The 57671-nt window shown below is 60.9% G+C and carries 51 protein-coding genes and 2 tRNA genes (2 of these 53 only partly in view); 22 read left to right on the forward strand and 31 right to left on the reverse strand.

Annotated features, from left to right (window positions below):
• The 3 genes from C8D92_RS11540 to C8D92_RS11550 form a co-directional block, all read right to left on the reverse strand.
• On the reverse strand, nt 1-150 hold the beginning of the coding sequence (locus tag C8D92_RS11540) for a malate synthase G (RefSeq protein WP_116919439.1). It extends 2034 nt beyond the left edge of the window; only the first 150 of its 2184 coding nucleotides appear in the window; the start codon lies at nt 148-150; the stop codon falls past the left edge of the window.
• 92 nt (nt 151-242) lie between these two features.
• Nucleotides 243-1631, reverse strand: a complete 1389-nt coding sequence (gene cysS, locus C8D92_RS11545; RefSeq protein WP_095610222.1) for a cysteine--tRNA ligase — start codon at nt 1629-1631, stop codon at nt 243-245.
• A 2-nt stretch (nt 1632-1633) separates the two neighbouring features.
• A complete protein-coding gene (locus C8D92_RS11550; RefSeq protein ID WP_116919440.1) occupies nt 1634-3310 on the reverse strand; it encodes a glutamine--tRNA ligase/YqeY domain fusion protein in 1677 nt (558 codons plus the stop codon).
• A gap of 127 nt (nt 3311-3437) precedes the next feature.
• On the opposite strand from C8D92_RS11550, the gene C8D92_RS11555 reads away from it, so the two are divergent.
• Together C8D92_RS11555 and C8D92_RS11560 are read left to right on the forward strand one after the other, a co-directional pair.
• On the forward strand, nt 3438-3947 hold the full coding sequence (locus C8D92_RS11555; protein ID WP_116919441.1) for a peptidylprolyl isomerase: 510 nt from the start codon (nt 3438-3440) through the stop codon (nt 3945-3947).
• Complete coding sequence (locus C8D92_RS11560) at nt 3944-4669, forward strand: UDP-2,3-diacylglucosamine diphosphatase (protein WP_116919442.1); 726 nt, start codon at nt 3944-3946, stop codon at nt 4667-4669. The genes C8D92_RS11555 and C8D92_RS11560 overlap by 4 nt, the downstream gene beginning before the upstream one ends.
• Before the next feature lie 63 nt (nt 4670-4732).
• On the opposite strand, the gene C8D92_RS11565 is transcribed toward C8D92_RS11560, so the two are convergent.
• Nucleotides 4733-5503: a ferredoxin--NADP reductase gene (locus C8D92_RS11565; RefSeq protein ID WP_116919443.1), complete on the reverse strand. Its 771-nt coding sequence runs from the start codon at nt 5501-5503 to the stop codon at nt 4733-4735.
• A 119-nt stretch (nt 5504-5622) separates the two neighbouring features.
• Here C8D92_RS11565 and C8D92_RS11570 point away from each other — a divergent pair, with 119 nt between their 5' ends.
• The gene (locus C8D92_RS11570; RefSeq protein ID WP_095610227.1) at nt 5623-6510 is read left to right on the forward strand and encodes a LysR family transcriptional regulator; all 888 of its coding nucleotides are present in this window, start codon (nt 5623-5625) and stop codon (nt 6508-6510) included.
• Nucleotides 6511-6526: 16 nt separating this feature from the next.
• Here C8D92_RS11570 and C8D92_RS11575 read toward each other — a convergent pair whose 3' ends face one another.
• On the reverse strand, nt 6527-7144 hold the full coding sequence (locus tag C8D92_RS11575; RefSeq protein ID WP_095610228.1) for a MiaE family protein: 618 nt from the start codon (nt 7142-7144) through the stop codon (nt 6527-6529).
• A gap of 332 nt (nt 7145-7476) precedes the next feature.
• Here C8D92_RS11575 and acnB point away from each other — a divergent pair, with 332 nt between their 5' ends.
• Nucleotides 7477-10047 (forward strand): bifunctional aconitate hydratase 2/2-methylisocitrate dehydratase, encoded by a 2571-nt coding sequence (gene acnB, locus C8D92_RS11585; RefSeq protein WP_095610238.1) that lies wholly within the window; start codon nt 7477-7479, stop codon nt 10045-10047.
• A 93-nt stretch (nt 10048-10140) separates the two neighbouring features.
• On the opposite strand, the gene putP is transcribed toward acnB, so the two are convergent.
• The 13 genes from putP to C8D92_RS11650 all read right to left on the reverse strand — a co-directional run bounded on the left by putP (nt 10141) and on the right by C8D92_RS11650 (nt 24221).
• Entirely contained in the window at nt 10141-11613 is a 1473-nt protein-coding gene (gene putP, locus C8D92_RS11590; RefSeq protein ID WP_095610230.1) for a sodium/proline symporter PutP, read from the reverse strand.
• A 331-nt stretch (nt 11614-11944) separates the two neighbouring features.
• The gene (gene putA, locus C8D92_RS11595; protein ID WP_116919444.1) at nt 11945-15124 is read right to left on the reverse strand and encodes a bifunctional proline dehydrogenase/L-glutamate gamma-semialdehyde dehydrogenase PutA; all 3180 of its coding nucleotides are present in this window, start codon (nt 15122-15124) and stop codon (nt 11945-11947) included.
• A gap of 285 nt (nt 15125-15409) precedes the next feature.
• Nucleotides 15410-16195, reverse strand: coding sequence for an AraC family transcriptional regulator (locus tag C8D92_RS11600; RefSeq protein ID WP_341477028.1), 786 nt, complete (start codon nt 16193-16195; stop codon nt 15410-15412).
• Nucleotides 16196-16252: 57 nt separating this feature from the next.
• On the reverse strand, nt 16253-16894 hold the full coding sequence (gene tmk / locus C8D92_RS11605; RefSeq protein ID WP_116919445.1) for a dTMP kinase: 642 nt from the start codon (nt 16892-16894) through the stop codon (nt 16253-16255).
• Between the two features lie 3 nt (nt 16895-16897).
• Complete coding sequence (gene mltG / locus C8D92_RS11610; RefSeq protein WP_116919446.1) at nt 16898-17941, reverse strand: endolytic transglycosylase MltG; 1044 nt, start codon at nt 17939-17941, stop codon at nt 16898-16900.
• Nucleotides 17938-18762, reverse strand: coding sequence for an aminotransferase class IV (locus C8D92_RS11615; protein WP_116919447.1), 825 nt, complete (start codon nt 18760-18762; stop codon nt 17938-17940). Before C8D92_RS11615 ends, mltG begins: the two co-directional genes overlap by 4 nt.
• Before the next feature lie 7 nt (nt 18763-18769).
• Entirely contained in the window at nt 18770-20017 is a 1248-nt protein-coding gene (gene fabF, locus C8D92_RS11620) for a beta-ketoacyl-ACP synthase II (RefSeq protein WP_116919496.1), read from the reverse strand.
• A gap of 106 nt (nt 20018-20123) precedes the next feature.
• Nucleotides 20124-20357, reverse strand: coding sequence for an acyl carrier protein (gene acpP, locus C8D92_RS11625; protein ID WP_095609555.1), 234 nt, complete (start codon nt 20355-20357; stop codon nt 20124-20126).
• A 142-nt stretch (nt 20358-20499) separates the two neighbouring features.
• Complete coding sequence (gene fabG / locus C8D92_RS11630; RefSeq protein ID WP_095609554.1) at nt 20500-21243, reverse strand: 3-oxoacyl-ACP reductase FabG; 744 nt, start codon at nt 21241-21243, stop codon at nt 20500-20502.
• A gap of 27 nt (nt 21244-21270) precedes the next feature.
• On the reverse strand, nt 21271-22200 hold the full coding sequence (gene fabD / locus C8D92_RS11635) for an ACP S-malonyltransferase (RefSeq protein ID WP_116919448.1): 930 nt from the start codon (nt 22198-22200) through the stop codon (nt 21271-21273).
• 147 nt (nt 22201-22347) lie between these two features.
• A complete protein-coding gene (gene plsX, locus C8D92_RS11640) occupies nt 22348-23349 on the reverse strand; it encodes a phosphate acyltransferase PlsX (protein ID WP_116919449.1) in 1002 nt (333 codons plus the stop codon).
• A 42-nt stretch (nt 23350-23391) separates the two neighbouring features.
• Nucleotides 23392-23571: a 50S ribosomal protein L32 gene (rpmF, locus tag C8D92_RS11645; protein WP_095609551.1), complete on the reverse strand. Its 180-nt coding sequence runs from the start codon at nt 23569-23571 to the stop codon at nt 23392-23394.
• Between the two features lie 101 nt (nt 23572-23672).
• A complete protein-coding gene (locus C8D92_RS11650) occupies nt 23673-24221 on the reverse strand; it encodes a YceD family protein (RefSeq protein ID WP_116919450.1) in 549 nt (182 codons plus the stop codon).
• A gap of 127 nt (nt 24222-24348) precedes the next feature.
• Between C8D92_RS11650 and C8D92_RS11655 the strand changes: the two genes are divergently transcribed.
• Nucleotides 24349-24948: a Maf family protein gene (locus C8D92_RS11655; RefSeq protein ID WP_116919451.1), complete on the forward strand. Its 600-nt coding sequence runs from the start codon at nt 24349-24351 to the stop codon at nt 24946-24948.
• A 20-nt stretch (nt 24949-24968) separates the two neighbouring features.
• Here C8D92_RS11655 and C8D92_RS11660 read toward each other — a convergent pair whose 3' ends face one another.
• From C8D92_RS11660 to C8D92_RS11670, 3 genes are read right to left on the reverse strand one after another with little or no spacing between them, the layout of a single operon-like run.
• Nucleotides 24969-26006: a S49 family peptidase gene (locus tag C8D92_RS11660; RefSeq protein WP_095609548.1), complete on the reverse strand. Its 1038-nt coding sequence runs from the start codon at nt 26004-26006 to the stop codon at nt 24969-24971.
• Nucleotides 26007-26040: 34 nt separating this feature from the next.
• Nucleotides 26041-26688 (reverse strand): HAD family hydrolase, encoded by a 648-nt coding sequence (locus C8D92_RS11665; RefSeq protein ID WP_095609547.1) that lies wholly within the window; start codon nt 26686-26688, stop codon nt 26041-26043.
• A gap of 15 nt (nt 26689-26703) precedes the next feature.
• Nucleotides 26704-27708: an RluA family pseudouridine synthase gene (locus tag C8D92_RS11670; RefSeq protein ID WP_116919452.1), complete on the reverse strand. Its 1005-nt coding sequence runs from the start codon at nt 27706-27708 to the stop codon at nt 26704-26706.
• 599 nt (nt 27709-28307) lie between these two features.
• Here C8D92_RS11670 and C8D92_RS11675 point away from each other — a divergent pair.
• The gene (locus C8D92_RS11675) at nt 28308-31442 is read left to right on the forward strand and encodes an Rne/Rng family ribonuclease (protein WP_116919453.1); all 3135 of its coding nucleotides are present in this window, start codon (nt 28308-28310) and stop codon (nt 31440-31442) included.
• A gap of 69 nt (nt 31443-31511) precedes the next feature.
• A complete protein-coding gene (locus C8D92_RS11680; protein WP_095609544.1) occupies nt 31512-32048 on the forward strand; it encodes a YecA/YgfB family protein in 537 nt (178 codons plus the stop codon).
• Nucleotides 32049-32220: 172 nt separating this feature from the next.
• On the opposite strand, the gene C8D92_RS11685 is transcribed toward C8D92_RS11680, so the two are convergent.
• The gene (locus C8D92_RS11685; RefSeq protein WP_116919454.1) at nt 32221-33066 is read right to left on the reverse strand and encodes a PHP domain-containing protein; all 846 of its coding nucleotides are present in this window, start codon (nt 33064-33066) and stop codon (nt 32221-32223) included.
• 158 nt (nt 33067-33224) lie between these two features.
• Between C8D92_RS11685 and C8D92_RS11690 the strand changes: the two genes are divergently transcribed.
• From C8D92_RS11690 to C8D92_RS11700, 3 genes are all read left to right on the forward strand, one after another.
• The gene (locus C8D92_RS11690; RefSeq protein WP_095609542.1) at nt 33225-33524 is read left to right on the forward strand and encodes a YciI family protein; all 300 of its coding nucleotides are present in this window, start codon (nt 33225-33227) and stop codon (nt 33522-33524) included.
• A 99-nt stretch (nt 33525-33623) separates the two neighbouring features.
• Nucleotides 33624-34295: a TIGR04211 family SH3 domain-containing protein gene (locus C8D92_RS11695; RefSeq protein ID WP_228151074.1), complete on the forward strand. Its 672-nt coding sequence runs from the start codon at nt 33624-33626 to the stop codon at nt 34293-34295.
• 276 nt (nt 34296-34571) lie between these two features.
• Entirely contained in the window at nt 34572-34874 is a 303-nt protein-coding gene (locus C8D92_RS11700; RefSeq protein ID WP_228151073.1) for a PilZ domain-containing protein, read from the forward strand.
• A gap of 60 nt (nt 34875-34934) precedes the next feature.
• On the opposite strand, the gene rraA is transcribed toward C8D92_RS11700, so the two are convergent.
• Together rraA and ppsA are read right to left on the reverse strand one after the other, a co-directional pair.
• Nucleotides 34935-35414: a ribonuclease E activity regulator RraA gene (gene rraA, locus C8D92_RS11705; RefSeq protein ID WP_095609541.1), complete on the reverse strand. Its 480-nt coding sequence runs from the start codon at nt 35412-35414 to the stop codon at nt 34935-34937.
• An 80-nt stretch (nt 35415-35494) separates the two neighbouring features.
• Nucleotides 35495-37873, reverse strand: coding sequence for a phosphoenolpyruvate synthase (gene ppsA, locus C8D92_RS11710; RefSeq protein ID WP_095609540.1), 2379 nt, complete (start codon nt 37871-37873; stop codon nt 35495-35497).
• Between the two features lie 250 nt (nt 37874-38123).
• On the opposite strand from ppsA, the gene ppsR reads away from it, so the two are divergent.
• Nucleotides 38124-38939, forward strand: a complete 816-nt coding sequence (gene ppsR / locus C8D92_RS11715; protein ID WP_095609539.1) for a posphoenolpyruvate synthetase regulatory kinase/phosphorylase PpsR — start codon at nt 38124-38126, stop codon at nt 38937-38939.
• Between the two features lie 39 nt (nt 38940-38978).
• Here the strand turns inward: ppsR and C8D92_RS11720 are convergent, their stop codons facing one another.
• Nucleotides 38979-41903, reverse strand: coding sequence for an insulinase family protein (locus C8D92_RS11720; protein WP_095609538.1), 2925 nt, complete (start codon nt 41901-41903; stop codon nt 38979-38981).
• A gap of 24 nt (nt 41904-41927) precedes the next feature.
• The gene (locus C8D92_RS11725; RefSeq protein WP_095609568.1) at nt 41928-42383 is read right to left on the reverse strand and encodes a methylglyoxal synthase; all 456 of its coding nucleotides are present in this window, start codon (nt 42381-42383) and stop codon (nt 41928-41930) included.
• Between the two features lie 185 nt (nt 42384-42568).
• Between C8D92_RS11725 and C8D92_RS11730 the strand changes: the two genes are divergently transcribed.
• The 4 genes from C8D92_RS11730 to C8D92_RS11745 all read left to right on the forward strand — a co-directional run bounded on the left by C8D92_RS11730 (nt 42569) and on the right by C8D92_RS11745 (nt 46715).
• Nucleotides 42569-43126, forward strand: coding sequence for a hypothetical protein (locus C8D92_RS11730; protein ID WP_228151072.1), 558 nt, complete (start codon nt 42569-42571; stop codon nt 43124-43126).
• 129 nt (nt 43127-43255) lie between these two features.
• Nucleotides 43256-44596, forward strand: a complete 1341-nt coding sequence (locus C8D92_RS11735; protein WP_095609537.1) for a PEGA domain-containing protein — start codon at nt 43256-43258, stop codon at nt 44594-44596.
• 58 nt (nt 44597-44654) lie between these two features.
• A complete protein-coding gene (locus C8D92_RS11740) occupies nt 44655-45755 on the forward strand; it encodes a response regulator (RefSeq protein ID WP_228151071.1) in 1101 nt (366 codons plus the stop codon).
• Between the two features lie 108 nt (nt 45756-45863).
• A complete protein-coding gene (locus C8D92_RS11745; protein ID WP_095609566.1) occupies nt 45864-46715 on the forward strand; it encodes a 6-carboxytetrahydropterin synthase in 852 nt (283 codons plus the stop codon).
• A gap of 250 nt (nt 46716-46965) precedes the next feature.
• Here C8D92_RS11745 and C8D92_RS11750 read toward each other — a convergent pair.
• The 3 genes from C8D92_RS11750 to gltX all read right to left on the reverse strand — a co-directional run bounded on the left by C8D92_RS11750 (nt 46966) and on the right by gltX (nt 48683).
• Nucleotides 46966-47041: transfer RNA gene (locus tag C8D92_RS11750), tRNA-Glu, on the reverse strand.
• Nucleotides 47042-47048: 7 nt separating this feature from the next.
• Nucleotides 47049-47124, reverse strand: a tRNA-Ala gene (locus C8D92_RS11755).
• 74 nt (nt 47125-47198) lie between these two features.
• Complete coding sequence (gene gltX, locus C8D92_RS11760) at nt 47199-48683, reverse strand: glutamate--tRNA ligase (protein WP_095609536.1); 1485 nt, start codon at nt 48681-48683, stop codon at nt 47199-47201.
• A gap of 163 nt (nt 48684-48846) precedes the next feature.
• Here gltX and C8D92_RS11765 point away from each other — a divergent pair, with 163 nt between their 5' ends.
• Complete coding sequence (locus C8D92_RS11765; protein ID WP_095609535.1) at nt 48847-49740, forward strand: metal ABC transporter solute-binding protein, Zn/Mn family; 894 nt, start codon at nt 48847-48849, stop codon at nt 49738-49740.
• Here the strand turns inward: C8D92_RS11765 and C8D92_RS16035 are convergent.
• The gene (locus tag C8D92_RS16035; protein WP_423837081.1) at nt 49718-50671 is read right to left on the reverse strand and encodes an AEC family transporter; all 954 of its coding nucleotides are present in this window, start codon (nt 50669-50671) and stop codon (nt 49718-49720) included. The two genes, C8D92_RS11765 and C8D92_RS16035, sit on opposite strands and share 23 nt — an antisense overlap.
• 167 nt (nt 50672-50838) lie before the next feature.
• On the opposite strand from C8D92_RS16035, the gene C8D92_RS11775 reads away from it, so the two are divergent.
• The 6 genes from C8D92_RS11775 (at nt 50839) to C8D92_RS11800 (ending at nt 56860) form a co-directional block, all read left to right on the forward strand.
• On the forward strand, nt 50839-52041 hold the full coding sequence (locus tag C8D92_RS11775; protein WP_116919455.1) for an EAL and HDOD domain-containing protein: 1203 nt from the start codon (nt 50839-50841) through the stop codon (nt 52039-52041).
• A 363-nt stretch (nt 52042-52404) separates the two neighbouring features.
• Nucleotides 52405-53436 (forward strand): tRNA dihydrouridine(20/20a) synthase DusA, encoded by a 1032-nt coding sequence (dusA, locus tag C8D92_RS11780; RefSeq protein ID WP_116919456.1) that lies wholly within the window; start codon nt 52405-52407, stop codon nt 53434-53436.
• A 103-nt stretch (nt 53437-53539) separates the two neighbouring features.
• Nucleotides 53540-54505 (forward strand): transaldolase, encoded by a 966-nt coding sequence (gene tal, locus C8D92_RS11785; protein ID WP_116919457.1) that lies wholly within the window; start codon nt 53540-53542, stop codon nt 54503-54505.
• Between the two features lie 2 nt (nt 54506-54507).
• A complete protein-coding gene (locus C8D92_RS11790; protein ID WP_095609530.1) occupies nt 54508-54963 on the forward strand; it encodes a tellurite resistance TerB family protein in 456 nt (151 codons plus the stop codon).
• 11 nt (nt 54964-54974) lie between these two features.
• The gene (locus tag C8D92_RS11795) at nt 54975-56081 is read left to right on the forward strand and encodes a 3-deoxy-7-phosphoheptulonate synthase (protein ID WP_095609529.1); all 1107 of its coding nucleotides are present in this window, start codon (nt 54975-54977) and stop codon (nt 56079-56081) included.
• 23 nt (nt 56082-56104) lie between these two features.
• Nucleotides 56105-56860 (forward strand): glycerophosphodiester phosphodiesterase, encoded by a 756-nt coding sequence (locus C8D92_RS11800; RefSeq protein WP_095609528.1) that lies wholly within the window; start codon nt 56105-56107, stop codon nt 56858-56860.
• A 130-nt stretch (nt 56861-56990) separates the two neighbouring features.
• Here the strand turns inward: C8D92_RS11800 and sthA are convergent, their stop codons facing one another.
• Nucleotides 56991-57671, reverse strand: the final stretch of a protein-coding gene (gene sthA, locus C8D92_RS11805; RefSeq protein ID WP_095609527.1) for a Si-specific NAD(P)(+) transhydrogenase. It continues 711 nt past the right edge of the window; the window shows 681 of its 1392 coding nt (coding positions 712-1392); its start codon lies off the right edge, out of view; its stop codon occupies nt 56991-56993.

Raw genomic sequence — 57671 nt, forward strand, 5'->3', positions numbered from 1 at the left:
GTTACGCGGCGCCAGGTCATGAATGATGGTGTCGAATTCCGACCAGAATCTGTCAGCATCAACGCCGGTGCCCGGAATCGCTTCGTTGTTGACGAAGTCGTAGAGGGCTTTTGCGACCTGAAGGCCGCCGACTTGGACGCGTTCTGTCATTGTTTCAGCCTCGATGGTTGTCAATGTTCACGGCGAGACGTCGTGATCGTCTCAGAAATGGGGCGCCATTCTACGTGAAAATACGGATAAATTCATGCCCTGCGCCAGGTGGTGCCCTCGCGGGAATCATCCAGGATCACGCCCTGCTCCGCCAGCTCATCACGGATGCGATCCGCTTCGGCAAAGTCCTTGTTCCGCCGGGCTTCGGCCCGCGCGGCAATCTGCTCCTCAATCACCTCGGGCGACAGGTCGTCGTCGGAGCCGCCCTGGAAAAACGCCTCCGGGTCCTGCTCCAGCAGCCCCAGCGCTCGACCAAGGCGACGCAGAACCCCCGCAGAGCGCGTCGCGGCGGTGTCATCCCCATCACGGCGCTGCTGATTGATGTCGGAAGCCACCGCGTGCAGGACGGTCATCGCCCCGGCGGTGTTGAAGTCATCGTCCATCAGCTCGGAAAAGCGCCGATCATGCTCGCCTTCCGGCGCCGTTTCATCCGGAGTAAGCCCACGAATTGCGTGATAGAGCCGCGTCAGCGCGCGCTCTGCTTCTTTCAGGTTGTCTTCCGAGTAGTCTACCTGACTGCGATAGTGACTCGAGACCAGGAAGTAGCGCACGACCTCCGGCGGGTAGGTCTCCAGAATCTCACGAATCGTGAAGAAGTTGCCCAGTGATTTGGACATCTTCTCCTGATCGACGCGGACCGCGCCGGCGTGCATCCAGTAGTTCACGAACGGCTCACCCGTGGCCGCTTCCGACTGGGCGATCTCGTTCTCATGATGCGGAAACAGCAGATCCGGACCACCCCCGTGGATGTCAAAGTGGTTCCCCAGGCGCGTGGTGGACATGGCCGAGCATTCGATGTGCCAGCCAGGGCGACCGTTGCTCCAGGGCGACGGCCAACTGACCTCGCCCGGCCCGGCGGCTTTCCAGAGCGCGAAGTCCGCCGGGCTGTGCTTGACGTCGGACACATCCACCCGGGCACCCGCGATCAGGTCTTCAAGCTTCTTCTTGCTGAGCTTGCCATAGCCATCGAACGACGCCACCGCGAAGTAGACGTCGCCATTGTCGGCCACATAGGCGGCGCCCTTTTCGATCAGGGTCTCAATCATGGCGATCATTTCGCGGATATAGTCCGTCGCCCTGGGCTCCTCGGTGGGGCGCAGGACACCCAGAGCGGCTTCATCCTCGTGCATGGCGGCAATCATCCGCTCGGTCAGTACGAGGAAGTCCTCGCCGTTCTCTTCAGCCCGGCGCAGAATCTTGTCATCGACGTCGGTGATGTTGCGAATGTAGGTCACGTCATACCCGCGATGGCGCAGATAGCGGGTGATGACATCAAACGCCACCAGCACGCGGGCATGGCCGAGATGGCAGTAATCATAAACGGTCATGCCGCACACGTAGATGCGGACTTTGCCGTCGTCGATGGGCCGGAACGGTTCCTTGCGCTGTGTCAGCGTGTTGTGCAGTTGTATCTCGGTCATCGCTACTTTTTGCCCTTGCCCCAGGAATCACGGAGCGTCACGGTGCGGTTGAACGCCGGTCGCTCACCCATGCTGTGCTGCGGATCGAGGAAGAAATACCCCTCCCGCTCGAACTGATACGGCAGCTCGGTCTGAGCCTCGAGCAGGTTGGCCTCGGCGCGCGCACCACGAATCACGACCAGCGACTCCGGATTCAGGTTGTCAGTGAAGTCCACGGACTTGTCAGCATCCGGGAATTCGGCATTGAACAGACGGTCGTACTGATAGATGTCCACTTCGGCACTTTCTTCTGCGGACACCCAGTGCAGCACGCCATTGGGCTTGTAGCCCTCGGGGTTCACGCCCAGCGTGTTCGGATCGTATTCGCAACGCAGCTCGACGAGACGGCCGTCGTCGTCATAGATCGCTTCCCGGCAGGTCATCACATAACCACCACGCAGCCGCACCGCCTGATCCGGCGCCAGCCGCTTCCACTTTCTGGGCGGCTCTTCCGCGAAGTCATTGCGATCAATGTAAAGCGTCCGCGTCCAGGCCACGTCACGGGTCCCCAGCTCCGGGTTCTGCGGGTGCACTGGCAGGGTGAGCACCTCGCGCTCGCCTTCGGGATAGTTGGTCAGCGTCACCTTCACCGGGTCCATCACACACATGGCTCGCGGCGCCCGGGCGTTGAGGTCCTCCCGGATGGCATGCTCAAGCATGCCTACGTCCACGGTGCCACCCGCTTTGCTGACGCCCACCATGTCGCAGAACATCTGCAGCGACTCGGGCGTCACACCGCGGCGGCGCAGGCCGGAGATGGTCGGCATGCGAGGGTCGTCCCACGCCTCGACATGCCCCTCCTCCACCAAACGCAGCAGCTTGCGTTTGCTGGTAATGGTGTAATTCAGATTCAGTCGTGCAAACTCGATCTGACGCGGTTTGCATGGCGCCGAGATGTGGTCGATCACCCAGTCGTACAGTGGGCGATGGTCCTCGAACTCCAGCGTGCACAGTGAGTGCGTCACCCCCTCGAGCGCATCGGAGATCGGGTGCGTGAAGTCGTACATTGGATAGATGCACCACTTGTCACCGGTCTGGTGGTGGGTCGCCCGGCGGATGCGGTAGAGGATCGGGTCGCGCATGTTGATGTTCGACGAGGCCATGTCAATCTTCGCCCGCAGCACCATCGCCCCGTCCGGGTGGTCACCGGCTTTCATTTCCCGGAACAGGCGCAGGTTCTCCTCGGCCGGCCGGTCGCGATAGGGGCTGTTTTTCCCGGGCTCGGTCAGCGTCCCCCGGTATTCGGCCATCTGTTCCGCATCCAGCTCGCAGACATAGGCGTCGCCGTTCTGGATCAGTTCTTCGGCGAACGCGTACAGATCATCGAAATAATCAGAGGCAAAGCGGATGTCGCCTTCCCACTCGCACCCCAGCCAGCGGACATCCCGGCTGATGGCGTCGATGTATTCCTGACTCTCCTTCTCGGGGTTGGTGTCGTCGAACCGCAGCGTACAGACGCCATCGAAGGTGGTCGCAATGCCAAAATTCAGCAGAATGGACTTGGCGTGGCCAATGTGAAGATAGCCATTCGGCTCCGGCGGGAACCGGGTCACAACCTGACCGGAATGCTCGCCACTGGCGATATTTTCCTCGATCAGATTCTGGATGAAGTTGTTCGCTTTCTTGGACTCGGCGCTCATATAGACTCGGTTGCAATGGGTGTCACGATAAACGCGTTATTATACGCACAGATGGCACTCAATCTCATGCATTCGACGGGCCTCTTGTTTAAACTGGGGGCTTTCATTCACTGGGTAAGGAACGTTGATGATTCTCCTGAAAACCAGCCATGGTGACATCACTCTCAAACTGGACCACGAGCGCGCTCCGAAAACGGCCGCCAACTTCGAAGCCTACGTCCGTGATGGCTTTTACGACGGACTGATTTTTCACCGGGTCATTCACAATTTCATGATCCAGACCGGCGGCTTTGAGCCTGGCATGGTGCCCCGGCGCACAGGGGAGCCGATTGAAAACGAGGCGGACAACGGCCTGAGCAACATGAAAGGCACGGTTGCGATGGCACGCACCATGAACCCGCACTCGGCCACGGCCCAGTTCTTCATCAACGTTGAAAACAATGGGTTTCTCGATCATTCGGCCAAGACCGCCGAGGGGTGGGGCTATGCCGTCTTCGGCGAAGTGGTTGAGGGCATGGACGTGGTGAACCGCATTCGCGCCGTCCCCACCACTTTCCGGGAAGGCCACCAGGATGTACCGGCCGAGGACATTGTGCTCGAGAAAGCGGACGTTCTGGACGAGGGAGGCTCGGCGTGAGAACGCTGTTTATCTCGGATCTGCACCTGGAGGAAAGCCGGCGGGACATCACCGACGCCTTTCTCCGGTTCCTGCGTGCTCACGCAACCGGCGCAGACCAGCTATTCATCCTCGGTGATTTCTTTGAAGCCTGGATCGGTGACGATGAACGAACACCGCTGCAGGAGGAAGTCGCGGAAGCCCTGAAGACCGTGACCGCCAACGGCACCCGACTCTACCTGATGCACGGCAACCGGGATTTTCTGATCGGCGAGGACTTCTGTCAGCGTGTCGGCGGCGAGCTGCTTGATGACCCGACCGTCATCGACCTGCACGGCACCCCAACCCTGCTAATGCACGGCGACAGCCTCTGCACGGCCGATGTCGAGTACCAGAAATTCCGCAAGACCATGCGCGACCCGCAGTGGCAGACCATGTTCCTCAAGCGCCCTCTGGCCGACCGCCAACTGGTCGCCCGTCAGCTCCGGGATATGAGCATGGCGAAGAATCAGGGCAAGAAGGAAGCGATCATGGATGTGACGCCCGAGGACGTGGTCGCCTCCATGGAGCAGCACGGCGTTCAGCGGCTGATCCACGGCCACACGCACCGGCCGGCCATCCACGAGCTGACAGCCAACGACGAGGAAGCGCGTCGTTATGTGCTCGGCGACTGGGAAGAAAGCGTCTGGTGGATCGAGGTCATTGACGACCAGACACCCGAGCTCCTGAAAGAAAGCCTCTGATGAAGGCTCTGGGGCGATGGCCAGGCATTGCGCCCGGCCATCCGCTCCTTATTTCTCAACGAATCACTTCTCAACAAACGCCCGCTCAATCACGTAGTGGCCCACATCGCCACCACGGGCTTCCCGGAATCCCTTATCGTCGAGGATCTTTGTCATGTCCTTGAGCATGGCCGGACTGCCGCACAGCATGAAGCGGTCGTCCTCGGTATTGAGGTCCGGCAGGCCCAGATCCTGCGTGAGCTTGCCGCTGGTCAGCAGGTCCGTCAGGCGGCCCTGGTTCCGGAAGTCCTCGCGTGTGACGGTTGGGTAATACAGCAGCTTCCCGTCCACCATCTCACCGAAGTATTCGTTTTCCGGCAGGCCTTCGATGTCATCCTGGTACGCCAGCTCGGACACGTACCGGACGCCGTGGGTCAGAATGACCTTATCGAAGCGCTCGTAAATCTCCGGGTCCTTGATGATGCTCATGAACGGCGCGAGTCCGGTGCCGGTGCTGAGCAGGTAAAGGTTGCGACCGGGCAACAGATGGTCCACCACAAGAGTGCCGGTCGGCTTGCGGCTGACCAGAATCTCATCCCCTACCTCGATATTCTGGAGGCGTGAGGTCAGCGGGCCGTCCTGCACCTTGATCGAGAAGAACTCCAACTCCTCTTCGTAGTTGGCGCTGACCATGCTGTAGGCACGCATCAGCGGCTTACCGTCGGTTTCCAGTCCGATCATCGTGAAATGACCGTTCTTGAACCGGAAGCCGGGATCGCGGCTGGTCTTGAAGCTGAAGAGGGTGTCGTTCCAGTGGTGAACGCTGGTCACCGTTTCTCGATTCATGTTGCCCATAAAGTGTGTCCGTCCAATCCAGAGTTCGGAGTCTGCAAATCGCTTGAGCGTATGCTAACGCAAGAGTAACCTATCGACAAAATGGGATATTGTCATAACCTTATTCGGAATAATCGATAATGCGCTATACCTTTCGGCAGCTCGAGGTGTTCGTCGCCGTCGCGCGGACCCAGAACATCACCCAGGCAGCCCGCTCACTGGCCATGTCCCAGTCCGCCGCGAGCAGCGCGCTGCGTGAGCTGGAGACCCAGTTTGACACCCAACTGTTCGACCGCGTTGGCAAACGCCTGCAGCTCAATGAGCTGGGCCGGCTGTTCCGTCCAAAGGTCGAATCATTGCTGTCACAGGGCCGGGATCTGGAACAGGCCCTGAGCGAACACACCGATCTGGGCGCGCTCAATGTCGGGGCGACGTTGACCATCGGCAACTATCTGGCCGTCGACATCATGGCCGACTACATGAAGAACCGGCCCGAATCCCGCGTGTCGCTGCAGGTCGCCAATACCGAGAACATCGTCCGACGAGTGCGCGAGTTCGAACTCGATATCGGCCTGATCGAGGGCGAGTTGCAGGCCCGGGATCTGGACGTCATACCCTGGCGGCCCGACGAACTGGTCGTCTTCTGTGCGCCGGACCACCCACTGGCCCGGAAAGACGCCCTGTCCGATGACGACCTGCGCGATGCCGACTGGATCATGCGGGAACCCGGCTCCGGCACCCGTCAGACGTTCGAGCGCGGCATGCATGGGCTGCTCCCGGACCTGAACCTCGCTCTCGAACTGGAGCACACCGAAGCCATCAAACACGCCGTGGAGGCCCGGCTGGGGATCGGCTGCCTGTCCCGGGTCTGCCTTGAAGATGCCTTCCAGCGCGGGCGTTTCGTCGAACTGTCCACGCCAGAACACCGACAGTTCGACCGCCAGTTCTACTTCATCCTCCACAAACAGAAGTACCGCAGCGCCGGGATCGACCGGTGGATCGAGCTGTGCCGGGCACTGGACCGGTGACAGCGCTACGGGCTTATCAGGCGGCGTCGGGGACCGGCCCACTATGGAAGCGGAATTCGGAATCCGGTAACTGAATCAGCTCGTGGTCCAGCGCAAGAAACCGCTCGACACGCTCAGACACGTCGCCACCGGCTGCTTTCTCCGCCAGATGCAGGTAATCCCGGAAGTGGCGCGCCTCGGACTTGAGAAGGCCCGTGTAGAAGGCCGACAGCTCGTCGTCCAGATGGGGCGCCAGCGCCGCAAATCGCTCGCAGGAACGGGCCTCAATAATGCCGCCGACAATCAGCGTATCCACCAGCCGCCCTGGTTCCTCTGTCCGCACCGGCTTCCGCAGCCCGGCAGCGTATCGCGACGGGGTCAGGTGGCAGTAGGCAATATTGCGCTTTTTCATGATCGACAGCACCTGCTCGAAGTGACGCAATTCTTCCCGGGCCAGCCGTGACATACGCTCCAGCAATTCGGTGTCCTCGACGTACCGGTACATCAGGCTCAACGCCGTCGAGGCGGCTTTCTTCTCGCAATGGGCGTGATCAATCAGCATCAGGTCCGGCGATGCCAGCGCGTTCTCGATCCACCGCTGCGGCGTTCGGCACGGCAGAAACGCGTGAATCTCATCAAGACCGGGAATCGACATGGCAGTGCTCTCAAATCTTGGCATCAACGCGGTCGCGCATTATACCCACCCCCTGTGCCTCTCTGCACCATTCACGGACTTCTTAACTTTTTCGTGGAATTCCCTTATACTCCGTCGCCGTTTAATCGTTGAAAGCCAGTGCCGGTTTTCAAAGATCACTAACCCCGTCGTACCAGGCATCAGGAGCCACTGAATAAGTAACTTGCCCGAGCCTCCCCTCATCTCCTGCCCCATCCATGGCGACCCCGAGGCCATGGGAGGCCGCGTAATCTATTTATTCAGTGACTCCTGTGGGGCGGTCCGGCGGGACAACGACTGATGAGGGGTTGACCGTGTTAGAAGCCTATCGCAAGCACGTAGAAGAACGTCAGGAACAGGGCATCCCGCCCAAGCCGCTGGATCCGGAACAGGTCGCCGAGCTGGTCGAGCTGCTCAAGAACCCGCCCAAGGGTGAAGAGGATCAGCTGCTGTACCTGCTGGAAAACCGTGTGCCGCCCGGAGTCGACGAAGCCGCCTACGTGAAGGCCGGCTTCCTGTCCGCCATCGTCAACGGCGAAGCGCAAAGCCCGCTGCTGGATCGCCGCAAGGCGACCGAACTGCTGGGCATGATGCAGGGCGGCTATAACATCGAAACGCTGGTAAATCTGCTCGATGATGAGGAACTGGGCGAGCTGGCGGCTGAAAAGCTGAAATTCACCCTCCTCGTCTTTGACGCCTTCCACGACGTCAAGGAGAAGATGGATGCCGGCAACCCTCACGCCAAGGCGGTCATTGAGTCCTGGGCCAACGCCGAGTGGTTCCTGAAGAAGCCGGACGTTCCGGAGAAGATGACCCAGACGGTTTTCAAGGTCACCGGCGAAACCAACACCGACGACCTGTCTCCGGCACCGGACGCGTGGTCCCGCCCGGACATCCCCCTGCACGCCCTGGCCATGTACAAGATGCCACGCGAAGGCATCACCAACGCCAAGCAGCAGATTGAAGAACTCAAGGAAAAAGGCCACCCGGTTGCGTTTGTCGGCGACGTTGTGGGCACCGGCTCTTCACGGAAATCCGGCACCAACTCCGTGCTCTGGTACATCGGCCATGACATTGAGGGCGTTCCGAACAAGCGTGCAGGCGGCGTCTGCATCGGCGGCAAGATCGCCCCGATCTTCTTCAACACCATGGAAGACGCCGGCGCCCTGCCCTTCGAAGCCGATGTGTCCAAGATCCATATGGGTGACGTCATCGACGTGTATCCGTTCGAGGGCAAGATCACCAATCACGAGACAGGCGAGGTTCTGTCCGAGTTCGAACTCAAGTCCGATGTCATCCTGGATGAAGTCCGCGCCGGTGGCCGGATTCCGCTGATCATCGGCCGTGGCCTGACGGACAAGGCCCGTGCTGAGCTGGGCCTCAGCCCGAGCGACGTGTTCCGTCGCCCGGCCGCAGCCGAAGACAGTGGCAAGGGGTACACTCTGGCGCAGAAGATGGTCGGCAAGGCCTGCGGCCTGGAAGGCGTACGCCCGAACCAGTACTGCGAGCCGAAGATGACCACCGTCGGCTCCCAGGACACCACGGGTCCGATGACCCGGGACGAGCTGAAAGATCTGGCCTGCCTCGGCTTCAACGCCGATCTCGTGATGCAGTCGTTCTGTCACACCGCCGCCTATCCGAAGCCGGTGGACGTGGAAATGCAGCACACCATGCCAGACTTCATCATGAACCGTGGCGGCGTTTCCCTGCGCCCGAACGACGGCATCATCCACAGCTGGCTCAACCGTATGCTGCTGCCGGACACCGTCGGCACCGGTGGTGATTCCCACACCCGCTTCCCGATGGGCATTTCCTTCCCGGCCGGTTCCGGTCTGGTGGCGTTTGCCGCGGCCACCGGCGTCATGCCGCTGGACATGCCGGAGTCCGTGCTGGTCCGGTTCAAGGGTAAGCGTCAGCCGGGCGTCACCCTGCGGGATCTGGTTCACGCCATTCCCCTGTACGCCATCAAGGAAGGCCTGCTGACGGTCGAAAAAGCCGGTAAGAAGAACATCTTCTCCGGTCGCATCCTGGAGATCGAAGGTCTGGAAGACCTGACCGTTGAGCAGGCATTCGAACTGTCCGACGCGTCCGCTGAGCGTTCCGCTGCCGGCTGCACCATCACACTGGGCGAAGACTCTGTTGCCGAGTACCTGCGCTCCAACATCACCATGCTTCGCTGGATGATCGCAGAAGGCTACGGCGATGCCCGTACCCTGGAGCGTCGCGCCAAGGCCATGGAAGACTGGCTCGAGAACCCGCACCTGATGCGCGCCGACGCCGATGCCGAGTACACGTCCGTGATCGAGATCGACATGGACGAGATCAAGGAACCGATCCTCTGCGCCCCGAACGACCCGGACGATGCCCGCACGCTGTCCGATGTGGCCGGTGACAAGGTGGACGAAGTCTTCATCGGCTCCTGCATGACCAACATCGGTCATTTCCGGGCCGCCGGTAAGCTGCTGGAGCGGAACACCGATCCGCTGAACACCCGTCTCTGGATGGCACCGCCCACCAAGATGGACCAGTCGCAGCTGATGGAAGAAGGCTACTACAACACCTACGGCAAGAGTGGTGTCCGCACGGAGATTCCGGGCTGCTCACTGTGCATGGGTAACCAGGCGCGGGTGGAAGCCAAGTCGACGGTCCTGTCCACCTCGACCCGGAACTTCCCGAACCGTCTGGGTGATGGTGCCAACGTCTACCTGGCATCCTCGGAGCTGTCCGCTGTCGGGGCAATCCTGGGTCGCATCCCCACCGCCGACGAGTACCTCGAGTACGCCGGCGAGATCGATTCCATGGCCGATGACATCTATCGGTACATGAACTTCGATCAGATGGAGGAGTACCAGAAGAAAGCGGACACGGTGGTTTCGGAAGACTGATCCCGGTTTTCAGAAACACCGACGTAAAAAAACCCCGGCGCTCGCGCCGGGGTTTTTTGTGTCCGGACGGTCTGTCCGGTTCACGTCAGGCAATTAGCCCATCGCTCTGTCAAAGCCATCCTGAATCTCTTTCGGCGGCTCCGGAGTCGCCAGAGACGCCACGACGATGGCGATGCTCGCGAACAGGAAGCCAGGAATGATCTCGTAGAGATCCAGGATGCCACCGGAGACATTGCCCCAGATCACCACGGTCACACCACCGACGACGATACCGGCCAGCGCACCGATCTTCGTCATCCGCTTCCAGAACAGCGAGAAGATCAGGGCGGGACCAAATGCGGCGCCGAACCCGGCCCAGGCGTAGGACACCAGCGTCAGAACCTTACTGTCGCGGTCGAACGCCAGAATACAGGCAATAACCGCGATGCCGACCACCGCGAAACGCCCGACCCACACCAGCTCTTCCTGGGACGCGTCCCGACGGAAGATGGCCTTGTAGAAGTCTTCAGCCAGCGCCGAGGAAGACACCAGCAACTGGGAATCGGCAGTACTCATGATGGCCGCCAGAATCGCCGCCAGCAGCACACCCGCCACAACCGGGTGGAACAGCGCGTTTACCAGTAGCATGAACGCCTTCTCGCCGTCTTCAAGCGGGTTATCGAAGTAGCCGATGGCGGCAAACCCGACCAGCAGCGCACCGAGCAGACCCAGACCGCTCCAGATCACAGCGATACGACGGGCAGTGGGAATATCGTCTTCACTGCGGATGGCTTTAAAGCGCGCCAGGATGTGCGGCTGACCAAAGTAACCCAGGCCCCAGCCAAGCAGAGACGCGATCGACATGATGCCAAGTGCCGCGCCGTCTGTGCCGGTCAGTGCGCTCAGGAACTCGGGATTCTTCGCCTCCATTGCCGCCTGGGTCGCGTCCCAGCCACCGGCATAGTTGATCGCCAGCATGGGGACAATCAGCAGCGCCGCAAACATCAGCAGCCCCTGGATCACGTCCGTCCAGGCCACCGCGAGAAAGCCGCCAAAGAATGTGTAGGAAACAACCGCCAGCGTTCCGATCAGCACCGCGATGGTGTAATCCAGACCAAACACTGTCTCAAACAGCTTGCCACCGGCCACCAGACCGGAACTGGTATAGAAGAGGAAAAACAGCAGTATGAACACAGCGCAGATGACACGCAGAATGCGTGTGTTGTCGTTGAAGCGGTTCTCAAAGTAGGACGGCAGTGTCAGAGAATCGCCAGCCGACAGGGAATAAAGCCGCAGCCGCCGGGCCACGAACAGCCAGTTCAGCCAGGTACCGGCCAACAGACCGACAGCAATCCAGACGGCTTCGTAACCAGCCGCATAGGCGTAGCCTGGCAGACCCAGCAGTAGCCAGCCACTCATGTCGGATGCGCCCGCACTCAGCGCTGAGGGCAACGGCCCGAGGCTTCGACCCCCCAGGATGTAGTCAGACAGGTTGGACGTCCGACGCCAGGCAATGTAGCCAATCACCAGCATCATGACGATGTATACGACGAAGGTCAGGCTGACCCCCAGGGTATTTTCCACCATTCTCGTTATCTCCCGCGCACTCGAAGCGCCTCTGATTGGTTTTTATACGTTTCTTAAGAGCCGGGTGACGATCAGGCTCCGTCCCGGAACCATGTCTGGCGCCCGGCCAGCGCCTCTGGAACCTCTCAAAACGTCCCTGCCGGAGCGGAGACGTTTCAAACGTTCCCTAGGAGTCTGCGCGGTAGAAAGTCGCACCGCTGCGACCGCCCCACTGTGGCCCCTTTTGAGCGCTCATTGTCGTTACATAGAACCACTATGCGCCTCAAATGACCGTCAAAATGGCCTCGCAGTGGGACGATCTCGCCTGGCACGATTTCTACCGCGCAGACTCCTAGACCTCCTCCACACCGAGAGACAGCAAGGACGCATTACCGCCTACTGCCGTGGTGTTATTGGTACGGCTGCGCTCCGTCGCAAACCGCAGCAGGTAGTGGGGGCCGCCCGCCTTCGGACCGGTGCCGGACAGGCCTCGTCCCCCAAAGGGCTGCACCCCCACCACCGCACCGATCTGGTTGCGGTTGATGTAGGCATTCCCCACCTTGACCCGTTGCTCGATGTACGCCGCGGTGCGTTCACTGCGGCTGTGGATGCCCAGCGTCAGGCCATAACCTGCGTTGTTGATCTCACCAATCACCTCATCCAGCTTCTCCGCTTCATACCGCACGATGTGCAGGATGGGGCCGAAGTGCTCTTCCTCGAGGTCATGGATGCTGTTGATGCCGTAGGCGGATGGCGGAATGAAGAAGCCCCGCTGGGCGATGGGCGGTAATGGCGTACGGGAAATGGCCCGCCCGCAACGCTCCATGTCATCGAGATGCTTCTGTAGCCCCTGGCGCGCCTCGTCATCAATGACAGGGCCCACATCCGTGCTGTGAAGTCTCGGATCGCCGACGGAAAGCTCCTGCATGGTGCCCGCCAACAGATTTTCCATGCGATCCGCCACTTCCTTCTGGACGTAAAGTACACGCAACGCGGAACACCGCTGACCGGCACTGGCAAACGCAGACTGCACAACGTCGCGAATGACCTGTTCCGGCAGGGCACTGGAATCAACGATCATGGCATTCTGGCCGCCGGTTTCAGCGATCAGTGGCACGATCGGCCCATCACGCTCAGCCAGCATCCGGTTGATGCGGCGAGCGGTGTAAGTGGAACCGGTAAAGGCAACTCCGGAGACACGCTGGTCCGGAATCAATGCGCCGCCCAGTTTGGCCCCATCGCCTGGCAGGAACTGCACCACATCTCCCGGAAAGCCGGCTTCCAGCATCAGCTCAAGGGCCCGGTGGGCCACCAGGCTGGTCTGCTCCGCTGGCTTGGCGATGACGGTATTGCCGGACACCAGCGCCGCCATGATCTGACCGGTGAAGATCGCCAGCGGGAAGTTCCAGGGGCTGATGCAGACAAAGACACCACGCCCTTCGAGGTACAGCTCGTTACTCTCGCCGGTCGGCCCTGGCAGCTTGATGGCCTCGGCGAATCGCGACCGCCCCTGGTTGGCGTAATACCGGCAGAAATCCACCGCTTCGCGAACCTCGTCGATGCCATCCTGCATGGTCTTGCCCGCCTCCCGGGCACAGATGGCCATGAGCTCTTCCATGTGGGTTTCCATCAGGTCGGCATAGCGCTCCAGGCACCGCGCCCGCTCCTCAACCGGCGTCTCATTCCAGCGCGGGAAGCCCCGACTGGCGATGTCGAGAGCCTCCCGCGCCAGGGACTCGTTTGCCCAGTAAACGGTGCCAACCTGTTGGGACTGGTCGAACGGCGCGTATGCCGGCTTGCGCTCGCCCTCTTCCCGTTTTTGCCCCCCGATAACCGGACCGGCGTGCCACTGGTGAGAGTCCCAGCGGCGCAACGTGGACAGCAGTGGGTGCAGGTGATTTTCCACGTGGCGATTAAAGCCTCGAGAGTTCCTGCGATCCCGTCCGTAGATATCGGTCGGTCGCGGAATGCGTTCATTGCGAAGGGTCGGGTACTTGAGCAACTCCTCGACCGGATTGGTCACCAGCGATTCGATCGGCGTTTCAGCGTCCACCAGCCGGTGCACGAATGAGGAATTGGCACCATTCTCCAGCAGTCGGCGAACAAGATACGGCAGCAGATCCTTGTGAGCCCCGACCGGCGCGTAGATCCGGACCGGATAGTCCTGCTGCTCAAGGATGGTGTTGTAAAGGGCATCCCCCATGCCGTGAAGACGCTGGAACTCAATCTGGCGATCGTTCTTGCGGGCCATGGCCAGCACTGAGGCCACCGTATGGGCATTATGGCTCGCCAGTTGCGGCAGGATGGAACCCCGGGTGTGATCGCTGAGCAGGTAGCGAAGGCAGGCGAGATACGAGGTGTCCGTGCCTTCCTTGCGGGTGAACACCGGATAGTCCGTCAGGCCCAGCTGCTGGCAATACTTGATCTCTGTATCCCAGTAAGCCCCCTTGACGAGGCGAATCGGGATTTCGCGCCCCACTTCGTGACCCAGATGACTGAGCCAGCACAGCGCCGGCAGCGCGCGCTTGGAGTAGGCCTGGATGACCATCCCGAAGCCGTTCCAGCCATCCAGTGCCTCGTTACGGAAAAGCTTCTCGAACAACCGCAGCGACAGCTCCAGACGGTCCATCTCCTCGGCATCGATGGTAATCGACACATCCCGCTCACGGGCGAAGCGCAGCAGCTCGATAACCGTGTCGTGCAGCTCACTCAGCACCCGCTCGTCATGACTGACTTCGTAACGCGGATGCAGTGCCGAGAGCTTGATGGACACGGACGGTCGCGGTGCCTTACCCGCCGGGTAGGTGTCACTGCCCACCGCCTCGATTGCATCCCGGTAGTCCTGGAGGTAACGGGCCGCATCCTCCATGGTCATTGCGGCCTCGCCCAGCATATCAAAGGAGTAGGTGTAGCCTTTGTCCCGCTCATCGCGGGCATTCTCCAGCGCTTCGCGGATGTCACGGCCCAGAACGAACTGTTTGCCCATGATCGCCATCGCGCGGTACATGGCGCTGCGAATTACCGGCTCGCCAGAGCGCTTCACCAGGCGTTTCCAGATGTTGGACGGCGAGCCGTCGAGACGCTTGTCCATCTTGACGACACGGCCGGTCAGCAGCAGCCCCCAGGTGGAGGCATTGACCAGCGTGGATTCACTGCGGCCAACATGCTTTTTCCAGTCGGCATCGGACAGCTTGTCGTGAATCAGGGCGTCGGCCGTGTATTTGTCCGGAATCCGCATGAGCGCTTCGGCCAGACACATAAGCAGGATGCCCTCTTCGGTATCGAGGCTGTACTCCTGGAGTAACGCGTCCACCATGTGGACGGAATCGTCCTGCTCTCGGACCTTCCTGATTAAATCGGTGGCCGTCTCGGTCACATCCCGGTATTCCGACGCATCACTTTGCGCCAGGGGGATAAGCTCTTTGAGGTACGCTTCTTCATCGGCGTCGTAATTCTCCGTAATACCCCGCCAGAAGAAATCACGGGGCTTCTGCTGAATCGCCGTGTCCATGACCTGGCTTGCCTTGAACATGAACGGTCTCCGCACTGTCTTTGGACCACGCCCACAGCAGACAGGGGCGAGTCCGGTTGATGAAAGCGAAAGGCGGCCCCCTAGGAGTCTGGTTCATTCGCTGACTGACGCTTTGCCCAGAACCGTCGGAGGCACGCAGTCAGTCAGCGAATGAACCAGACGAGACAATAGACACCGGCCGACCCCTCGGGTGACGTCGCTATTCTTTAACGTAGCCCCGATTCAGCGACGGCGGATTACAAAAACCTACGATTGTTTTGCAGATTTATCGGGAAACGGTGGGGATCAGCGCTTTTTATAACGCGAACGTAATGCAGACGGGGTAATGCCACGGTATTTCTTCATCGCATTTGTCAGAGCCCCCTGACTGGAGAATCCGGTTCGGAATGCCACTTCAGCCAGCGGGAGATGGGAATAGTGAAGCAACTCGACGACCCGTTCGAGCCGCACCTGAATGACGAACTGGTGGGGGCTGATACCGGTGAGGTCCCGGAACACCTCATGAAAGCGCGAGACACTGAGGCAGGCTTCCGCCGCCAGATCCCGGATGGTGATCTTCAGGTGCAGATGCCGGAGAATCCAGTCCCGAAGGTGCTCCGGACTGACGGTGTGGCGTGTTCGGCCCGTGGGCGGCGTCGGATGGTCCACCCGATGGGAGAGGCAGTGCATGATCCCTGCCGCGAAATGACTGTGAAGCGCGGCATTATCCGGCGACTGATTCAGCTCCGCCGCGCAGATCTGAATCATGTTGCATAACTGCTGGTCCATCGACACCGTCTGGGGCCGATCAAACAGTGGCGCAAGGCGCTCATACTCGCCGTGGCGGGGATCCGTCAGTGCCGGGTCATCCCGATCGAGATCGATGACCAGCACGTGATTGCGATCATTGCCCTGAAAGTCGTGTCGTGCGCTGGTCGGCACCAGGCAGGCCTGGCCGGTATCGAGGGCGACGCCCAGCCCCTCCACGTCCAGCTCGGCCTGCCCCCGGAGGCCGATCACCACCTGGTGGTGGACATGTTCGTGGCGGTGCGTATCCCGCGGCAGTGTCAGTACCCGTGCATTCAGCATCATTGCATCCCGGAACCGTCCCGACCGATCAGGCCAACGACTGTGTACTATTTAAGCACATTACGGGCGGAATGCCTCAAGAATCCCCGACAGGGTGGCCGCAAGCTGGTCACTGACGGCAATCTCCGACTGCGCCGCATCCAGCACATGGTAGCGATCCGGCCACTGTGACGCCCGCTCGTGATAGGTCGCCCGGACCCGCTCGAAAAACGCAACCGCTTCGCGCTCAAAGCGGTCCAGGTCTCCACGCTGCCGGGCCCGTGCCATGCCGGTCTCCACTGGCGCGTCGAGAAGGATGACGTGATCCGGGCGCAGGGCCTGCTGCACCAACGTCTCCAGAATACCGATCTGTTCCATCGACACACCCCGGCCACCGCCCTGATAGGCGTAGGTCGCATCGGTAAATCGATCACAGAGCACCCAACGCCCCGCATCCAGATGCGGGCGGATCAGCTGGCTCAGGTGTTGTGCACGGGCCGAGAAGATCAACAGCAACTCGGTCAGGTCGTCCACTGGCTCCTGGCGCGGGGCCAGCAACAGCTCTCGGATCGCTTCAGCCATCGGCGTGCCGCCCGGCTCGCGGGTGACAACAAAGTCAACGTCGCGGGCCTTGAGCCAATCGGCGGCAAACGCCAGCTGGGTGGATTTCCCCACCCCCTCGGTACCCTCAAACGTCAGGAAACAGCCACGGCGCGGTGCCATTCATTACTCCTCTGTCGGTCCGGGGGATGACCGGTAGTCCGAGCGGCGCTGCAACTGGTATTCACGGACCGCCCGGTTGTGTGCCTCCAACGTATCGGAGAACACGTGGGAGCCATCGCCACGTGCCACGAAATACAGTGCCGTTCCTTCGGCCGGGTTCAACGCCGCCTGAATGGCTTTTTCTCCGGGCATGGCGATCGGCGTCGGGGGCAGACCATCAATCCGGTAGGTGTTGTATGGGGAGTGGCGTTGCAGGTCGGCTCGCGTGATGTTGCCGTCATAGGACTCGCCCATGCCATAAATGACCGTCGGATCCGTCTGCAGGCGCATCCCCCGGTTCAGGCGGCGGACAAACACACCCGCAATGCGATGGCGCTCGCCCGCCACACCGGTTTCTTTCTCAATGATTGAGGCCATAATAAGCGCCTCATAGGCGTCGTCATAAGGCAGGCCATCGGCCCGGTTCTCCCAGGCCTCCGCCAGAATATCGCTCATCCGCTGATGGGCGCGGCGCAGAATGTCCAGATCAGTCGCACTGCTGGAAAACTGGTAGGTATCCGGGAAGAACCGGCCCTCCGGGTGCTGGTCCGGGAAACCAAGCGCCGCCATCAACGCCTTGTCGGACGGCTCGGAGAGGGTGTGATCAAGCCTTGGATGATCCGCAAGAGCCTGCCTCATTTCCCGAAAACGCCAGCCTTCGATGAACTGGACGGACCAGGTTTTGACATCGCCCTTGCGGAACGCCTCCAGAATACCGAGCGCCGTCATGCCGTCCCGCAACTCATAGTCGCCAGCCCGGATCACCGACTGCCCCGGATTCAGTCGACCCCAAAGCCGCAGCCAGAAGGCGTTGTCAATCACGCCCGCATCCTTCAGGCGGCCCGCAACCTGTGTAAAGGATTGCCCGCGCTCGACGGAAAACAGGACCGGCCCCTCGAACGACAACGGCGACTGAAGCGACTGATACCCCCGCCAAAGCCAGACACCGGCGGCCCCGCCCCCGATCAGCCCCAGGAGCAACATCATGACGATCAGCTTGCGTATCACCCGTTCAGCCCCATCCTGTGATTGATTGCATCACGCAACGCCCACACGGGTTCCCGACACGGCAGCGACTGTGACCCGAGCCGTGTGACCACCACCGCGCCCGTGACGCTATTCATTAGCAACAGTCCCTGAAACCGGTCGTCGTCAATGGCCGACACCGGCACCGACACTTCCCGCAGCGCTGCGCCCTCACGTTCAAGCCAATCAATGGCAACCGAACGTGCCACACCCGCAACCGCCAAGGATGCGACCGGTGGTGTCAGCCACTGATCCCCCCATCGGGCCAGAAGATTCGTTCGGGTGCCTTCGAGCATGCCCCCGTCGCCATCCGTCATCAGGTGTTCCCAGAGATCACCTTCAAGCCCCTGGCTGGCCAGTACCTGCGGAAGCCGGTTCAGGGATTTCATGCCGGCCGTGGCGAACTCCTGCGGCAACGGGTCACTCGCCAGTGCCACGGCAACGCCCTCACGGGGCGGAATCGGGGGCGCCTCATGAGCGCTGACGATCAGGCGTGGAGTGGGGTGAGCGGGAAGGCGGTATCCACGCCCACCCGAACCCCGTGTCAGCATCAACTTCAACACCCAGTCCGCCCCCGGCGACCGCCCGTAACGCTGCACGGCCTGTCTCATCACCGACTGGATGGTCGCCTCCTCGACCGGGATGGCCAGTCGGTGGGCATCGCCAATCAGACGCTGCACGTGTCGCGCCGCCAGGAGTGGCTCGGCACCCTGAACCCGGATGGTTTCAAACAATCCATCGCCATAGGCCAGCCCGCGGTCATCCAGCGGAAGCGTGTCCCGGTCGGCCCATAGGACGTCCATGGCGACCTCACCCGTCAAATCGGCGGAAGATCAGAGTGCCGTTTGTGCCCCCAAAACCGAACGAGTTGGACAGGGCGACATTGACCTCCGCATCGCGGGCCTGGTTCGCCACAAAGTCCAGGTCACACTCCTCGTCGGGATTGTCGAGGTTGATCGTTGGCGGCAACACACCGTCACGAAGCGCCATCAGGGAGAAGATCGCCTCCACGGCGCCCGCCGCCCCCAACAGGTGCCCGGTCATGGATTTGGTGCTGCTGATGGCCAGTTTCTCCGCGTGGTCGCCAAACAGCTCCCGGACAGCGCGCACTTCCGCCACATCACCAACCAGGGTGGAGGTGCCGTGAGCGTTGATGTAATCCACGTCTTCGGGAGACAGACCGGCGTCCTTCAGCGCATTACGCATGGCGCGACGCGCGCCCTCACCCGACTCTGGCGGTGCGGTAATGTGATGGGCATCGTCGCTCATGCCAAAACCAACCACCTCGCCGTAGATCGGTGCGCCGCGCTTCTGGGCATGTTCCAGCTCCTCAAGTACGAGCACCCCGGCCCCATCACTGAGCACGAAGCCATCCCGGTCTTTGTCCCACGGACGGCTGGCGGCTTGTGGATCCTCATTGCGGGTCGACAATGCCCGCGCGGCACCGAATGCCGCGACCCCAGTCGGCGTCGTGGCCATTTCCGAGCCACCTGCCAGCATCACATCCGCATCACCATACGCAATGGTCCGGGCCGCATAACCAATGTTATGGGTGCCGGTCGTGCAGGCTGTGGTAATGGCAATGTTCGGTCCCTGGAACCCAAAGCGAATGGCGGCATTGCCCGAAACCATGTTGATCACCGACGCCGGCACGAAAAATGGCGACACCTTGCGCGGCCCGTTCTCCGCCAGCGACCGCACGTTTTTCTCGATGTATTCCAGCCCTCCAATGCCCGAGCCGATGGCAACACCGATCCGCTCGGGATCCAGTGACTCGTCTCGGTCCAGGCCACTGTCGCTGACCGCCTGAGAGGCTGCGATCAGCCCGTAGTGAATGAAGGCATCCAGCTTGCGCGCCTCTTTTGGAGACAGATAGTCCCCAATGTCGAGATCACGGATCGCGCCGCCAATGCGGGTGCCAAAGTCAGCCGCGTCAAACCGGTCGATCGGACCAATGCCACTGCGCCCTTCCCGAACGCCTTTCCAGGAGGCGGCCACGTCATTTCCCAGTGGTGACAACATTCCAAGACCGGAAATCACCACGCGTCGTCCAGCCATCATTCCTTCACCTGTTTCGAGGTTGCCATCATAAAAAAGCCGCCCAACTGCTTACGAACAGGGACGGCTTCTACCCGGACTACCTGGCATTCAGGCCAGGTCGGAATCAGGTATGCGCAACGATGTAGTCGATCGCGTCCTGAACGCTTGTCAGCTTTTCAGCTTCCTCATCCGGAATCTCGGTTTCAAACTCTTCCTCCAGAGCCATCACCAGTTCCACTGTGTCCAGCGAATCGGCGCCCAGGTCCTCGACGAAAGAAGACGTGTTCTGAACCTCGGATTCCTTCACACCGAGCTGCTCACAAACGATCTTCTTTACGCGTTCTTCGACTGTACTCATAGTTTCCTCACTTAGATCCCAACCAAGCACTGAATGTCGTGCAGTTTAGTGTATACCCCACCCGCGAACAAGCAGAGTTCTGTTCGAAAGGCTTGCCGTTCAATCGGTTACAACAAGCCCCGGGGAACCTCCAATCAAGGCCTTAACCCATGTACAGACCACCGTTCACACCGATGGTCTGACCGGTCACATAGCCGGCCTCCGGCGAAACCAGATAGGCCACCAGGCTGGCGACTTCCTCCGGCTCCCCCAGGCGAGCCGCCGGAATGTCTCCCAGCATAGCCTCGCGCTGACTCTCGTCCAGTTGCTTTGTCATGTCGGTATCAATGAACCCCGGCGCCACACAGTTCACAGTGATACCACGATTGCCCATCTCCCGGGCCAGACTGCGACTGAACCCTTCAATCCCCGCCTTGGCGGCACAGTAATTCGCCTGGCCGGGGTTGCCCAGCCCTGCCACAACAGAGCTGATATTGACCACGCGCCCGAACCGTGCCTTGGCCATGCCACGCAGCACCTTACGGGTCGTCCGGTACACACCGCTCAGATTCGTCTGGATCACGGCGTCCCAGTCTTCCTCTTTCAGGCGCAGCATGAGGTTATCACGGGTGATTCCGGCATTGTTGACCAGAATAACCGGTGCGCCTGACGTTTCCGTAATGGTCTTCAGTGCCGAGTCGACACTGTCCGTGTCGGCCACATTCATGGCCACACCGTATCCGGGAACCGGCGCCGCCGACAGCGCCTCTGTGATGGCGGATGCGCCCGCCTCGCTGGTGGCGGTTCCCACCACCTCGGCACCGGCTTGCGCCAGTGTCTGGGCAATCGCCCGACCGATGCCACGACTGGCACCGGTTACCAGTGCCACCTTTCCATCGAGTGACATGCGTCCTCCTGATCCTTTTCCCGGCCCTCAGGCCTGTTCCAACGCCTTCGTCATCGCATCCGGCGTTTCGATACCGTGGACCTTGAGATTGCGGTCAATCCGGCGTACGAGCCCCGCCAGCACTCGCCCCGGACCGCACTCAACCGCACTGGTCACATTCTCTTCCACCAGGTACCGCACCGAGCCGGTCCACTGCACTGGCGAGTAGAGTTGGTGGACCAGGTTGTCCCGCAGTGCCTCGCTGTCCTGCTCGGGGGCCGCTGTCACATTCTGGACGACGGGGATCGAAGCGTCCCCGAAGTCCACTTCGTCCAGGGCGTTCGACAGCTCATCCGCCGCTGGCTTCATCAGGGCACAGTGGGAAGGCACGCTGACCGGCAGCGCCATCGCCCGCTTGGCCCCCTTGGCCTTGCAGGACTCGATGGCCCGGTCAACGGCCGAGGTCTCGCCGGCAATCACCACCTGCCCCGGGGCATTGAAGTTGACCGCCGAGACGACCTCGCCCTGAGCGGATTCCTCGCAGACGGCCATGACGGTCTCGTCATCCAGCCCGATGATGGCGGCCATACGCCCCCCGCCATCCGGCACCGCCTCCTGCATAAGCTCACCTCGGAGCCGCACCAGTTTGACGGCATCGACAAAGCTGATGCTTTCGGCCGCTACCAGAGCGCTGTATTCACCCAGGCTGTGGCCGGCAACCCACTCCGGGCGTCCCCCTTTCGAGCCGCACCACTCGCGCCAGAGCGCGATGCTTGCCGTGAGAATCGCCGGCTGGGTCACCGCCGTTTGATTCAACTCGTCTTCAGGGCCTTTCTGGCACAGATCCCAAAGATCGAACCCCAGGGCATCCGACGCCTCGGAAAAGGTCTCAGCCACCACAGGCCACGCCTTCTCCGCCTCCGCCAGCATGCCAATGCTCTGTGATCCCTGACCGGGAAATAGAAATGCTGTTGTCATAGCGCGCAGTCTACCGATGTTCCTGTTTCAGAGAGATTAGCCAATGGTACGAGGACAACACGGGGGTTCAAGCGGAAAATGGCCTTGACGTTGACGATCAACGCCCCGCCCTCTTCACTCAGTGGCTCCTGTCCCTACAGGATGCGCCTACAACATGAGCTCGTCGAGTTGCTCGTTGATCCGGCGGGGAATTTCCAGCCGTACCTCACGGACTGACTGACGGATGGCCGCAAGCATCGCCCGCTCGTTGGCGTTGCCGTGGCTCTTGACGACGACACCCTGAAGCCCCAGAAGACTGGCGCCGTTATGCCGGGCAGGATCGATCGTGCGCAACAGACGCATGAGCGTGGGTCGCGCCAGCCAACCGAGAATCCGGCCGTAGAGGGACCGCGTGAACGCCTGCTCGAGCAATTCCATGAGCATCGCCGCGACGCCTTCACCGGTTTTCAGAGCGATGTTGCCGACAAAACCATCACAGACGACCACATCGGCCACGTCCCGGAACAGGTCACTGCCCTCGACATAGCCGATGTAATTCAGGGAATCGCACTGGGCGAGCATGTGGGAGGCAAGCCGAACCTGCTCGTTGCCCTTGATCTCCTCCTCTCCGACATTGAGGAGGGCCAGGCGGGGCTCCGGCAACCCACTGACCGCCGCGGCCATGAGCGAGCCCATGATTGCAAACTGGTACAGATTTTCGGCCGAAGCGTCCACGTTGGCCCCCAGATCCAGCACGTGGCAGCGGCCACGCAGTGACGGGATCAACTTGACGATGGCCGGCCTTTCGATACCGGGGTACATCTTGATCAGTGAACGGCCGAACGCCATGAGTGCGCCGGTATTACCGGCACTGACACAGCCCTGCGCCTCACCATCACGGACCAGCCGCAAGGCGACCGCCATGGACGAATTCTGCTTGTGCCGGAGGGCGTGGGAGGGACGCTCGTGCATGTGGACGGCGTCTGTAGCTTCGACAATGCGAAGGCGAGGGTGCGGCTCAGACAACAAGGCCTCAAGCTCACCCCGGCTTCCCACCAGGACGAGACTCAAGGCCTCATTCTCGCGCACGGCCTCTTCGGCCGCCGCGACGGCAATGGCGGCACCGCGGTCGCCGCTCATTGCATCCACTGCAATGGTAACCGGACTCACGTGTCAGTCATCCATTGCCCCACGTCACAAAAGGAACGTGGCTTATTCGTCGTCGGACTGGACGACCTGACGGCCACGATAGAAACCGTCCGGGGAGACATGGTGACGACGATGCAACTCACCCGTGGTCTGATCAACGGACAGCGCCGCCGTACCCAGCGCGTCGTGAGACCGACGCATACCGCGCTTGGAACGGGTTTTCCGGTTCTTCTGAACAGCCATTTTGTCTTAACTCCTGACCTTGCCAATAAATGATGCGACGGTCCGGCATCTGACACCGCCCCGTCGTGAATCGACCCGCCACCCGGTGACCCCGTGTGGCGCTACGAATCCTTCCCCTTTTTCAGTTCCGCCAGGACGTTGAAGGGATTCTCGTCCGCGGCCTGATGCTCGCCGGCCGACTCTGGCTCACCGTCGTCCGAGTACCGGGCGACCAGTTCCGCCGCCTCACAGTCCGCTTCGTCATGCAGCGGAAACGGCGGCACCACCAGCAGCAACTCGTCTTCCACCAGTTGCCAGACGTCCACTTCATTGTCCCCGAACTGGAACGGCTCGAGCTCGCCCGGAAGCTGTTTCGCCTGTTCGTCCGAACTGACCAGACCAACCCGGAACGACGACGTCAGCGTCGTCGCCAGAGCCTTCAGGCAGCGCTGACACTGCAGCACAGCGGGCGCTGACAGCTCGCCTTCAACCACCCGACGGCGCTCTGGATCCTGATCGAACGACAGACGAACCTGAACGTCGCCGGTCGGCTCAAACAGCAGCTCGGAAAACCGGACCAGCGATGTTACCGGAATCGTCCCCTCGACAACCGCCGCCTGCTGCGTGGTTTTGTCGGGGTCGATGAGTCGCGTCAGCTCGGCACTGGACATAGGCGCGCAATTTTATGCCTCTGACCCGCCCCTGTCAAAGACGAAAAGCGCCGTGACGCAGGGGATCCAACGGGTGTCGGCAAACCCGTATGATAGAACCATCAAATCACCGGACAAGGAATCGCCCATGTCGCCCCAACCACGCCTTCTCCTGGCCTCGTCATCCCCCTATCGACGGCAACTGCTGGAGCGGTTGCGGCTGCCCTTCGATTGCGCCAGCCCGGACATTGACGAATCGCCGTTACCGGGAGAACCGCCCGAGAGCCTGGCCGTCCGCCTCGCCGAGAGCAAGGCCGAAGCGCTGGCCGGGGACTACCCGCAACACCTGATTATCGGTTCGGATCAGGTGGCCGTCACCGGAGACGGCCACCGCCTGGAAAAGCCCGGTCACTTCGACGTCGCACGGGAACAACTCGGCCGGTGCAGCGGGCAGTCGGTGCGCTTTCTCACCGGGCTCTGCCTGCTGGACGCCCGGACCGGTAGCGCCTGGTCGGTCTGCGAACCCTATCAGGTGCACTTCCGGAACCTGACCGGCGACGAAATCAACCGCTACCTGACACTGGAGGAACCGTTTGACTGCGCCGGCAGCTTCCGTATGGAAGGCCTCGGGATCGCCCTGTTCCGGCACATGGAAGGCAGTGACCCCAACAGCCTGATCGGCCTCCCACTGATCGCGCTGGTTGATCTGCTCAGGGACCGGGGCATCGATCCGTTGGGCGCCACTTAACGCCCGACGGACCGGATTCGTTAGCGCATCTCGAGACGGGACTCGATCACCGCATCAAACAGTCCGCTGCCAATGGCAATGCCCAGGTCATCCACCAACTTGCGAATCGGAGAGCGCTTGTGGGTGTAGTCCACGATCTCCTCCGCGCCCACCACATCCCGGGCAACGGAGCCGGGGCTTCCCAGACCATCAATCAGGCCCAGCGCCCGGGCCTGCTCTCCGGTCCAGATCAGACCGGAGAACAACGTTTCCTCGTCGGCTCTGAGGCGATCGCCCCGCCCTTCGCGCACTTCCTCAATGAACTGTTCGTGAGTGGTTTCCAGCACCTGGTTCCAGAAGTCCACCTCCTCAGGCTTCTCCGGCGAGAATGGATCAAGAAACGCCTTGTTCTCGCCGGACGTATACAGACGACGCTCCACGCCGAGCTTGTCCATCAGGCCGGTAAACCCGAACCCGCCACCAACAACGCCGATCGAACCAACGAGGCTGGCCTTGTTGGCATAGATCTCATCCGCGGCGGCGGCAATGTAGTAGGCGCCGGAGGCGCCGAGATCGGTCACCACCGCGTACACCTTCTTGTCCGGATGCTTCTGCCGCAGCCGCTCAATCTCATCGTTCACGTACCCGGACTGCACAGGACTGCCTCCCGGACTGTTGATACGCAGCATCACCGCCTTGGCGTTTTCGGCCTCAAAGGCGTTCCGTAACGCCGACACAATATTGTCGGCACTGGCCACCTTGTCCGAGGCGATCGGGCCATTGATCGTCACCATGGCGGTGTGCGACCCCGACGTTGTGGACACGCCTCCGAGCCCGTCGGTGACCGGGGTGCGAAGCAGGAACAACAACAGGAACAGGTACCCGAACGTCAACAGCTTGAAGAAAATGCCCCACCGCCGGCTGCGGCGCTGCTCAGACTGGAGCGACATCACCAGCTTTTCAATCAGCTTCCAGTCGCGGCTGTTTTCCGGCGCCTCCCGCCCGGTTGATGATTCGGGTCCGGCGGGGCGTTCCGGAACACCCCAACCCGACTTGCCGTTATCGTCCCAATCCGACATTGCAACCGCTCTCCTGTTCGTCCATTTCAGCCGCTCAGGCCAAGAGATAATCACGCAGTTCCGTCACCGTCTGCACAACGGTGACTGGATCATGCTGGTTGAGTTGTTCCGGCGAGTGCACGCCCCACGAGACACCCACGGACGGCATTCCGACGCGGGCAGCCATCTCCATGTCGTAAACGGTGTCGCCAATCATGACCGCCTCGCCAGGCGCAATATCGTAGTGCGCAAGTATGCGGTGCAGCATGGCGGGGTCGGGCTTCGAGCGCGTCTCATCGGCACAGCATGTGATGCCGAACCTCGCCCCCAGCCCACTGGAGGCCAGCGCGCGGCTCAGCCCCGGACGGCTCTTACCCGTTGCGACAGCCAGCGGCCGCCCCGCCTCCGAGAGTGATTCGAGAAGCGGCGCCATGCCTTCGAAGATCGACTGGGGCGTTACCGGCTGCTGAAAGAAATAGCGGGCGTACCCCTCACGAATCTGCCGCATCTCTTCGGGGGTCATTCCGGGGTAAAGGCGGTCAAGCGCCTCGACCATCCCCAGGCCAATGATGTCCCGGTAGTCGGCGCGATCCCGCGGCGGAAACCCCATGTCCGTGGCTGCCTGGTGCAGGCTGTCCGCGATGTGGTCCACGGAGTCGACCAGGGTGCCATCCCAATCAAAAATTACGACTCGTTGCGTCATTGGACGTCTTTCCTGTTACGGCTTTCGCAGGCGGGCCAGCAGCGAGGCGAACGCCCCGGAGGGTCGCGCCTCGAGCGTGAGTGGCTGGTCGTCCGGACCGGTCAGCTCAAGGCCGCTGGCATGCAGCATGAGCCGCTCACCACCGGCGGAGCGGAACGCCTTGAGCGCCGCCCCGTCCATGTACTTGTCGTCACCCGCCACAGGGTGCCCCTGGGACGCGGCATGAACACGAATCTGATGGGTGCGCCCGGTCACCGGAAACGCCTCCATCAACGTGTACCCCTGAAAACGCTCCAGCACGCGAAAGCGGGTCAGCGCCGACTTACCACTGTCCGAAACCCGGACCATGCGCTCACCGGACTGCCGCTCGTAGCGCTCTAACGGATGGTCCACCGCGGTACAGCTTTCAGGCCAGTCACCGGCGACCAGCACCTGATAACGCTTGGTGACGCGACGGCTCCGTATTTCCTCCTGCAGATGGCGCAATGCCGAGCGCTTCCGCGCTATCATCACCAGTCCGGATGTATCCCGATCCAGCCGATGGACCAGCTCCAGGAACCGCGCATCCGGGCGAGCCGCCCGCAGGACCTCGATCAGCCCAAAACTGAGCCCGCTCCCCCCGTGAACCGCCATCCCCTCTGGCTTGTTGATCACCAGCATGCGGTCGTCCTCGTGGCAGATTGCCTTTTCCACCACACGCTGCACCCGCGCTCCCGGCACAACACGCTCCGGCGCATCATTCCGGCGTGTCACCGGCGGCAAACGCACTTCGTCACCGGCCCGAAGTTTATACGGTGGTTTGACCCGCCCCCGATTCACCCGCACCTCACCTTTTCTCAGAATGCGATAGACAACGCTGCGCGGAACACCGCCAAGACGGTTGATCAGAAAGTTGTCGACTCTCTGGCCTGCCTGGTCATCATCGATCGTGACCCATTCGACACGGGCCTTGCGCTCGGCAGGAAAGCCGGATGCGGTTTTCTGGCCGGATCGCGACGCACCGGGGGACTGACTGGACATAACGCGGGCTTACGCTCTCAGGATTGACGGGCCGGGGGAATACTGCTAATTTCCGGCATGCTTTTGTTCTCTGCGGAATCGCCCGGAATGTGGGCTGATCAAGCACCGCCAGACGGTCAATCGACGGCGGACCGCAGATGTCGAAGTATACCGACACTATTCGAGACTTTGAAAGCCGGTGGCGGTGGGAAGCCGCCACTGGTAATGAAAAGGCACCCCGGCGGACTATTCCGGGCCCGAAAGCGGCCGAACCGGCGGGGACGTGTTCAATCCGCACGGAAAACCGGCGGGTGACATCGCGACGAATCATGACAATCACGCCGGGTCGGGCCGTCCTGCTAACCAATATGACGTGAGACCCAGACACCGGTGTGACTCTGAAACGGATTGCATGCGACAACTGACACGAACCAACAGCGCGACTGCCCTGCCCCCGGGCGACGGGTCGTTCGCCAGGGAGCGGGCCTTTCCGGCCGTCGACGATTCCTGAACTGTGTCCGGCCGCTGGTTCTGGACCACGGCCCGCTGCCATCCCACCTCGCCGATGCCCCCATTCCATCCGGTCTTCCGTCGTCAACCGACAGGAACAACCGTTTTTCATGAAAAGAATGCTGATCAATGCAACTCATCCCGAAGAGTTGCGCGTCGCGCTGGTCGATGGCCAGCGTCTGTTCGACCTCGACATTGAGGCCAGCAATCGGGAACAGAAAAAGTCCAACATCTACAAGGGCCGCATCACCCGCGTGGAACCGAGCCTGGAAGCGGCCTTCGTCGATTTCGGCGCCGAGAGACACGGTTTTCTGCCCCTCAAGGAAATTTCCCGCGAGTATTTCAGCAAGTCTCCCAAGGACATCGAAGGCAAGATCAACATCAAGGACGTGGTGTCCGAGGGGCAGCAGGTCATCATCCAGGTGGATAAGGAAGAACGCGGCAATAAAGGGGCGGCACTGACCACCTTTATTTCACTGGCCGGCCGCTACCTGGTTCTAATGCCTAACAATCCCCGCGCCGGCGGCATTTCCCGCCGCATTGAGGGGGAGGAGCGCACGCAGCTCAAGGACGCCATGAGCGACGTGGAAATGCCCAAGGGCATGGGCGTGATTGTCCGCACGGCAGGCATTGGACGTAACTCTGAAGAACTGCAGTGGGACCTGAACTACCTGACCCAGATCTGGCAGGCGATTACCGATGCCTCAGCCAACCGTGAGGCCCCCTTCCTGATTCACCAGGAAAGCAACGTCATCATCCGAGCCGTCCGGGATTACCTTCGCCAGGACATTGGCGAGGTCCAGATCGACTCCCAGGCGGTTTACGAGGATGTGCTGAGCTTCGTAAAGGCGGTCATGCCGAGCTTTGAAAACAAGATCAAGCTCTACAAGGACGACATCCCGCTGTTCAGCCGCTATCAGATTGAGGGCCAGATTGAGACGGCCTTCCAGCGCGAGGTCAAACTGCCCTCCGGCGGCTCGCTGGTGATCGACCCGACCGAGGCAATGATCTCAATCGATATCAACTCGGCCCGCGCCACCAAGGGTCAGGACATCGAGGAAACGGCACTCCAGACCAACCTGGAGGCGGCTGAGGAGATCGCCCGGCAATTGCGTCTTCGCGACATTGGCGGCCTGATTGTCATCGACTTTATTGACATGACTCCCGCCCGTCACCAGCGCGAAGTGGAAAAACGGGTCCGCGAGGCGCTGGAGCTCGACCGCGCCCGGGTCCAGGTCGGGAAGATCTCCCGCTTCGGACTGCTTGAAATGTCACGCCAGCGTCTGCGCCCATCACTTGGGGAAACCCGCAGCGAGGTGTGCCCGCGCTGCAGTGGACAGGGCTCCATTCGCGGTATCGAATCGCTGGCCCTGAGCATCATGCGCCTGGTCTACGAGGAATGCTCGAAGGACAAGACCGGCCATGTCCGCGCCATCGTTCCGGTGGCCGTGGCAACGTTCCTGTTGAACGAAAAACGCCGCCAGCTTGCGGACATCGAAGCGCAGCAGGACGTGAATGTCGTGGTGGTCCCGAACCCGCACATGGACACGCCCCAGTTCGAAATCCTGCGGGTACGCGATGACGAGATGCAGTCGGTCGAACGCACCTCCAGTTACGAGATTGCCGACGAGTACCGCAACGAGGAACTGGCGGACGAACAGATTGCGCGGGAGAAGCCGGCCAAAAAAGAAGAAGCCGCCGTCAAGGGTGTACGCCCTTCCGCTCCGGCCCCCTCAGCAACGGCACCCCAGGAAGACGAGTCGGAGGAAGGCCTTTTCCGGCGCCTTTCGCGTCGGATTGCGGCGTTCTTCAGTGATGAATCGTCTGAGGACACCCCGGATACCACACCGCGCCAGCGCTCCGAGGAGCGGGATGCCAGTCGTCAGCGCCAGGACCGGCGCAAGAGCCGCGTCGCCCGGCAGGATCAGGGGGGCGGCTCCGGCGGCGGACAGAAGAAGTCCGGCTCCGGGGATAACCGCCGCGGTGGTGGACAAGGTCAGAAGCCGCAACGCAGTGGCGGCCAGAAATCGGGCCAGGGCGGAAACAAAGGCTCAGGCAAGCCCGGGCAGAAAGCCGATGGCGGCAAGCCCGACAGCCAGAAGTCCGATGGGCAGAAAGGACCAAAGGGTCAGAAACCCCAGAAAGATCAGAAGGATTCCGGCCAGGGACAGAAGCCGAAAGGCGGTTCCGGCCAGCAGAAATCCTCAGGTGGCCAGAAGTCCGATGGCAATAAAGGGGGTAATAACCAGAAAGGCGGTGGCCCGAAGAACCAGAAGGGACAACAGGGCAGCGGCAATAAGGGCGGCAACAACCAGAAGGGCAATGACAAAGCCGCTTCTGGGAACGTCGACAGCAGCCGCCAGCGCCCGCGTCGCCCTCGCCATCGTGACGGCTCACCCGTTGACGAACCAGCACCCAAAACGGCCAATCAACCGATTGAGGACGCACAGGACACCGCTAAAACAGAGGCTCCGGTGAAAAAGGCAGCGTCGGGCAAACCCGAGACGAACGCGCCCAAATCCGAGGCAAAGCCGGCAAAGTCCGCCAAAACGAAAGCACCGGAACCTCAGACTGCCGAGGAGGAATCGGAGACCACGTCATCCTCAGCGGCTCCGGAAACGCCCTCCACAGCGAAAGACGAAACCGCCAAAAAGGATCAGTCAAAGGATGACGCGCTTGTCGGTCATGCCGACACGACGACAGAATCTTCCGAGGAAGAAAACGCGACGACGGGCACCAACAAAAGCCAAAGCCGGTCTCGTGGCGGCAACCGACGTTCCGGGCAGCGCCGTGGACGGGGCGGCAACCGGTCCAACAAGTCAAAAGGCGACCCCGCCGCATCGCCGTCCGAAGAGGCCGATAAGAAGGGAAGCGAGGGAACCGCTGGGCCTGAAAAGCCGGTAGAACCGGCGCCCAAAAACGCACAGACGGACAAGCCATCAACGGATACGTCAGCCGAGGCGGCCGGAACGGAACCACAGAAAGCGCCCTCTTCCGCAGAGGCCGCTTCCAAGACGGAAGCACCGTCGAAGGCCGAAGCGCCAGAGACGAAGACTGAGCTCAAGGCTGCCGAGCCGGATCAGAAACCGGACCAGAAACCCGCTCAGGGCAGTCCCGCTTCGGATCAGGATGGCGAAGCGCTGACGGCCTCCGGCAGAGCGTATAACGATCCACGAGAGGTCCGGAAACGTCGCCGGGCACAACAGTCTGACAGCAGTCAGGACGCCGGACCGGCCTCGTCCTGATACGTTCCCGGACAGGCGGGCCGGCAATCGCCGGCCCGCCACTTACCTGCATGCATTCAGGAGTGCTCTATGCTCTCATCCTCGGACATTGAAGCGGTCGAGGACGTCCTGTTTGATCCCTCATGGGCGGATCAGGCACTGGATTTCTTCGGGCTCCACGGCGTGGTCTGTGCCAGCGTCATCGGTCCGGTCGATCTCACACCGGAGTCCATCTTTGCGCTCGCGACGGGACAGGAGGAGCCGGAACGCGTGCCGTCGGACTCGTTTGTCCAGGCAGTCACCACCATGGCCAGAGATATGGCCCAGTCCCTGACCATGGGGCAAAGCGTGGAACTACCGGAACCCGAGGACGGCGATCCGATGAACGCTCTAGAAAACTGGTGCGCCGGCTTCGTGGAAACCTTTCTCAATCACGAAACGGACTGGCTTGAGCGGGACGAGGAAGAGGTGCCGGAGCGGCTTGTGCCCATCCTGGCACTGTCCGGCCTTTTCGAAGATGAGGACTTCGAGCGCGTGCGCGAGAATGAGCGGTTGACCCAGAAAATGGCCGACGCCATTCCCGACGCCATCACAGACCTCTACCTGCTCTTCCACGCGCCGGAGTGAACGGAGAAAGACTGGGTTTTGCCACGGAAGAACACGGAAACGCACCTTCGGGCGGAATCGGTATGGTTTGAAAGTTTTAAGGTCTGAAGGTTTTAAAGTCTTGGCGAGACGCTCCACCAGAGCCTTACCACCTTAAAACTTTCAGACTTTAAAACCTCAAAAGCACCATTCCCTACCCCAGATAATCCCACACCATCGCCAGGTCTTTCGGTGGACGGCCCGGGAGGCGACCGAGTTCGCACCAGGGACGGCCCGGATGGTGGAAGTCGCTGCCGCATGAAGCCAATAGCAACCGTTTTCGGCACAGATCGGCAAGAAAGCCGAGGTCACCATCCGACTGACCGGACGTCAGCACTTCCATGGCCTCGCCCCCTGCCGCCTGAAAATCGTCCAGCAGTTCCCGAAGTTTGGTCGCTGTGAGGCCGTATTTTCGGGGATGCGCAACAACCGCTTTCCCACCCGCCGCTCGAATCCAGTCAACAACGGTGGCCAACTCTGGCCAGCAGGCTTTCACATCGCCCCGCTTGCCATTCCCGAGGTGTCGCTGGAACGCCTGATTCATATCCTTCACCACGCCCTCGTGCACCAGAACCCGGGCAAAGTGCGGACGGCCCGGAACGCGGCCACCGGCCTGTTCGGTCGCCTTCTCCAGAAGCGACTCCACACGCAGAGGCGTCAATCGCTCGGCAATCTGCCGGGCGCGCTTCCAGCGATTGGCCAGCTGTCCGGCCAGAGCCTCCTGCCAATCCGCGTCGGCAGGATCAAACCCGAGCCCCACGATATGGACCGTGCGCCGCCGCCATTGGCAGGACAGCTCAATACCCGGCAATAGCGTCACACCGGACTGCCGGGCCGCTTCCGCCGCTTCGGAGACCCCGTCGGTGGTATCGTGATCGGTCAACGCCAGCGTTGTGACGCCTTTCTCAGCGGCTCGGGCGACCACCTCGGAGGGAGCCAGTGAGCCATCGGAGGCCAGGCTGTGGCAATGAAGATCAATGGGAAAGGCTGCTAGACTCATGCGTTCCTGATTCCAATTCGGGCGGCGCTCGCGTCCCGCTTGGTTCATTCGCTGACTTTCTGCACGCCCCCAACGGCTCTGGACAAAGCGTCAGGGCGGCAGGCGGGATACCGGCGAACAATACCACAGCACCGCCCACCTGTAATGGAGGTCCTGCAATGTACTACGCCATCATGAGCACCGATGTTGAACAGAGTATGGAGCGACGGAAGACGGCGCGGGAGCAGCACATCGCCCGCCTGAACCTGCTGCGCGATGAAGGTCGTCTGCTCCTCGCCGGCCCTCACCCGGCGATCGACAGTACCGATCCCGGTGACGCTGGAATGACCGGCAGCCTGGTTGTGGCGGAGTTCGGTTCCCTTGAGGAAGCTCAGCAATGGGCAGATGCTGACCCCTACGTAAACGCCGGCGTGTATGAGCGGGTTGTGGTGAAGCCGTTCAAACCGGTTCTTCCCTGACGGTCCCGGCACTTACCGAATGGTAATCGCCCCAGTGCTTGCACGCCGGGACCCGTGTGCGAAAATGACGTCTTTTTAACAGGACAGGAAAGAGACCCCGTGAACAGACAAGCCACTGCCGGGCTGCTGGCCGCCCTCACACTGCTTGCAATGCCGGTCAGCGCCGAAACAATGTACATCGACGACATGCTCAAGGCCCCTCTGCGTGCCGGCGAAGGCCTGCAATACCGGATCGTGCACAAGGGGTTACCCTCTGGCACCCAGGTCAATCTGCTGGAAACCAGCGATTCCGGATACAGTCGCGTGCGAACCGGCGACGGCCAGGAAGGCTGGCTTCCCACTCGCTATCTGTCCCGTCAACCCATCGCCGAGGATCGCCTGAAGCGGGTTTCAAGCCAGCTCGAAGAAACTCGTAGTAGCCTGTCCAGCGTTCGCGAACAGCTCTCGACGGTTACCGAGGAGCGAGACCAGTTGGCGAACACGCGGGATCAACTGGAAAATCGGGTCTCCGAACTCAGCGCGGAATTGAAGCGGATCCGGTCGGTTTCCGAGAACGCCCTGTCGCTGGAGCGTCAAAATCAGACTTTGCGCGAGAGCAATCAGCAGCTCAAGAAAGAGGTGGAAGTACTCACTGCCGAGAATGAGCGACTGCAGTCGAAAAAGGAGTCGGACTTTATGATGCTCGGCGCCCTGCTCGTTGGGGCCGGTGTTCTGATCGCCGTGGTCGTTCCCTGGCTCAAGCCCGCCAGGAAGACCGACAACTGGGTCTGATACAACGGGTAGCCGCGCAACGCCATTCTCGGGCGTCTGACCCAACGACCGGCTTCTTTCTGCGTCGGACAGTCGTTCCATACGTAACCGAATCAAGGCCTTTTTAGGCAGGCTCCGAAACACTCAACACGCCCCCGCCCCTGGGGCCGTTCCTATATGTGGTGCCCAGGAACCGCCCCAACCACTAAATAGCACGTTTCTTATGACAGATTATTCTTTGACGATCAGCGGTCAGACGCCTATAAAAGACAAAACGGCAGCCGCAAAGGGGTGAGCATGGCAGACACAATGCGCGACTATTCAGAAAAGCGGGACTTTCACCGAATGCAGGTCGATACCCGCATCGATTTGACAGACACGGCGGGCAACACGTATCAGGGTGTCTGTCGAGACCTGAGCGGGACCGGAATGCAGATCATCCTCGACCGCGCCCTCGACGAGGGCACTCAGCTGCACACGGTCCTCCCCTCCAGCAGTGACCAGTTCCCACCATTTGAAACCGTGGTGACGGTCATTCGGTGTGTGCCTGAGGGGGATCGTTATCGGCTGGGGACGGCCATAACAGAGGTCAAACGATAGTCTCGCTCCGCCCCGCCCTGAGGGCGGGAAGGAGCGGAGCGTCAGCCGGTCTGGCGATCGTCAGACGGAAAGTGCCTTCTCGGAGACGACAATACCATTGTTGTCGGCATAAACGTAGTGACCCGGCTGAAAGGTGACACCGTGGAAGGTCACCGGTACGTTCAGGTCGCCGACCCCACGTTTCTCTGTTTTTCGCGGATGCGTTGCGAGTGCCTGGACACCGATCCCGGTCTCGTTGATCACGTCCACATCGCGGATGCAGCCATAGATGATCAACCCGGCCCAGCCGTTACCCGCCGCTTTTTCCGCCAGCATATCGCCCAACAGCGCGGCTCGCCTGGAACCACCGCCGTCCACAACCATCACCCGGCCTTCGCCCGGCTTGGCCACCTGTTCCTTGACGATGGAATTGTCCTCGTGGCACTTCACCGTCACGATTTCGCCACCGAACGCAGGGACACCGCCGTAGTTCCGGAAGCCCGGTTCGACCACGGTCACTTCGGGGTAATCATCACAGATATCGGGCGTCACAATCGCCATGAGATGCTCCTGAATTGCCTGAAAGTGAGTTACGGGAAGAGAGTCGGGTGCCTCCAGACGAGGCACCCGGCAAAGACACATCAGACCTCGCTCAGGTCCTTTTCCGCGAGGAAGAACCAGGTATCCAGCACCGAATCCGGGTTCAGGGACACGCTATCGATGCCCTGATCCATCAGCCACTTGGCCAGATCCGGGTGATCGGAGGGGCCCTGACCACAGATACCGACGTATTTGTCGGCTTTCTTGCAAGCCTGGATGGCGTGGGACAGAAGCGCCTTGACCGCATCGTTACGCTCGTCGAACAAGTGCGCAACGATGCCCGAATCCCGATCCAGGCCGAGGGTCAGTTGGGTCAGGTCGTTCGAGCCGATGGAATAACCATCGAAGTGCTCCAGGAACTCTTCAGCCTGCAGCGCGTTGGCGGGCAGCTCGCACATCATGATCACACGCAGGCCGCGGTCGCCACGCTTGAGGCCGTTCTCTGCCAGCAGATCCACGACCTGACTGGCCTCGCCGACGGTGCGGACAAACGGCACCATGATCTCGACGTTTTCAAAGCCCATCTCGTCACGGACCTTGCGCAGCGCCCGGCACTCCAGCTCGAAGCAGTCCCGGAAGGTTTCTGAGATGTAACGGGATGCCCCCCGGAACCCCAGCATCGGGTTCTCTTCGTCCGGCTCGTACAGCGTGCCACCAATCAGATTGGCGTACTCATTGGATTTGAAGTCCGACAGCCGCACGATCACCCGCTTGTCCGCAAACGAGGCGGCGAGTGTGGAGATCCCTTCGACGAGCTTGTCGACATAGAAGTCCACGGGGGAGCTGTACCCGGAGATGCGTTTCTCAACCGTCTGGCGGATGTCACGCGGCAGGCTGTCGAAGTTCAGCAGCGCCTTGGGGTGAACGCCAATCATCCGGTTGATGATGAATTCCAGCCGGGCCAGACCGACCCCCTCATTCGGCAGGGACTGGAAATCGAAGGCGCGGTCCGGGTTGCCCACGTTCATCATGATCTTGAACGGAATCTCAGGCATGGACTCCACGGTGTTGGCCTTGCGCTCGAAATCGAGGCTGCCCTCGTAAATCATGCCCGTGTCGCCCTCGGCGCAGGACACGGTCACCGCCTGCCCCTCATACAGCGTTTCCGTCGCATCGCCGCAACCAACGACTGCCGGAATACCAAGTTCCCGAGCAATAATCGCGGCGTGACACGTCCGACCGCCCCGGTCGGTGATGATCGCAGAGGCCCGTTTCATGACCGGCTCCCAGTCTGGATCGGTCATGTCCGTGACCAGGACATCGCCTGGTTGGACGCGATCCATCTCGTTGATGGTCATCACCACCCGTACGGGACCACTGCCGATCCGGTGGCCGATACTGCGCCCCTCTGCAATCAACTTGCCCTGCTCTTTCAGCAGGTAACGTTCCATGACATTCGCCTTGGCCCGGCTACGGACCGTTTCCGGGCGCGCCTGAACAATGTAGATCCGGCCATCGTCGCCGTCTTTTGCCCATTCAATATCCATGGGCCGCTGATAGTGCTTCTCGATGATCATGGCCTGCCGGGCCAGCGCTTCCACTTCCTCGTCATTGATCGAGAAACGATTGCGCTCCTCCGGGTCAACCTTCACCGTCTCGACGGATTTACCGGCGCTGGTGTCGCCGGTATGGATCATCTTGATCGCTTTGCTGCCGAGATTCCGGCGCAATACGGCAGGACGACCAGCGTCGAGTGTCGGCTTGTGAACATAGAATTCGTCCGGGTTGACCGACCCCTGAACGACGGTCTCCCCAAGGCCGTACGACGACGTGATGAAGACCACGTCCTGAAAGCCGGACTCAGTGTCCAACGTGAACATGACGCCACTTGAAGCGGTCTCACTGCGGACCATTTTCTGAATACCCGCGGACAGGGCAACGGACTTGTGATCAAACCCATGGTGGACGCGGTAGGAAATGGCGCGATCATTGAAGAGCGAGGCGAAGACTTCCCGGATCGCGGTCTTGACGTGATCCAGCCCCACAATGTTGAGGAAGGTTTCCTGCTGACCGGCAAACGACGCATCCGGAAGGTCTTCAGCGGTGGCCGAGGAACGCACGGCGACCGCGAGGTTCGTGTTATCACCCTGAAGTGTGCGATACGCCGACTCGATGGTCTTTTCAAGCGATTCGGGGAACGGCATCTCCAGCACCCACTGGCGGATTTCCGCACCCACACGGGCCAGCTCGTTCACGTCATTGATGTCGAGGGCGTTGAGTTTCTCATCGATCCGGTCCTGCAGGCCATCCTTTGCCAGGAACTCCCGATAGGCCTTGGCCGTGGTGGCAAAGCCCCCCGGAACGGTCACGCCGGCATTGGCGAGGTTGCTGATCATTTCACCGAGGGACGCATTCTTGCCGCCAACCCGGTCAACGTCCGCCATACCAAGGTTTTCAAACCAGATGATGTAGTCTTCCAAAGCGCATCTCCCTTCCAGAATCTGTTGAGAGGGCCAGAGCAGCGCAACACCGCTATGACAGCACCCGGTTTACCGGCACTCAGCGCCCGACCATGCAGTCCGGCCTCTCGAAAACTGCCGCTATGATACTGTAACCTGCCTCTGTTACATAGAGGAAACCGGTCTCCGGCCGCCCTGAGAGGCCCAACAGGCCGGAGAAAACACCCCCTCGATGTCGGCCTTCACCGGACAACGGAGCCCTTCCTCCCTCATGAAACGCACCGCTTTTTTTCTTTCCGATGGCACAGGCATCACCGCTGAGGCACTGGGCAACAGCCTGCTGGCCCAGTTTGAGACCATCACATTCGAGCGCGTGACAGTGCCCTATGTGGATGATCGGGAAAAGGCCCGAGAGCTGGTAAACCGAATTAACCGGGCCGCCGAGCAGGATGGGCAACGACCTCTGGTGTTCGACACCATTGTCGACAGCACCGTTCGGGATGAGATCGCCCTGGCCGAGGCCTTCATGATTGATATCTTCGGGACCTTCCTCAAGCCCCTGGAGGAGGAGCTGTCGTCGTCCTCGTCCTACTCGGTTGGCAAGTCCCATTCCATCAGCAATGAGAGCAACTACGAACAACGCATCCATGCGGTCAACTTTGCGCTGGACAACGACGATGGGGCGCGCACGCGGTACTACGACGAGGCAGACATCATTATGGTCGGCGCATCACGGAGCGGCAAGACGCCAACCTGCCTGTATCTGGCGCTGCAGTACGGGGTCAAAGCGGCCAACTATCCCATCACCGAGGATGACATGGATGACCAGGATCTCCCGCATTGCCTGAAACCTCACCGGCACAAGCTGTTCGGCCTGACCATCGACCCGGAGCGGCTAGCCACCATCCGTAATGAGCGCCGCCCGAACTCCCGGTACGCCTCCGTGCGCCAGTGCGCCTTCGAAATCGAGGAAATCGAGGCCATGTACCGTCGACAACGCATCCACTACCTGGACACCACCGCGTATTCGGTCGAGGAAATTGCCACCCGCATCATGGTGATGACGGGCATCGAACGAAATCGCTGAGGCACCCGGAGCGGGATCTTCCCGCTCCGGCGCCGTTGATCAGAGCTCCCGCACGTTCAGGCCCGCCGACTCCACGACCGGGCGTTCACCATGCCCGGTGATCACCGCCGTACTGGCCTTCTCGGGCACCAGCCACGTTGATGCCACCCGGCGCAGATCCGCCAGCGTGACCGCCAGCACCCGCTCCCGGAACCGGGCCAGCTGCTCCGGCGTCCGCCCGAAGAGACGGTTGTGGAAGGCATTTTTTGCTTCGCCCGCCGGCGAACGCGGCTTATCGAGCTGACTCACCACGCCAAGGATTGCCTCCTCGACCGTCCGGGGATCGTGCGCCTCCTCATGCAACCAGTTCAGTGCGTCATCAAAATCCGCCAGCGTTTCGGTCAACCGCGGGTCACGGTAGGAGAAGAACCGGAAGGTACCCGTGACGCTGTCCTGCGCCGCACCGCCGCCGTAGGCGCCGCCGTGCTCCCGGATCGCCCGGTGCAGGTGTCCGTTGCGCAGGAAACCGCCGAGCACCGTCAGAGCCGCAGAATCCGGGTGATCCACCGGCACTGTCGGATAGGCTTTCGCACAGAAATTGACCTGCGTGGACGTCAGCCAGGCATCCCGGGTCTGCTCGCTCACCGGCGGCATTGTCAATTCACTGCCCTCAACGGACGGTACCGACGCCCACGCCTCACTGAGCTCATCGGCCATCGGCGTCAGCTGATCGGTTTCACCAATGCCGAGATACTGGCGTGGCTGCTGGCGGAAGCGCTCGTGAAGCGCGGCCAGCTGCTCACAGAGACGATCCAGCTCATCGGGATCTTCCAGCCGGTCGTCCAACGCCTTGAGTCGATGAGTCGCTTCCAGACCGCCAAGACGGAAAGCCAGACGCGCCCCCGGCGCCAGACCCTGAGCCGCCGCGCCCATGGCCAGAGCATGTCCTGAGCCCGTGACGGACTGTTCCCGGCGCGCCCGAATCTGGGCCACAATCTCACGGATCCGCTCCTTCTCATCGAAACGGGCCTGATCGAGCACATCCCGCAACAGCCGCGTCAGGTGACCGCGGTTCCGGGACAGCGCCTTGCCACTGAGCACCAGATAGGTACTCAGATCCTGAACGTCGTCAATGCGCCCCTTGGACGTCACGGCTGCACCAATGCCGCCGGATTCCGCCGACTGGCGGTCCTGCATCGCCAGATAATCAAGGTCGCCGCACCCCACTTCGGTCAGGCATGCCGCGTAGATTGGCAACATGGACAGCGCGTCGTCGTCCAGTGCCGGTATGGGCAGGATCACCTGCTGATACACCAGACCATTGGTGCCGCGGGCATAGAGAGTGGCTGGCAGCTCATCCATCTGACGGGACTCTGGCTCGGGCTTCTGCAACGGAACATCCGACAGATCAACACGGGGCAGAATGCCATCATCGTCTTCCCGATGCTGACGGGCCTCCAGCGCCTGCGCCTGATCGACAAGTGCTTTCTGCTCCTCGTCACTCAATTGAGCCTTACGATCCGCCAGGGCCTGCTCCAGCGCCGCCTGGTGACGGGCTTCCATACCATCATCCGGGCGCAGCGTCAGCGTAACCCGGTGGGGGTTGTCGAGCAGCAGGCGGCGGACCAGACCCGGCACATAATCCGGATCCTGGATACGCTCACGGAGCGTCGCCAGCACAGGCTCCAGATCCAGTGCCTCGACCGGGTCGCCGCCATGCACCATGGGTGAGATCGCGGTCATGATCAGTTGTAGACCGTATGGGAACTGGTCCCCGGCGATCTCGCGCTGATGCAGCTCGAGCTGATGCAGAATGGCATCGAGCCGCTCGGTGGGGACCCCCTCTTCGGCCACCTTCTGAAGAACATCCTCCAGCAATGCATCGAAGTCCCGCGCCCGTTCCGGTTCACTGCCCTCAATACCGCAGACAAACGTCATCTCGCGGTTGGAATCCTCCAGGCCGACCAGCGGAGATGGTGCGTGGCCAAGTTCTGTGGTCTCCAGAGCGCGAAGCAGCGGCGAGGCACTGTTCTCAAGCAGCACGCTGGCCAGAAGCTGCGCCTCCAGGTTCTTTTCCAGATCGAAGCTGTGACCCAGGAGCCAGCCGGTGACAATGTGGGTCTTGCCTTCGGTTCCCTCATCCTCGCTGACCGGATACCCCTCCTCAACGCGCACGGGCGAGAAGAAACGCTTTTCATCATGCACCGGCAGCTCAATGCTCTGCTGCTCAAACCGCGACAGCGCCAGCTCTTCAAAGCGCTGATGATGCTCCTTCGCCGGGATATTGCCAAAGGTGGCGAAAATGGCATTGCTCGGATGGTAGTGATGCCGGTAGAAGCGGGTCAGGTCCTCATAGGTCAGATCCGGAATATGGTCCGGTTCGCCGCCACTGTTGTAGTGGTAGGTCGTGGTCTGGAACAGGTGGCTGCTCAGGGTCTGCCACAACCGCGCCGGCGCCGAACTCATCGCCCCTTTCATCTCGTTATAGACCACGCCCCGGTGCACCAGGGGCGTGGATGGGTCGGCGGGATCGTCAAACTCAAGCCGGTGCCCTTCCTGCGCAAAATCCAGCTTGTCGAGATTGGAGAAGAACACCGAATCCAGATAGACCGAGAGCAGGTTGTCAAAATCCTTCCGATTGGTCGTGGCGAACGGATAGGCGGTCCAGTCGCTGCTGGTGAAGGCGTTCATGAAGGTATTGAGCGAACGCCGGATCATCATAAAGAACGGATCCCGCACCGGATAGCGCTCGCTGCCGCACAGCGCCGTGTGCTCCAGGATATGGGCCACACCGGTGGAATTCATCGGGAAGGTCCGCAGGGCGACGAAAAAGACGTTCTCGTCATTGTCCGACGCCAGGTGGAGATGGGTCGCGCCGGTCTGGCGGTGCCGGTACTCCTCGACATCGATCTGGAGTGTCTCGATGCGATGGGTGCGAATGAGCTCAAAAGCCGGGTGAACGGCCGATACGGTCACATCGGTCATGTTCGGTCCTGTGTTGGTGTCCGGTCAGTCGGGCGTGGATTCTCCGCCGACGGAGCGACTCTGATACGCCCCGAAGTCGGGAACCCGACGCTCGTAGCCGGAAAAGCAGGGTGAATTCACAATAAAATCCGCGGAACTCTCGTTACAGGCAATGGGAATGTTCCACAGCGTGGCAATGCGCAGCAGGGCCTTGATGTCGGGATCGTGGGACATCGGCTCCAGCGGGTCCCAGAAGAAGATCAGCAGATCCACCTGCCCTTCGGAAATGCGGGCGCCAACCTGCTGATCGCCACCCAAAGGGCCGCTCTGCAGCCGCTCCACTACCAGTCCCGTCCGGTCCGCGACGAGCCGCCCTGTTGTGCCGGTGGTAACCAGCTGGCAGCCGGACAGTGCCTCCCGGTGACGGGCCACCCAATCGATCAGATCGGTTTTCCGGTTGTCATGGGCCACCAGGGCAACGCGGGATATCGGACGGGTCATGGTCATCGGTCTCCGCAAAACCACTACCCTATCATGGCGTCCGCCAGGCGGACAGAAAAGGCTGGAACGACCGGGCCGACAAGCGGGCTGGAATCCGGTAGCATGACCAACCAATGGGCGATGGAAATGGCCCAGACCGCCACGCCCCACTGGGAAACGCTGTATCTGAGGATGGCACTGTGACCATGGATCACACGACCGGAACGACCATCACCCGCCAGCCGGAGCCCGGCAGCGCCGCGATGGCACCCTACTGGGTGGAGCGCCGCCGCTACCTGAAGGAGTTGCGTCGTATCCCCGAGTTGCGCCAGCGCTGGTGGGGCGCGCTGTTTATCTATCTGCTGCGTCGCGCACTGTGGTGTTTTGGCTTCTTTCCGGTCTTTCTCGCCTTCTGGATTCCGCTTGTGATGGCGAACTTCAACCCAGTGGTCATGATCAACGGTATACTGCCAGAGCTGGAGGCCTTCCTGGCGTCCAACCCGGAGGTTCAGGCCGGTACGATCCAGACCCTGATCATTGCCTGGCTGTCGGTCAGCTTTTTCTTCCTGGTCTTTGACTTTGTTCTGACGCCATTCCGGTCGCCTTACGAGATCGAAGCGGACATTCACATGCGGGCGTGGGAACAGCAGCAGGCCACGCCACAGCCCGACCCATCCGAACCTCATGCGCCGGAGACCCCACCTCAGGACGAAGACGCCACAGCGGTCACGGAAAGACCGGAACAGGTTCCGGAGAAAGTGTGATACGTCCAGCAAACTGACGAAGTGCTGTCACTTTCTGTTACACCACCGCGACTCCCGGCGCTACCATAGGCGACTGAGCCAGTGTCCTTTGGGACGATAGAATAAACCGGGTCATCACTGAGGGTTGCGATGGTCGATTTCAGACCGCTGCTGTTCGTTAACGCGCTGGCACTGATGCTGCTGGTGACGGCAGGCTTTGCATCCATCCGCGAGGACCGGGCGGAGCAGCCTGTCCACCAAACCACGCAAACCGCCTCCCCGTCCGGAAACGACGCCGCTCAGCCCGCTGCGACGCCCTCCTCCACGGAGCCGGAGGAACAAAAGCCCCGTCAGGCAGCAACCGAACCGTTATCCGTTCAGGATCGCGAACCACTGAACTCGGAGCCCTTCACGCTGGACACACCGGAGAACGAGCTGGCCGAGCAACAACTGGCCATGGCCGACCCGGCGATGCCGCCGTCATCCGCCAACCAGACAGCGGACACGTCGACCAAAGCGGTTCCAGAGAGCGATCAGCAGCCGAAGGCACCGGAACCCACGACAGCCGCCCTCACCCTGCGCTCCAACGTCTATGGCGATGAGGTCATTATCAACGGTGATTCATACGGCACCACCCGCCTGGATCTCGAACTCGATCCCGGTCGCTACGACGTCACCATTCGCAAACCCGGCTACAAGGCCTGGTCCCAATCGGTGGCGCTGGAAGCGGGGGACACACGGACACTTCGCGGTAAGCTGGAGAAACACACCCGGGTGAACTATCAGGAGGGGCGCTGGGTAGGCGGCGTTAAGACCGGCGATGGGACCTTCCATGGCGAGAATGGCCTCATCTATAACGGCCACTTCGTGGATGGACAGTTCCACGGCGACGGCACGGCGCAGTATCCGGATGGCAGCCGCTACGAAGGCGAGTGGAAAAACGGCCAGCGTTCCGGGGAGGGAACCCTGCGCCGCCCCGATGGCACGGTCTACGAAGGCTCCTTTGCCGACGACAGGTTCAACGGCCAGGGCACACTGACCCGGCCCAACGGTGATGTGCTGACCGGGCAGTGGGAAGACGGCGAACTGGACGGAGAAGGGTCACTGACCGCGGCCGATGGTCGACTCTATGTGGGCTCATTCCGAAACGGCGAATTTCATGGCCAGGGCACCCTGACCTACCCCGACGGCCGCTCTTATGAAGGAACCTTTTCCAAGGGGGAGTATCACGGCAAGGGCACCAAAGTCTTCGCGGACGGTAAACAGTACCAGGGGCAGTTCGTGGACGGTGACTTCCACGGCAAGGGAATTCTGGAGAACCCCAACGGCAGCTCCATTCAGGCCACCTTCAAATACGGCGAGCCCTACGGTCAGGTCAAGCTCACAACGCCGGCGGGCGAGGTGTTCCGTGCCCGTACCAGTGAGCCCGGCGTCTGCTATCGTGAGAAGAGTTACCGCGCGACCCAGTGCCCGCCCCTTGAAGGGTGGTAACGAATAAAGGATGTTGTCGTGACATGGGAAAGGACTTCTTGGAACAAGTTGAGGTTGTATGATGGCGATCAAGAACGCTTTGCTGGTGGATGACTCCAAGGTCGCCCGCTTTGCCCTGAGCAAGTTGCTGGAAAACCGGGACATGGAAGTGAACATGGCCGGGTCGGCGGAGGAGGCGCTGGACTTTCTGGATGGCGCCAACCGACCGGATGTGATCTTCATGGATCACCTGATGCCCGGAATGAACGGCGTGGAAGCGACGAAGGCGATCAAGGGCAACCCAGACACCGCCGACATTCCCATCATCATGTGCACGTCCAAGAAGTCCTCGACGTTCATGGACGAAGCCCGCAACTTTGGGGTCTACAACATCCTGACCAAACCCCCTCGGCATGAGGGACTGGAAAGCCTGCTGGACCAGCTTAACCGGGACGTGGACAACGACGACCTTCCCGAGGCACCCAGCGCCGACGCCATGGCCGAGTCCGGCGACGAGGAAGACGACACCCTGGATCTGCCGGACAACGCCTCGGTGGCGCTGACCCCAAAGGCCGAGCAGGGGCTGGACGGCAATACCCGGGACGACCAGGTCGTCCCCCTCACCACGGACCTGATCGAGCAGATCGCCCGCTCCGCCGTGAAGACCCACATCAACAACCGCCTGCATGAACTGCTGAGCAGCCTCTTCGATGAGCAGTTCGATCACCTCAAGCGGGCGCTCGAAGACAGCGAACGCCACCAGAAGGACGCGCTGGAACAGCGACTGGAGTCGCTCCGACGCGACGTGGAGGAACGCACAGCCGGTCTGAAGGACGAAGTGGCCGCCGAGGTCAACCTGAGCCTCAGCCAGGAACTCGCCGACGTGCGCAAGGCGATGAAGGAAAGCGGCGGTTTCTCGGACGATCGAATGTCTGAGCTGAAAGACCACATCACGTCGGTCCAGACCATCGACACCGAGTTCTGGCAGACCCTCCAGTCCGAAGCCATCCAGCAGGCCCACGAAATTTCCCGTGAGACGGCCGAGGACATTGCCCAGCGCACGGTGGATCTCTACGTGCGCCAGCAGAAGGTCGCGGCATCAAAAGCCTATACCATTGGCCTCGGGGTCAGCCTCAGCATCTTTGCCGTGGGCATTGCCTGGCTGTCCGGGATCTTCTGAGCCCCCGGCGTGACCATTCGCTGACAGAGCCCCCGCCGGAGACGGCAGCACGACCGGCGGGATTTTTTGGTAGAATCGCCCCACTTACTTCCGGGGCCGATGCTCACCATGAATCACCTGTTTGTCGACAACCTGACCGTGATCGATTTCGCCTATCTGGACCCGAGGCGGGGACTGGTCGGGGAAAGCTGGATTGCCGACGTGGTACTGGCGGGCGATCTGGACGATCAGGGCATGGTGTTCGACTTCGGTGACGTGAAGCCAACCATCAAGCGCGTCATTGACGAATGCGTTGATCACCGCCTCGCCGTGCCTGCGGACCACCCGAGCGCAAACCTGCACATCAATGGCGACCGGATCGCCGTCGGCTGGCGCCTGGAGGATGGGCGCGGAATCCGTCACGAGTCGCCCCGTGAGGCTGTTGCTGTCATTCCCGGAAAGCAGATTCTCCCCTCCAGCGTCAGCGCAATGCTTGAGCGGGAACTGCGCAATGTCCTGCCCGGTAATGTCACGGACATTGAAGTCCACCTTCGCGAGGAGGTCATCGACGGGCCCTACTACCATTACGTGCACGGCCTCAAGAAGCACAAGGGCAATTGCCAGCGGATCGCCCACGGTCATCGGTCCCGCCTTCAGATTCATCGCGACGGCCACCGGGATCATTCGCTTGAGGACGCATGGGCACGCCGGTGGCGGGACATCTACGTCGGCACTCAGGAAGATGTGGTGGAACAGTTCGTGGAGAACGAGACGCCCTACACCCGCTTCGCCTATGACGCCAATCAGGGCGAGTTCGCCCTGACCCTCCCCTCCAACACGGTCTATCTGATCGATTCGGACTCGACTGTGGAACTGATCGCCGCCCACCTGGCCGATGAAAGTAAAGCCAATCACCCGGATAGCGAGATTCGCGTCAAAGCATATGAGGGGGTTGGGAAAGGGGCGCTGGCCATCCGGTAGGGCGACTGGAGAGGCCGGAAAGCGAACGTAGCCGAAGATATAGAGGGCGTTGTAAAAGGCAATCGTTGAACATGTAGCCGATGTCTCCGACTTCGGAGTCGCCCGCCAGGGCGACCGGTTTCGGCTCTCGACGAAGGTGCCTGGGACCGGCCATGCCACCACCAACTTTATTTCAGACATAAAAAAAACCGCCCGGAATCGGGCGGTTTTTTTTAGTGGCGTACCGGATCACTGATCCGCTACTCCGTATTGGCGTCCCCTAGGGGGTTCGAACCCCTGTTGCCGCCGTGAAAGGGCGGAGTCCTAGGCCACTAGACGAAGGGGACTAAAACTTGGTGGAGCCAAGCGGGATCGAACCGCTGACCTCAACACTGCCAGTGTTGCGCTCTCCCAGCTGAGCTATGGCCCCGTCAACGGATGCGTATAGTAGTGATGGCCCCTTTTGGCGTCAACCCCCGATCGTAAAAAAGTTGTCGCCTGGGCCTACTCCTCTCCCAGCGCCCGAAACTCCTTCTCGACGCGCTTGGTCTCTTTCTTGGAGAATCCGCCAAGAACGTGCAGCGCATGGCGCAACCGGGCGCGCGTCATATCCGGGCCCAGCAAGGCCATGGAATCCATCACCGACCAGGAATTGGGCGTCCCGGCAATCGCCACGAAGATCGGGAACATGAACTCCCCCATCTTCAGGCCCATGGCCTTCGACAGCCCTTTCACATCGGCGAATATCGTATCCTTGGACCAGTGCCGCTGAGCCTCGAGTGTCCAGAGCGCAAACTGGAGAATTCGCTTGACCTGCCCTTCCTCCAGCTTCTTATGCTGGAAGTCCTCAGGCGCGACATCCAGCATTCCGGAGAACATGAATCCAGCCAGCGGGGCCACATCCGAAAACACGTCAGCCCGGCCACGAACATGCGGCACCAGCGCTTGCAGAGCCTCACGATTGAACCACCAGTCCTGGATGCGCCGGACGAACGCCTCGTCATCCAGATCTTCCCGCATCCACTGTCCGTTCAACCACCGCAGCTTTTCCACGTCAAACACGGGGCCGCCCAGTGAAATGCGCTGAATATCAAAGTGCTTGATCATGTCGTCGAGCGTGAACTTCTCCCGGTCATCCGGCATGGACCAGCCCATGCGCCCGAGGTAATTGAGCACAGCCTCCGGCAGGAATCCCATCCGCTCGTAGAAATTGATACTGGTCGGGTTCTTGCGCTTGGACAGCTTGCTCTTGTCCGGATTGCGCAGCAACGGCAGGTGGCACAGGGTCGGCATGTCCCACTCGAAGTACTGATACAGCAGCTGGTGCTTGGGCGCCGAGTTGATCCACTCTTCCCCACGGATCACGTGCGTGATGCCCATCCGATGGTCATCCACCACATTGGCCAGATGGTAGGTGGGCATGCCGTCGGATTTGAGCAGCACCTGGCAGTCCACCTGTGCCCAGTCGATTTCAACAGTGCCGCGGAGCATGTCATCAATCTCGCAGACGCCCTCGTCCGGCACTTTCATCCGGATCACGTAGGGCTCACCGGCGTCCAGGCGCCGCTTGACTTCATCGTCCGGCAGCGCAAGATCCCCTTTTATTCCCGGATTCAGGCCAGCGGCCTTGCGGTGCTCGCGAATGGCATCCAGCTCTTCCGGGGTTCGAAAACAGTAGAATGCATGCCCCTTGCGAACCAGCTCTTCGGCATAGGCGGCGTAGTCGGCCTTGCGCTCCGACTGCCGGTATGGACCGTACTCGCCGCCCACATCCGGACCTTCATCCCATGCCAGCCCCAACCAGCTCAGCGCGTTGAGAATGTCCTGTTCCGACTCGGCGGTACTGCGGGCCTGATCCGTGTCCTCGATACGCAGAATGAACTGCCCGCCATGCTGTCGGGCAAAGCAGAGGTTAAAGAGGGCTACGTAGGCGGTACCAACGTGCGGATCACCGGTCGGCGACGGCGCGATACGGGTACGAACAGTCATGAATGCGCTTCCTGTTGGATGGAACGAAATGAACGGACCGCATTATAACGACTGAGCGTTTGGCGCGCATGGTAGGACACCGGGAGTGACGAACGACTTTATCCCAACCAGGATATACTATAACATTGCACACCTTTCAAAAGCCGATCAGGAAGACAGAGTGATGCCGCGACTGCTTGCTTTCGTACTGATGCTCACCCTGGCGATGGCGGCCCACGCCGAGCCCCTGCGCATTGTCACGTCCATCAAACCCATTACCCTGATCGCGGCCGAAATCGCCCCGGCAGATGCCAGGTTCCATACGCTGGTACCGGCCAGCGCCAGCCCTCACACCTACCAATTGAAGCCCTCTGACCGGGTTGCCCTGGCGCGCGCGGACGTGATTCTCTGGGTCGGCCCGGCGCTGGAGACCTTCCTGCAACGGTTGCTGGAAGGCCCGGACATGGCTGGCCGGGCCCACGCACTCGGCCATCGGCTAGAAAATGGTCAGCCAAACAGTCCAGATGACGATGAACACCACCACGATCATGGTCATCATCACGGCGGTGACGACCCTCACATCTGGGTAAGCCCTGACGAGGGGCATCATCTTGCCGAACAGATCGCGCACATTCTCAGCCATAAAGCCCCCGATCGATCCGACGTAATCCAACATCGCCTCCACGCATTCGAAGACCGTTTGAGTGCCACGAATCACGCCATCGAGCAACAACTCTCCCCGATTCGTTCGCACGTGTTTTTCATCTATCATCCGGCTTTCAAGCGCTTCGCAAAGCACTTCGGACTCGAGGTGGCCGGCACGCTCACCCGGTCCCCGGAACAGCAGCCCGGCGCAAGACATCTGAGCGGCCTGCAGGAACAACTGAAAACGGCAGAGCGCCCCTGCCTGCTGAACGAAGTCCAGTTCAGCGATCGGCATTGGCAGTCTCTGACAACCGGTGCTTTGCCACATGCGACCTGGGATCCGCTCGCCACCACGATCTCAGTGGGTGATGGGGGCTACACACGCTTCCTCAGCAGCATTGCCGATAGCGTCATGACCTGTCAGCAGCCGTAGGACAGAATGCTCTGGCTATCTGAGCAACGACAGCACCAAAGGCATGGTAGCCATCGCCAGAAGCGTCTCTCCACTTACGATCGCAGCCATCAATGGCGCATCGCCGCCTAACTGCCGTGCCAGTATATAGGAAGAGGACGCGGCCGGGAGGGCCGAGAGCAATATGGCGGCCTGAGCAATGGGAGGGCTCACATCGGTGAGCGCGATCAGTCCGGTGGTCACCAACGGGAACAGCAACAGTTTGGCCCCGGCGCTGGCCGCGAAGGGCATTGACGCCCCTCGCAACGCTCGCACTCTCAAACCGGCGCCGACCGTCAACAACCCCAAAGGTAGTGTCATGCCGCTCAGCGGCTCCAGCATCCCACCCACCAACGGGTGGAACCCGATGCCCGTTGCTCCCCAGAAAGCACCGGCGACCGAGCCTATAATCAGGGGGGTTTCTGGCAATCGCCTTTAGCACGCCTGCCGCCCCGGTCCGCCCTTCTCCTACAGCACACAGAAACATAACAATGCACGCCAGGTTGATAAGGGGAATCTGAATGGCCATCGCGACGGCAAATACGGGCAGCAGTGGGTCGCCGAGAAGCGCCTCGGCAGCAGCCAGCCCCACAAAGGCATTAAAGCGCAGACCGCCCTGGAAAAAGGAGCTGAACACCGGACCGTGCCAGCGCACAAGTGCCTGAACAACCAAGAGGCAGGCAATCATGGCGGTCAGCATCAGCGCCATAAACCCACCGGTCTCAATCAACACCTTCAACGGAACATGGGCATTACCAAGCCGATAAAACAGCATGGCCGGAAACAGGACGTAATAGGTCAGACGTTCCGCAAGAGGCCAAAAAGCGTCGCCCGGAAAATCCAGGCGTCGCATCAGCGCACCGACAAGAATCAGACCGAACAAAGGCGCAAGGGCATCCAGAAAGATGGCCAAACCTCATTCTCCGCAGACGTCTCAAAGAGTGCCATGCTACCGATCCCACCCAAAAAAGAGAATCCGCCCGCGGGCGAGAGCACAACACTGTTGATTGGCTTGAACCCGGCTCTGACAACGCTATCCTTAAAGTGATGTTGGCTGGTAAGTGACAAGAGAGAGATAGGGTGGATACAACCGAAACCGTACTGCTGGCCGCTCAGCCCATTTACGACCGCGACAACGCCCTATCTGCTGTCGAACTGCTATACCGGCGCAACGACCAGCTGACCGCCGCCGATGTTGGCGACTCTCAGGCAACCAGCGAACTGCTATTCAACCTGTGTACCGGCATCACCGAGCAAACCGACCACTACCACTCCCCGGCCTTCATTAATGTGTCGGGCGACTTCCTGCTTTCGCAGCAATTCCTGCCGATAGACCCGGACCGCGTCGTGATTGAACTGGTCGAACGCATCAAACCGTCCGCCAATGTTGTCGAATCAGTCCGGCAATGGCGCCGGAAGGGATTCCGTTTCGCACTCGACGATTTTGAATTCGAGGACACCTGGGAGGCACTCGTCGATTTGGCAGACATCGTCAAGGTGGATGTTCTTGGCGGCGACCCCGCGGCCATTGCCCGCCAGAGAGAACGATTCGATCGCCCACACCTCCAGTGGCTGGCGGAGCGCGTAGAGGATATGACCACCCATGACGAATACCACTCGGCAGGCTTCGATCTTTTTCAGGGATACTTTTACGCAAGACCTACCAGCATTACTGGGGAGCGCCTCAACGCGACTGGCGTTCAAGCCGCCCATCTTCTCGGTCTGATGTTCAGCGAAGACCCGGATGTCGAAGCGATCATTGAAGCGATTTCGACAGACCCCGGCCTCGCAGTCAGCTTGCTGAGAGTCGTAAACAGCCCTCTCTACAGGGCAACCAACGAGCTCACCAGCATCCGGGATGTCGTACTGCGACTGGGTCTCGACAATCTCCGACGATGGGTGATGCTGATCAGCGTCGTCGGTGCCGCCTCGCCTGGCGCCAGTCGAATGATTCTGACACGCGCCCAAATGTGCTCACTTCTGGCTGCTCGATCTCGCTCCGGCGCCTCCCCAGACCAAGCGCTGCTGGCCGGCCTGCTTTCAGGTGCTGAATCGCTTTTCGGAGTCGATCAGTCCACATTCATAGGTGCCCTGCAACTCGACTCCCCGCTTCGCGACGCCCTTTTATCCCGGACCGGCCCAATCGGTCGCATTCTTCACATAGCCATTAACACGGAGTACCGCCTGGCCTCCAGGGTCCAGCTGGAACAGCTCGACCCACGCCTTCTAAAACTCTACAAGAACGCGGCAGACCAGGTTCAGGCCCTGCTCAACGAACTCTAGTAACCCGACGGGACACTAGCCCGCATTTCGCACCAAGGACGACTGAAATGTCAAAAAAACGTTGAGGGCCATGGCGTTATGGTATTCATTAACACGTTTCCCGAGATCCAAATTGGATCTGTTCGGTTTTGCGTGCCCCTGGCTTCACATCTGGGCCAAATGGCCCTTGGACGGGGCTACGGCCACGCCCGGCGGTCCATTTGGCCCACCTGTTTCCCCAGGAACACGCAAAATCCGAACCCTTGGTGAGAAATCCGGGCTAGTGGCTCGTCTGGTTCATTCGCTGATCGACTGCGCACTTCGTGACACGCTGAGGTCTATCCTGAGATACTGGCGCCTTTCAATAGTCCGCGTTGATCCGTAATGAACCAGCACGACACTTGGGACAGACTGCAGCCCACACTCAACCGGCGCTTCTCAGTGGCCCCCATGATGGACTGCACGATGCAGCCCTATCGTTACTTCGCCAGGCAGCTGTCGCGCCGGACGTTGCTCTACACCGAGATGGTCACCACGGGTGCACTGATCCATGGCGACACACCGCGTTTCCTAAGGCACAGTGCCGCAGAACACCCACTGGCGTTGCAGCTCGGTGGCAGCGATGCGGACGAACTGGGGCGCTGTGCCGCTCTTGCTGAAGAGTACGGTTTTGACGAGGTCAACCTGAATGTCGGCTGCCCAAGCGACCGCGTCCAGAATAACCGGATCGGCGCCTGCCTGATGGGCGAGCCGGAGACAGTGGCCCGGGGAGTGGCAGCGATGCAGGCCCGGACCGAGCTGCCGGTCACCGTCAAAAGCCGTATCGGCATTGATGGCCGGGAGTCCTGGGAGGATCTGTGTCATTTCATTGAGACCGTCGCCGCGGCGGGCTGCCGGACTTTCATCATCCATGCCCGCATTGCAATCCTCGAAGGCCTGAGCCCGAAACAGAACCGTAACGTTCCGCCGCTTCAATATGGGTGGGTCCACGCGCTGAAGGAGCGCTATCCGGAGCTCGAGATCATCCTCAACGGTGGCATCAAGACGCTGGCGGAGTGCCAGTCGCACCTGGAGACTCTGGATGGCGTGATGCTTGGGCGCGAGCCCTATCAGAACCCCTGGCTGCTGTCGGGTGTCGACCCGGTACTCTTCGGCGAAGAAGCGCCGGTCACAAGCCGCCACGAGGCCCTGCGCCGGATGCTCCCCTGGATAGAGAGCGAGCTGGAACGCGGTGTGTTTCTCAGTCACATCACGCGGCATCTCATGGGGCTGTTCCATGGCTGCCCCGGCGGTCGACGGTTCCGGCGTCACCTGACTGAGAACGCCACCCGGCCCGGCGCCGACCTCCGGGTGCTTGAGGACGCTATGGCACAGGTCCCGGAGGACCATCCCGCGTTACTTGAGGAGCCGGCCTGAGCAGGCCCAAGGCCCTGCCTGAAACCGCATCACGGCTCTTGTCGCGTACTGGTCAGGGGAGCTATTGTAGATTCGATAACTCACTGATCAGGACGATAAAACAATGACAAGCAAGCTGGACCAGCTCAAGCAGATGACCACCGTCGTCGCGGACACGGGGGATCTGGATGCCATACGCGAATGGCGCCCAGTGGACGCCACTACCAACCCGTCCCTGCTGCTGAAAGCCGCCGATTCAGCGGCCTACCGACCCATGATTAATCGGGCTATTGACGCCGCCGAGAAACAGGGCGGCAGCAATCTGGATCAGCTCGCTTTTGCCACCGACCACCTGGCCGTGCAGGCCGGATGTCAGATTCTCGACATTGTTCCCGGCGTGGTTTCAACGGAAGTGGACGCCCGCCTGTCGTTTGATACCGACGCCACAGTCGAACGCGCTCGTCGCCTTGTACGATTCTACGAGGAAGCTGGCGCCGACCCGACCCGTGTACTGATCAAGATCGCTTCAACCTGGGAGGGCATCCGCGCCGCACAGATTCTCGAGAACGAGGGTATCCGCTGCAACCTCACGCTACTGTTCTCCTTTACCCAGGCGGCTGCCTGTGCCGATGCCGGCGCTCACCTGGTCTCTCCGTTCGTGGGACGCATTCTCGACTGGCACCTGAAGAACAGCGACCGGGACGCCTTCGAGCCTTTCGAGGACCCCGGTGTCCGCTCGGTGACCCGGATCTACGAGTACTTCAAGACCCATGGCTTCGAGACAATCGTCATGGGTGCCAGCTTCCGCAATACGGGTGAAATTGAGGCGCTCGCCGGCTGTGACCGCCTGACCATCAGCCCCGCACTGCTGGGTGAGCTCAGCGCGGACCCGGCCAATCTGCCACGGGTGCTCGCGCCGGATCAGGCCTCATCCTCGGACCATCCGGTTTCCATGGATGAGAAAAGCTTCCGCTGGTCGATGAATGACGATGCCATGGCCACCGAAAAACTGGCGGAGGGCATCCGTCGATTCGCCGACGATCAGCTCGAGCTGGAAAAACGTGTGCAACGCATTGCGAGAGTCGCCTAACCATGCTGGACGCCCTCAAAAACCTCTTCGAAAAAGACCCGGCGCACACGGACTCCGAGCCGGACGACCGGGAACTGGCGATCGCTGCGACCGCACTGATGGTGGAGCTGGCGCGAATCGACGAGTCTGAAGACGAGGTGGAACTGACCACCATCATCGACTGCGCGGTCCGCACAGGCGATGTCTCTCACCAGGAGGCACACGCCATTCTTCGGGATGCGCGCCACAATGCCACTGACGCCACGTCCCTTTATGAGTTCACGGATCGGCTCAACCGCCACCTCGACCAGGGCCAGAAACAGCGCATCCTGATCGATATCTGGCGAGTCGCCTTCGCGGATGGCCGCATCGACCAGTACGAGGAACATCTGATACGGCGCATCGCGGAACTCCTGCACCTGAACCACCGGGAGTACATGGAAGCCAGACACCACGCCGAACAGTCCTTATCATCCTGAAGGAGGGAACGATGCTCGCCATTCTGCACCCTGACACCCCTCTGGACAGCCATGATTATCGGCAGACCATGGATTTTCTTGAGAACCTTCCGGGCGTCAGCGTCAAGGTTCACGAGGTTCAGGGCAGGAAACAGAAACTGACGGAGGTGTACCTGCTCGGCGACACCAAGTCACTCAATCAGGAGGAAATCGAGGCTCTGCCGGCGGTCGAGCGGGTGATCCGGATCTCGGACGATTACCGCATACTCGGCCGGCACCGGGACGACCGTCGCCACACCGGCTTCACCTACAACGGCGTGCCCTTTGATCAGGATAACCTGAATGTGTTCGCAGGCCTGTGCGCGGTAGACACGGAACGTCACGTCGATGCCATGATGGCCGCTTTGGCCGCACACGGGCAGCACTGCACCCGGATGGGCGCTTACAAACCACGCACCAATCCCTACTCCTTTCAGGGATACGGCGCGCGATCACTCCCCTGGGTGTTCGAAGCGGCTGGCCGCCATGATATCCGTGTCGTGGCAATGGAAGTCACACACGAGAGTCACATCGAAGAGATCGACACCTGCCTGGAGAGGCTTGGCCGCCCTACCGGCGTCATGCTCCAGGTCGGCACCCGCAACACCCAGAATTTCGAGCTGCTTAAAGCCATCGGCCGCCAACGGGAGTATCCCGTATTGCTCAAACGCGGGTTCGGCATCACACTCAACGAGTCGTTGAATGCCGCCGAGTATCTGGCCAGCGAAGGCAATGCCAATGTCATTTTCTGCCTGCGAGGCATGAAAACGGAACTCGGTCACCCGCACCGGAACATGGTTGATTTTGCGCACGTACCAACGGTCAAGCGCCTGACCCGCATGCCGGTCTGCATCGACCCGTCCCACTCGGTGGGTAACCGCGACGCCGCGCCGGATGGCATCCCCGAGCTGGTCCACGCCACCGCCCAAGGCGTCGTGGCCGGCGCCAACATGGTGCTCGTGGATTTCCACCCACATCCGGAGAAAGCGCTGGTCGACGGCCCGCAGGCCCTCACGCTGAGTGAACTGCCACGCTTTCTTGAGGATGTCCGGCTCTGCCACGACACCTGGCGACAGCGGCAGGCAATCTACAGCGGCTGATTGAGCAAGGGAGACTCACCGCCATGATCATCTATGGCCACCGCGGCGCCAAGGGCGAAGCCCCCGAAAACAGCCTGCCTGGCTTCCGGCACGCCTATGGCAATGGCCTCCGGCACTTCGAAATGGATGTGATGCTATCGGGAAACGGCGAGCCCGTTGTGCACCACGACCTGACAACAGATCGAACAACCGGCCAGGAAGGCCGCATCAGCGACCGAACGGCCGATGAGCTTGCGGGCATGGATGTCCGCCAGGGAACCCTTACGTGGCCGGAACACTGCGGCATTCCCCGCCTCACCGACGTATTGGACGCCTGCCCCGATTTCCAGCACCTACAGCTGGAAGTCAAGTCCGATCAACGCAGCCGGATGAACGTGCTCTGCAACCGTCTGGCGGAACTCATACAGCGTCGTCAGTGGCACAGTCGCGTGGCCATCACGTCGTCGGACACCTGGGTTCTGCGGGAGATCAAAAGGCGGGGTCAGTACATTCAGACCGGACTGGTCTGGGACCGTCGCTTCCCGACGCCACTCAAGGCGGCTCGAAAACTCGACTGTCAGTACCTCTGCCTGAACACCAAACTCGCCTCAGCATCTGTCGTGGAAGCCGCGCACCAGAGTCGGCTGCACGTCTCGGTCTGGACTGAAAACCGGATTCAACAGATGCTTGAGCTGGAACGCCACGGCGTTGACAGCATCATTACGGATTACCCCACCAGCGCCCACATGTACTTTGAGAACCGGCGGCGCCGTGTTCTTGAGCCAGCGCTGAGCGACTGATGTCGACTGAGAGGCCGGCCCCAGGGCCGACCAAGACGCATCGTCAGTCAGTGAACAAACCAGACGGAGCACTGAATCCGGTGAGGCGCGGCCCCGCGACACACACGAAGACCGCAAAGCCATGCCCCCTTCAGAATATCCGGTTCAGGCCGTTCAGGGCGGCGACCCGGTAAGCTTCCGCCATCGTGGGGTAGTTGAAGGTGGTGTTCACGAAATAGTTCAGTGTATTGGCCGAACCTTCCTGATTCATAATGGCCTGGCCGATGTGAACGATTTCTGCAGCCTGGTCACCGAAGCAGTGAATGCCAAGAAGCTCCCGGGTTTCCCGGTGGAAGAGAATCTTGAGCATGCCGACCGCTTCGCCGGTAATCTGCGCACGGGCCAGGTCCTTGAAGAACGCCTGCCCCACTTCATACGGCACCTTCGCCTCGGTCAGTTCGCGTTCATTCTTACCGACGGAACTGATCTCAGGAATGGTGTAGATCCCGGTTGGCACGTCCTCCACAAAGCGGAAGTGCTCATCGCCGGTCACGTCTGAAGAGGCCGAGCGCCCCTGGTCATAGGACGCACTGGCCAGGCCCGGGAAGCCAATCACATCACCCACGGCATACACGCTCGGTACTTCCGTCCGATAATGCTCGTCGGTCGCCAACTGACCTCGACCATTGGGCTCCAGTCCGATGTTCTCCAATCCCAGCTTCTCGGTGTTGCCGGCCCGACCATTACACCACAGAAAAGCGTCAGATCGGATCTTCTTGCCAGACTCCATGTTCAGGATAACGCCATGATCGTCGCCTTCCACCGACTCATA

The sequence above is a fragment of the Tamilnaduibacter salinus genome, assembly GCF_003096655.1.
In the GTDB taxonomy this organism is placed as follows: domain Bacteria; phylum Pseudomonadota; class Gammaproteobacteria; order Pseudomonadales; family Oleiphilaceae; genus Tamilnaduibacter; species Tamilnaduibacter salinus.

What these genes read in the sequence shown, in the direction of transcription:
- cysS (WP_095610222.1), bottom strand. Translation starts at nt 1,631, where the DNA reads ATGACCGAGATACAACTGCACAACACGCTGACACAGCGCAAGGAACCG.
- C8D92_RS11550 (WP_116919440.1), bottom strand. Translation starts at nt 3,310, where the DNA reads ATGAGCGCCGAGTCCAAGAAAGCGAACAACTTCATCCAGAATCTGATC.
- C8D92_RS11555 (WP_116919441.1), top strand. Translation starts at nt 3,438, where the DNA reads ATGATTCTCCTGAAAACCAGCCATGGTGACATCACTCTCAAACTGGAC.
- C8D92_RS11565 (WP_116919443.1), bottom strand. Translation starts at nt 5,503, where the DNA reads ATGGGCAACATGAATCGAGAAACGGTGACCAGCGTTCACCACTGGAAC.
- C8D92_RS11570 (WP_095610227.1), top strand. Translation starts at nt 5,623, where the DNA reads ATGCGCTATACCTTTCGGCAGCTCGAGGTGTTCGTCGCCGTCGCGCGG.
- C8D92_RS11575 (WP_095610228.1), bottom strand. Translation starts at nt 7,144, where the DNA reads ATGTCGATTCCCGGTCTTGATGAGATTCACGCGTTTCTGCCGTGCCGA.
- putP (WP_095610230.1), bottom strand. Translation starts at nt 11,613, where the DNA reads ATGGTGGAAAATACCCTGGGGGTCAGCCTGACCTTCGTCGTATACATC.
- putA (WP_116919444.1), bottom strand. Translation starts at nt 15,124, where the DNA reads ATGTTCAAGGCAAGCCAGGTCATGGACACGGCGATTCAGCAGAAGCCC.
- C8D92_RS11600 (WP_341477028.1), bottom strand. Translation starts at nt 16,195, where the DNA reads ATGATGCTGAATGCACGGGTACTGACACTGCCGCGGGATACGCACCGC.
- tmk (WP_116919445.1), bottom strand. Translation starts at nt 16,894, where the DNA reads ATGGCACCGCGCCGTGGCTGTTTCCTGACGTTTGAGGGTACCGAGGGG.
- C8D92_RS11615 (WP_116919447.1), bottom strand. Translation starts at nt 18,762, where the DNA reads ATGGACGTCCTATGGGCCGACCGGGACACGCTTCCGCTGGATGACCGC.
- fabF (WP_116919496.1), bottom strand. Translation starts at nt 20,017, where the DNA reads ATGGCTGGACGACGCGTGGTGATTTCCGGTCTTGGAATGTTGTCACCA.
- acpP (WP_095609555.1), bottom strand. Translation starts at nt 20,357, where the DNA reads ATGAGTACAGTCGAAGAACGCGTAAAGAAGATCGTTTGTGAGCAGCTC.
- fabG (WP_095609554.1), bottom strand. Translation starts at nt 21,243, where the DNA reads ATGTCACTCGATGGAAAGGTGGCACTGGTAACCGGTGCCAGTCGTGGC.
- fabD (WP_116919448.1), bottom strand. Translation starts at nt 22,200, where the DNA reads ATGACAACAGCATTTCTATTTCCCGGTCAGGGATCACAGAGCATTGGC.
- rpmF (WP_095609551.1), bottom strand. Translation starts at nt 23,571, where the DNA reads ATGGCTGTTCAGAAGAACCGGAAAACCCGTTCCAAGCGCGGTATGCGT.
- C8D92_RS11650 (WP_116919450.1), bottom strand. Translation starts at nt 24,221, where the DNA reads ATGTCCAGTGCCGAGCTGACGCGACTCATCGACCCCGACAAAACCACG.
- C8D92_RS11655 (WP_116919451.1), top strand. Translation starts at nt 24,349, where the DNA reads ATGTCGCCCCAACCACGCCTTCTCCTGGCCTCGTCATCCCCCTATCGA.
- C8D92_RS11660 (WP_095609548.1), bottom strand. Translation starts at nt 26,006, where the DNA reads ATGTCGGATTGGGACGATAACGGCAAGTCGGGTTGGGGTGTTCCGGAA.
- C8D92_RS11665 (WP_095609547.1), bottom strand. Translation starts at nt 26,688, where the DNA reads ATGACGCAACGAGTCGTAATTTTTGATTGGGATGGCACCCTGGTCGAC.
- C8D92_RS11670 (WP_116919452.1), bottom strand. Translation starts at nt 27,708, where the DNA reads ATGTCCAGTCAGTCCCCCGGTGCGTCGCGATCCGGCCAGAAAACCGCA.
- C8D92_RS11675 (WP_116919453.1), top strand. Translation starts at nt 28,308, where the DNA reads ATGAAAAGAATGCTGATCAATGCAACTCATCCCGAAGAGTTGCGCGTC.
- C8D92_RS11680 (WP_095609544.1), top strand. Translation starts at nt 31,512, where the DNA reads ATGCTCTCATCCTCGGACATTGAAGCGGTCGAGGACGTCCTGTTTGAT.
- C8D92_RS11685 (WP_116919454.1), bottom strand. Translation starts at nt 33,066, where the DNA reads ATGAGTCTAGCAGCCTTTCCCATTGATCTTCATTGCCACAGCCTGGCC.
- C8D92_RS11690 (WP_095609542.1), top strand. Translation starts at nt 33,225, where the DNA reads ATGTACTACGCCATCATGAGCACCGATGTTGAACAGAGTATGGAGCGA.
- C8D92_RS11700 (WP_228151073.1), top strand. Translation starts at nt 34,572, where the DNA reads ATGGCAGACACAATGCGCGACTATTCAGAAAAGCGGGACTTTCACCGA.
- rraA (WP_095609541.1), bottom strand. Translation starts at nt 35,414, where the DNA reads ATGGCGATTGTGACGCCCGATATCTGTGATGATTACCCCGAAGTGACC.
- ppsR (WP_095609539.1), top strand. Translation starts at nt 38,124, where the DNA reads ATGAAACGCACCGCTTTTTTTCTTTCCGATGGCACAGGCATCACCGCT.
- C8D92_RS11720 (WP_095609538.1), bottom strand. Translation starts at nt 41,903, where the DNA reads ATGACCGATGTGACCGTATCGGCCGTTCACCCGGCTTTTGAGCTCATT.
- C8D92_RS11725 (WP_095609568.1), bottom strand. Translation starts at nt 42,383, where the DNA reads ATGACCCGTCCGATATCCCGCGTTGCCCTGGTGGCCCATGACAACCGG.
- C8D92_RS11730 (WP_228151072.1), top strand. Translation starts at nt 42,569, where the DNA reads ATGGATCACACGACCGGAACGACCATCACCCGCCAGCCGGAGCCCGGC.
- C8D92_RS11735 (WP_095609537.1), top strand. Translation starts at nt 43,256, where the DNA reads ATGGTCGATTTCAGACCGCTGCTGTTCGTTAACGCGCTGGCACTGATG.
- C8D92_RS11740 (WP_228151071.1), top strand. Translation starts at nt 44,655, where the DNA reads ATGATGGCGATCAAGAACGCTTTGCTGGTGGATGACTCCAAGGTCGCC.
- C8D92_RS11745 (WP_095609566.1), top strand. Translation starts at nt 45,864, where the DNA reads ATGAATCACCTGTTTGTCGACAACCTGACCGTGATCGATTTCGCCTAT.
- gltX (WP_095609536.1), bottom strand. Translation starts at nt 48,683, where the DNA reads ATGACTGTTCGTACCCGTATCGCGCCGTCGCCGACCGGTGATCCGCAC.
- C8D92_RS11765 (WP_095609535.1), top strand. Translation starts at nt 48,847, where the DNA reads ATGCCGCGACTGCTTGCTTTCGTACTGATGCTCACCCTGGCGATGGCG.
- dusA (WP_116919456.1), top strand. Translation starts at nt 52,405, where the DNA reads ATGAACCAGCACGACACTTGGGACAGACTGCAGCCCACACTCAACCGG.
- tal (WP_116919457.1), top strand. Translation starts at nt 53,540, where the DNA reads ATGACAAGCAAGCTGGACCAGCTCAAGCAGATGACCACCGTCGTCGCG.
- C8D92_RS11790 (WP_095609530.1), top strand. Translation starts at nt 54,508, where the DNA reads ATGCTGGACGCCCTCAAAAACCTCTTCGAAAAAGACCCGGCGCACACG.
- C8D92_RS11795 (WP_095609529.1), top strand. Translation starts at nt 54,975, where the DNA reads ATGCTCGCCATTCTGCACCCTGACACCCCTCTGGACAGCCATGATTAT.
- C8D92_RS11800 (WP_095609528.1), top strand. Translation starts at nt 56,105, where the DNA reads ATGATCATCTATGGCCACCGCGGCGCCAAGGGCGAAGCCCCCGAAAAC.